This window comes from Mesorhizobium sp. WSM4822, assembly GCF_055811155.1.
Window position 1 is genome coordinate 56,168 of the sequence record NZ_JBVVQM010000008.1, and the last position, 55,332, is coordinate 111,499.

Sequence of the window (55,332 nt, forward strand, 5' to 3'; positions counted from 1 at the left end):
AGATGACGAGCGGCAAAGACCCGCCGGCCTTGATGGTGCGGCACCGCCAACTGCCGGTCAGGTCCTTGTCGGAAAAGGCCACCAGCGGTCTTGCCAGCAAGGCGTCGAGTTGCTTGACCTCGGCCGCATCTCCAGCTTTCACCTCGGCAAGCGCCGCCTTGCGCGTCTCGCCATAATTGTCGAGCCGCTTCTTGTCGGCCGGGGTGATGAGTTTCTGTATCTCGCCATCGGCATGAGCGGGCATGGCGAAACAGAGGAGACCGAGTGCGGCTATCAAGAGGCGAGGGGTCATCGGTGCGTTTCCACGTTCGAATGGCCTGGAGGGCCTGTTGCCTTGTGGCGCACAACTTACCCGTTCTCGGTGGCCTGTCACCCAGGGTTAGAGCATAGCGGGGTCAAGAATTGCTTCAGGCGTGTGCAGCCGCCTGCGCCATTCCGGCCGTCAGGTCGCCATAGCCGGTTGCGCGGCGTTCATAGACGAGACCAAGCATTTTGGCGGCCTTTTCGGCGACCTTGTCGAGTTCCGGATCGTTGGTCTGGGCCAGATAGATCAGCTTCTCGTAGTTGCCGAAATAGTCCTTGATCAACTCCGGGTGCTTGTCGAGGCCCAGCGGTTTCATGAAGAAAGCGTCGAACTGCCGGCAGAGGAAGTCGGTCATATAGAACGACATCATGTCGTCGTCGGCGATTTTCGCGTAGGCTTCCATGCCTTGATAGAAGGCAAAGCAATGCGGGCCGGCCATGCGCTCGACGCCATGCTTTTCGCAGATACGGTCGAGCAGGCCGCCGGTGCCGCAATCGGCATAGCCGACGAAGATGTTGGTATAACCTTCCGCCTTGGCCTTTTCGATTGCCTTGTCCATGGCCGGAGCGATGCGGTCCGGATAGAAATGGAATTCCGCCGGCAGGCAGGTCAGGTCGAGGTGATCCAGTCCGAGCTGTTCCTTGACGGCCAGAATTTCGCGCGCAATCATCCCACAGGCGATAACGAGCAGCCTGTCGTCTTGATTCGGTTTCGTTTTTTGCGTCTTGGCCATGGAACCCGTCGAGCCGGCCTTCGTTGCTGTAGCGCTAATTTATCTATTGAGGGAGACACCGTCCATGAAACTGCTACGCATCACGCCAATAGCCATCTTGACCTGCGCCCTGGCCCTCACGGCTTGTGCGAACACCGTCCGCGGCGTCGGCAAGGACGTCAAATCAACCGCCAATGCGGTCGAGGACACCGTCAACAATCCCTGATCCGCGCCCGTACTTCTTCATCTGGGAACAAAAAAGCCGCGCTGCAAGGCGCGGCTTCCTATTGTCCATTCTGAATTGGCCACTCAGGCCGAAGCGCGCACATTGTGCTTGCGCTTCATGTAGTCCTTGGCGGTCTCGACCGCCACCGCCGCGTCGCGGCAATAGGCATCGGCGCCGACGGCCTTGCCGAATTCCTCGTTCAGCGGCGCGCCGCCGACCAGCACGACATAATCGTCGCGGATGCCCTTTTCCTTCATCGTATCGATGACGACCTTCATGTAAGGCATGGTCGTGGTCAGCAGTGCCGACATGCCGATGATATCCGGCTGGTGCTGTTCGATCGCATCGAGGTATTTCTCGACCGCATTGTTGATGCCGAGATCGATGACGTCGAAGCCAGCACCTTCCATCATCATGCCGACGAGGTTCTTGCCGATGTCGTGGATGTCGCCCTTGACGGTGCCGATGACCATCTTGCCCTGCTTGGGCGCGCCGGTGGCGGCGAGCAGCGGGCGCAGGATGAACATGCCGGCCTTCATCGCGTTGGCCGAAAGCAGCACTTCGGGAACGAACAGGATGCCGTCGCGAAAATCCTCGCCGACGATGCGCATGCCTTCGACCAGCGCTTCCGTCAGCACTTTATAGGGCACCCAGCCGCGCTCGAGCAGGATGTTGGTGCCTTCCTCGATCTCTTCCTTCAGCCCGTCATAGAGATCGTCGTGCATCTGCTGCACCAACTCGTCATCGGAAAGTTCGGAAAGGATGATCTCGTCGTCGGACATTTGTATCGAGCTCCTGCCGGCATCGCGACCATGTCGCAAGGCACACATCTTCGCGTTCATAACTAACCCGCTGAGGGCATGTATCCATAGCTGATTTGCGACTTCCCGCAAAAGGAAAGCGACCGTAACTCTCTTGGAATTCTTGTCGATTTTGCGACAGGCGTTGGCGCTGGCGGGCCGTTTCGAATAGGGTGCATGGCTACGATCTGGCAAGAAGCGGCGAGAGGCAGCTGCTATGGATTCCAGACAAGAACAGATTCAGGGAAGAGCCACCATGAGCGAACACGCGGCAGTCGATCAGGAAGCGTCCAACGCGCGACGTGGGCGCGGCGCCAGCGGCGGGGCTGCAGCCCGGCGGGCAGCACGTTCAGGCGGTGGCCCGGGCACGCAGCTCACCTACATCAAGCGCAAGATCAACGTTTATGAGGTGCTGGACGAGGAAGGCCTGGCGCTGATCGAGAAGAACACCGATACGGTGCTCGAGGAGATCGGCATCATCTTCCGCGACGACGCGGAGGCGTTGCAACTGTGGAAAGAGGCCGGCGCCGACGTCAAGGGTGAGCGCGTGCACTTTCCGAAGGGGCTGTGCCGTTCGCTGCTCAAGACCGCGCCGTCCGTCTACACCCAGCACGCCCGCAATTCCGAGCGCTCGGTGCAGATCGGCGGCAATGCCACCGTCTTTGCGCCGGTCTACGGTCCGCCCTTCGTGCGTGATCTCGATGGCGTCAGGCGTTACGCGACGATCGAGGATTTCCAGAATTTCGTGAAGCTCGCCTATATGGCGCCGTCGATCCACCATTCGGGCGGCACGGTGTGCGAGCCGGTCGACGTGCCGGTCAACAAGCGCCATCTCGACATGATCTACAGCCACATCAAATATTCCGACAAGCCGTTCATGGGTTCTGTGACCGCGCCGGAACGCGCCGAAGACACCGTCGCCATGGCCAAAATCGTGTTCGGCGACGATTTCGTCGAGAACAACACGGTGCTGACCAGCCTGATCAACGCCAATTCGCCGATGGTGTTCGACGAGACCATGCTCGGCGCGCTGAAAGTCTATGCGCGCCACAACCAGGCCTGCATCGTCACGCCGTTCATCCTTGCCGGCGCGATGAGCCCGGTGACGGTGGCCGGCACGCTGACGCAGGTTCTGGCCGAAGTGCTGGCCGGCGCCTCGTTCACGCAGCTGATCCGTCCGGGCGCGCCAGTTCTGTTCGGAACCTTCGCCTCGTCGATCTCGATGCAGTCGGGCGCGCCGACCTTCGGCACGCCGGAGCCGTCGCTGGTGTCTTATGGCGCCGCACAGCTGGCGCGCCGTCTCGGCCTGCCGTTCCGTACCGGCGGTTCGCTCTGCGCGTCCAAGGTTCCGGATGCGCAGGCCGCCTATGAAAGCGCCAACACGCTGAACTCGACCATCCTGGCCGGCACTAATTTCGTGCTGCATTCGGCCGGCTGGCTCGAGGGCGGGCTGGCGTCCTGCTACGAGAAATTCATGATGGACATCGATCAACTCGGCATGACGCAGAAATTCTCAGAGGGCGTCGACCTGTCGGAAAACGGCCAGGCGATGGACGCCATCCGCCAGGTCGGCCCAGGCAGCCACTATCTCGGCTGCGACCACACCCAGGCCAATTTCCAGACCGCCTTCTACCGTTCCAACATCGCCGACAACAATTCCTACGAGCAGTGGCTGGCCGAAGGCGAGAAGACCGCGCCGCAGCGCGCCAACGAACTTGCCCGCCGCTGGCTGGAAAGCTACGAGGCACCGCATCTCGATGCGAGCATCGACGAAGCGTTGAAGGACTTCATCGCCAAGAAGAAGGGGTCGATGCCCGACGCCTTCACTTGAAAGGAGCCCGAATCAGGCGGGGCTAAAGTCGCCAACATCATCCACAAGGAAGTCTGGCGGAGCGCGTTCTCCGATCCGGTCAAGAAGGAATGATTGCGCTTGCCGGCAGCGTTGACGGCATTGCTGCGGCCCTTCACGCCAACGGCCTTGTTCTTCGTGGCGGCTTCAATTTTACGCCAGGCGATGCGCCACCAACGGGATCATCGGGTGCGCCGGCAGCGGCCGTCCTGCTGGTAGGTCAGGCGGGCGCGGCACCCTGGCCGCATTTCCGTCGTTGGCGCGAAAGCCAGCCGGGGCAAATCGCCAATCCTCTCGACAACTGGTCGCGAGAGGTTATCGGCGCTGTGGCGCAGGATTTTGGCGCACGGGCGATTTCTCCGTCGGACAAGCCCTATCTGCCGTTCCAGCAATGGGCGATGCGGGCGGAGGGACTGAAGCCGTCGCCGCTCGGCATCCTCATGCATCCGCGCTACGGGCTATGGCATGCCTATCGCGGTGCGCTGCTGTTCGATAACGAGATCGCGCTACCGGCGGTTCGCGAGGCGATCCACCTTTGCGATAGCTGCGTCGAGAAACCCTGCCTGAAATCCTGCCCGGCCGACGCCTATTCCGCGCAAGGGTTCGCCTATCAATCCTGCCTGGCGCATGTGCGGGGGCCGAATGGCGGACCGTGCCGCAGCGGCGGCTGCCTTGATCGCAATGCGTGCCCCTATGGCACGAAGTATCGCTATCCGCCGGAGGTTCAGGCCTTCCACATGGCGAGCTTCGCACGAGCCACCAACTGATCCATTCCCATTGCGTGGTGCTCGTTCGCTTCGATGAGCATCTTGACGACAGTTAGAAGCAAGCCTATTCATCAAGTCATCTGATGACTTGATGAATAGGCCGATGCAACCCGCCACCAGAACCAATCTCACCGACAGCGCCACCAGCAGCCTGCGTGCCGAGATCGTCAGCGGCCGCTGGGGCGTTGGCGAACGTATTCCCAATGAGGCAGCCCTGACTGACCTTCTGTCGGTCAGCCGCGGCACAGTGCGCGAGGCGGTGCGGGTGCTGGTCTCGCAGGGATTGCTGGATACGCGCCAGGGCTCGGGCACCTATGTGCGCTCTGCCGTCGATACTTCTGCCGCGCTCGACCGGGTCAAGCGCAGCGGCCTGCGCGATCAGTGGGAGGCGCGGGCTGCGCTGGACCTCGAGGCCGCACGGCTCGCTGCCTTGCGCCACACGCCAGCCGACCTCGATCGGATGCGGCAATTGCTTGCCGCGCGCGGCACTGTCGCCGAAGGCGGAAGCGAAGGCTTCATCCACCGCGATCTCGCCTTCCACAAATCCGTCGTCGCGGCGTCCGGCAACAGGGCGATGATGGAGCTCTACGACTTCTTCACCGCCGCCATTACCGAGACCATCCATGCCACCATCGACGGCGATCTGCCCGAACCGGACCACCAGGCGCATGCGGCAATCGTCGACGCCATTGCCGCGAGCGATCCCGAGCGCGCGGTTGCCGCCGTCCGCGCCTTTATGGCGCCGGTGCTTGCCCAACTTGAAAGACTGCTTTCGCAATGAACCAGAGTTTTCGTCAGCCTGACCCGAAGGCCGAGGTCATCAAGGGTCTGGAACTCATCGACGCGGAAGTCGACAGCCTGCCCGTACCGCAGCCGCCTGAACTGCGCAGCCGTGCCGCGCGCCTCGTGCTTGGCGCGAGCCTTGTGCTGATCGCCTTCAGTCTGCGGCCGTTGTTTTCGAGCCTGTCGGTGCTGTTGCCCGAGGTGATGCAGGCAACCGGGCTGTCGACGACGGGCGCCAGCCTGCTGACGACGCTGCCCGTCCTGTGCCTCGGCCTGTTCGCGCCCTTCGCGCCAAGGCTTGCGCAGCGCTATGGAGCCGAGCGCACCTTGCTCGGGGCGCTCGCCTTGCTGGTGCTGGGAACCGGCCTGCGCTGGTTCGGTACGATTCCCCTGCTTTTTGTCGCGACCTTCCTGGCCGGCGCCGCCATTGCCATCGGCAATGTGCTGCTGCCAGGCCTGGTGAAGCGCGATTTCGCCGACAGGGCCGCCGTCATGACCGGGCTCTACACCATGGCGCTCTGCGCCGGCTCGGCCGCCGCCGCCGGCTTCACGCTGCCGATCGAACATTTTGTCACCGGTTCATGGTCCGGGGCACTTGCTGCCTGGGCGGTGCCCACACTAGTCGTGCTTTTGATCTGGATTCCGCAAGCGCTGGGCAGCCGTCGGCAGGTCAATCATCGCGGCTTTCGCGTCGTCGGTCTCTGGCGCGATCGCCTGGCCTGGCAGGTGACGCTGTTCATGGGCCTCCAGTCGGCACTTGCCTATTGCATCTTCGGCTGGCTGGCGCCGATCCTGCGCGAGCGTGGCTTCGATGCGGCCGCTGCCGGCGCCCTGGTTTCGGTGTCGGTGATGGCGCAGGTCATCACCTGTCTCGCCGTGCCGTCCTTTGCGATGCGGTTGAAGGACCAGCGCGGCATCAATGTGGCGCTCGTTGCCACCGCGGTGATCGCGCTGCTCGGCATTCTCTTTGCTCCGACCTCGACGGTGCTGTTCTGGGCAATCCTGCAAGGCATCGGGCAGGGTGGCCTGATCGCGGCTGCCATGAGCTTGATCGTGCTGCGTTCGCCGGATTCGCATGTCGCCGCGCATCTTTCAGGCATGGCGCAAGGCGTCGGCTATGTGCTGGCGGCCTTCGGGCCGCTGCTGGTGGGCCTGATCCGCGACTGGACCGGCAGTTTTTCGGGAACGGCGTTCCTGTTCGTCGTGCTCGGTCTTGGCGTAGCCATTATGGGGCTCGGTGCCGGCCGCGCGCTGCATGTGGGTGCACGGACCGTGCGAGAAGGCGAGCAATAGCGTCACGCAATCCTGCACGAAATGTTGACTGCCGGGTTCAGGGAACGCCTTGCCGTATAGGCTTGCGCGGCTATGTATCGCGCATCAGTCGAACGGAGCGGGCGATGACGAAACACGACCTTCAGATCAAGACCAGGGATGGTGTTGCCAATGCCGGGCTTTTCCGCTCGGCAAACGCGTCTCCTGCCAAGGCCGGCGTCATTCTCTATCAGGACGCCTTCGGTCCGCGGCCGGCGCTCGACAGTATGGCCGAGCGGCTGGCGAATGAAGGTTATGCGGTGCTGGTGCCGGACCTGTTCTACCGCAATGCGCCTTACGGGCCCTTCGACGCCAAGACCGCCTTCGCCGAGGAAAAGACCAAAATCCCGCTGATGGCGCTGGTCACCGGCACGACGCAGGACATGACCATCAGCGACAGCGGCGCGTTCCTCGATGCGCTTGCTGCCGAGGGCATCACCGGGCCGATCGGCACCGTCGGCTATTGCATGGGCGGCGGTCGATCATTGAATGCGGCTGCAACCTATCCCGAACGGATAAAAGCGGCCGCCAGCGTCCATGGCGGCAATCTCGCCAGCGACGCCGCCGACAGCCCGCATCGCAAGGCTGCCTCCATCAAGGCGCGCGTCTATGTCGGCACATCCGGTGTCGACAGGAGTTTTCCGCCGGAACAGTCGGCGCGGCTGGCCGAGGCGCTTCGGGTTGCGGAAGTCGACCACGTGATCGAGAACTATGCCGGCATGGCGCATGGCTGGTGCGTGCCCGATCATAGCGTTTTCAATGCCGCGGGTGCCGAACGCCATTGGAAGCGGCTGACGACGTTGTTCGCCGAGACGCTGATCTAAGGTCAGCGGTCGCGCCCCTGAGCAGGACGCTACGCGTCTTTGAACCAGAACGGCAGCCGATGCGGCAAAGGGTGAGCGATGCTTGCCCTTTCGACGGCGGCAGATGTTGTTCACCTTGCCGCCGCCGGATCAGGCTGCGCCTAGGCGTTTGCCTTGCGAGAGGCTGCGACGACAAGCCAAATTGCGGAAAGCAGAAAGTAAAACGCGCCGAACCCGGCATAAGGGGCGATGTCCAGAATCGTCGGCGCAGCCGTGCCGAGGGATCGGCTGATCATGAAGCCGCCAGCGAGGGCCGACTGCGCACCACTCAGGATCATCGCCCATTGTGCGCCTTGGTAGCGCCAACGCTTTAGTCCCGTGTTCAGTTGCAGCAGGCCTGAGAGGATCGCCCAAACCCCAAACACGGCCAGAACGGCATACATGCTGTTGGCGACCGCCACGATGACGGCGAGCGTCGTTATCAGGCTGACCACGACATTCAATGCCTGGGACGAGTTGGCCTTCAGGCCGCCATTTACCCTGGCGTCGACCAGATTGGCGAGGGCGTCCCATGCGGGGTAGATGACGAGCAGAAGCGCGGTGGGACCGGGTTGCCCGTTGAATAGGATGGCGGCAGCAACCCAGGCGATAGAAAATATGGCGCGTGCGAAATAATAGGATCGTAGCCATCCGGACTGGGTGAAAGATTGGTTTTGCATCGGCAGGTTTCCTTATTGCTGTCTACCTATCAGTAGGTAGGCAAAGCCTTTGAGTCAACCCGATGTCCGGACACGTCCCTGTGAGAATCGGGAACGATGCACAACGTTGACTATTTGCCTACCAGAAGGTAGGCAGCGATATGAAATCAATGGCTTCGACTTCAGAAAAGATTCTCGATGTCGCGCAGTCTCTTATCGTCGCGGGAGGCTACAACGGGTTCAGCTATGCCGATATCTCGGCTGCCATCGGCATCAGGAAGGCGAGTATCCACCATCACTTTCCGACGAAGGCCGAGCTGGTTTCGGTGCTGGTGGATCGTTACAGGCGGCAGGCCGAAGCGGGTTTGGAATCTCTCCGGGGAGAACTCTCAAGCCCTGCTGAACAACTGCAGTCCTATCTGAACTATTGGCGGACATGCATTCGCGATGCCTCGCCGTCCTTCTGCGTCTGCGCGATGCTCGCCGGCGAGATGCAGATGCTGCCGGAAGAGGTCGCATCACGCGTTCGTGCCCATTTCCAAAATCTCGCGGAATGGCTTACGTCGGTGCTGCGGGCTGGAATGGAGCAGGACTTGTTCCGCTTGAACAATCGGCCGGAGGAGGAGGCCCAGATGCTGATGGCATCGGTTCATGGGGCAATGCTGTCCGCAAGGGCTTTCAGCGATCCCGGGTTGTTCACCACAATCGTCACCCCCCAGATCACCAGGCTGCTGGGACGGGATTGTTAGAAAACCATCGGACCAAAGTGGTACCAGGCAGCGCAAGTGGCGCGCCCCAAATGAGCCGGTCGAGCGGGAACGAGTAGCCTGATGCAATCTTATGATGTCGTGATCATCGGCGCGGGTGCCGCCGGAATGATGTGCGCCGCGGAGACGGCCAAGCGCGGCCGTTCGGTGCTGATCCTCGATCATGCGGCGGCGCCTGGCGAGAAGATCCGCATCTCCGGCGGCGGCCGGTGCAATTTCACCAACATCCATGCCAGCCCGAAGAATTTTCTGTCGGGCAATCCGCATTTCTGCATTTCGGCGCTCAGTCGCTACACACAGCGCGATTTCATCGCCCTCGTCGAACGCCACCGCATTGCCTATCACGAGAAGACGTTGGGGCAGCTGTTTTGCGACGGCTCGGCGCGCCAGATCATCGACATGCTGGTCTCGGAAATGCAGGGCAGGGGCGTGGAGCTGGCGCTCTCGACCAGCGTTGAGGATGTCCGCAAAACCGTGGAGGGGTTTGCGCTCACCCTCTCCACAGGCTTGGTTACTTGCCAGTCGCTGGTCATGGCCTGTGGCGGCAAGTCGATCCCCAAGATGGGGGCGACCGGTTTCGGCTATGAGCTTGCCGAACGGTTCGGCCTTGCTGTTGTCGAAACGCGGCCGGCGCTGGTTCCGCTGACTTTCGACGCAAACACGCTCGAGCGGCTGGCGCCGCTGGCCGGCAACGCCGTCGACGCGGAAGTCGCCTGCGGCAAGACGCGCTTCTCCGAAGCGATGCTGTTCACGCATCGCGGCGTCAGTGGGCCGTCCATCCTGCAGATCTCGTCCTATTGGCGCGAAGGCGATGAAATCCGCATCGCCATGCTGCCGGGAGTTGACGTGGCTGACCTCATTCGGGTGGCCAAGCGAAGCAATGGACGGCAGGCGGTGCAGACGGTGCTGGCAAATCATCTGCCGAAGCGGCTGGCTCAGTCAATCGCCGAGCGCACCGGGATCGACGGTAACCTTGCCGATCTTTCCGATGGCCAGATCAAAACCATAGCTGCCGCAGTCAATAACTGGCGCATCAAGCCTGCCGGCTCGGAGGGCTACCGCACCGCCGAAGTGACACTGGGTGGGGTCGACACCAACGGGCTGGACCAGAAGACGATGCAGGCCAAATCTGTGCCGGGCCTGTTTTTCATCGGCGAAGTCGTCGATGTCACGGGTTGGCTGGGCGGCTATAATTTCCAGTGGGCATGGTCGTCGGGCTGGGTGGCGGGGCAGGCGGCATAGGCCAAACGCGCCGACGAGCTTCATAGACTTTATTTCTGTGGCTTTGCCCGCCTAGCCGCCGGCGCTTTCTTCTTTTTGGCGTGGTTGTAATCGATGGCCGCACGGATGAGCTCTTTTAAAGCGCCCTCATTGAGCGTGTCGCCCTCGAACACATCGATAGCCCGCCACACCTTGCCGCCAAAACCGTTGTTAAACAGATTGTCGGGGTCCGGCAGGCTGGCGCCATGGGAAAAGGTCAGCTTCACCTTGTCCTTGTGGGCGTTGCCGACCACGATGTTGCCGTCGAGGCACCATACCGGGCTGCCCATCCACTTCCACTCCTCGACGATGTCCGGGTCGGCTGCAAGGATGGTCTTGCGGATGCTGGCGAGCGTCTCGCCGCGCCAATCGGTGAGGCCGGCGATCAGCTGGTCGATCTGTTGCGAGGGGGTCATCGGGTATCTCCTGTGCCTCGACGCGTTTCAACCGCCGCCCGTTACCAGCGCGCTAGCTGGGTGATCTGAACGAGGTTGCCGCAGCTGTCGTTCAGCTGGGCGATGGTCGAGCCGGTCACCTCGGTCGGCGGCTTGATAAACGCGCCGCCCTTCGCCCTGATACGCTCATAATCGCCCTTGACGTCGTCGGTGAAGAACATGACCGCAGGCTGGCCCTGCTTGAAGATGGCTTCCTGATAGGCCTTGGCGGCCGGGTTGTCGTTGAGCGCGAGCTGCAGCTCGGTTCCATCAGGCTCTTCAGCCGAGGCAACGGTCAGCCAGCGATAAGGCCCGTTGCTGAAATCAGCCTTTTTGGTGAAGCCCAGCACGTCGGTGTAGAAGCGCAGTGCGTTTTCCTGGTTGTCCACATACACGCTGGTCAGCTTGATCTTCATTGCTCTTTTTCCTCTGTCATAGTCGGTCATTACGGGATCCAGCCGGGCAGGGCCGCGGCCTGCTTGATCCATTCCACCATCCTCGCCTCATCGAACTGACCGTCTTCGCGGATGTCGATCCAGCGCACATCCTTGCTCTTGGCCGTGCCGCCAGGCGGAATCGGCCGCAACGACGTGCCGCTGAAGAAGGTCACTTTCAAATAGTGGGTGAAGACATGGAAACTCACGAACCAGCCCTGGCCCTCGACGCCGTAGAAGGGCGAGTTCCATCGCACGGCCTTGCGAATGTCAGGCACGTTGCGCACAATGAGCGCGTCGAGGCGCTCGCCGAGACCGCGCTTCCAGCCCGGCATTGCGGCGATGTAGGCCTGCACCGGGGCGTCGCCGTCGCCCTTGGCGATTTGCGGATTGCCGCCCGAGAGCAGCACTGGCGCAGCCTTGGCCTTGGTCGATTGTCCCTGCGTCTTGGCCATTCTGCCCACTCCTATCCGCTCGCACGCTGCGCGCCGCGTCCCTTGGTGGCATAGGGCAGCACGAACATGTACAGGCCGCTGAACAGCAGCAGGAAGAGCGGGAAGAGCGGTGAGTAGACCACCCAAGCGGGAGGCTGCCCAAATGCCATGGTGACGAAGTTAGCGATGACGGTCAGCGTAAAGATGATCGACAGCCAGCGATGAATTTGCCGAACCCACATGTTCCAGTCCAATAGTTCCTCCTGTCAAAACATCCGACGCGGACCACCGATCCGCACCGGCGGGTTTCAATCTATCCACGCCAGGACCTGACTCAGATTTGCAAAGTACTGCCGCCACCCGCTCGTCGCGCCGCGATACGCCTGCTCCTGATCCGGCCGGAAGCCGGATTGTTCCATGCGCAACCGGGTGCCCGTGCTGGTCGGCATGAGAGTCCAGGTGACGACACTCTCAAGGCCATAGGCCTGCCACGTGTAGGATAGTGTCTTGTTCAATTCGACGGCTGTTACCTGACAGTCGACAACGATGCTCACGTCAGGCTGCGGTTCCTTTCGCAGATTGAAACGGTGGTCCACGACTGGCTTGAAGTCGTTCTTCATCAGCCATTCCTCGATCAGATGCGGTTGGGTCAGCGCGCGCCAGATTTTTTCCGGCGGATAGGGGATCTCACGTTCGACGATGACGGAGCGCGTTTCGGTCGCGATGTTGGTCATTGGTCCATTCTTTTGAGCAAATTTTCGAGGTCGTCGAACCGGCTCTGCCAGAACGTGTTCATCTGGTTCGTCCAGTCGGTCAGCGGGGAAAGTGCTGCCAGCTGGGCGCTATAATGGGTCTGCCGTCCTTGATGGCGGTCGCGCACCAGCCCGGCCTGCCTGAGCACGCCGAGATGCTTCGACACCGCAGGTTGGGAGACCCCCGACTGAGCCGTCAGGGCGCCGACCGTCTGCTCGCCTTGCCGGCACAGGCGCTCGAAGATCGCACGACGCGTCGGATCGGAGAGTGTTCTGAAGAGGACATCGTGAGCGTTGTTCATTTTGGATCGATAACCCGGTGGCTATTGATTGACGTATAACCGCCGAGATATGGATGTGTCAAGCGGGGTGCCGGCGGTCACGATCCGGCGGTTTCCAAAAAAATCTTTCCATTGCCCCAAGGATTAGCCATTAGCCTTCGTCCAACAGGCAAATGATGGCGATGATGCTGGATGAAAGCGAAGCCTCCGACGCCGAACTGATCGGGCGGGCGAAGGGCGGAGACAGGGGGGCCTTCAGCACATTGCTGGAAAGGCACTATGACTTCGTCTATCGCGCTGCCTATCGCTGGTGCGGCAGGAAGGCCGATGCCGAAGACATCGCCCAGGAAGTCTGCGTCAGGCTCGCCAAGGCGATCCGCGACTATCGCGGCGGCGGCGCTTTCACCACATGGCTCTATTCCGTGACCCTGAACGCCGCGCGCGACATGATGCGAAAGTCCGCCCGCGAGACCGTGAAGACCGAGGCCTATGGCGTCCATGCACTGATCTCAGGCGAGGCGTCGGTCGAACCGGAAGATCCGGCCGAAGCGCTGTGGACCGCGGTGCGGCAACTGCCGGGCAAGCAGCGCGACGCCGTGCTTTTGGTCTATGGCGAAGGATTGAGCCACGCGGCCGCCGCCGAGGCGATGGCGATCTCGGAGACGACGGTTTCCTGGCACATCCATGAAGCGAAGAAACGGCTGAAGACGCTGATGCGCGCGGCCGGGGAAGTGTGACTATGGTCGACGACAACGAACTCAACAGACTGCGCGATATCGCAGCACCGGCGCCCGCCAAGGATGCCAAGGCACGTGCCTTCGAGGCCGCCTTGCGCGCCTATGATCCGGAAAATATTTCTGCTGTCACCCAAGGATCGGTTGGCGGGCTTCGTCTCACAGAGCGAGCACAAAAGCTCTGGAGCGAGATCATGCAAAAGAAACTCATTGCCACGCCGGCCCTTGCCGGGCTCGTCGCCCTGCCGATCGCCGGATACGCCACCTTCCATCTGCTGAGGGAACAGCCGCCCAAATTCGGCGGCGACGAGAAGATCACCGAGACGCTGGCCGACAAGCCGGCGACGGTGAAGCCGACGACCGCCGAGCCGAAGCCGGCTCGCGGCGAGTTGGAGAAGGACAAGAAGGCAGACGCGGATGTGGAAAGCCGCGGCGCGACCGATGCGCTTGTGGCGCCGGCCTCGCCGCAGAAATCCGAATCGACCGTTGCTGGCGGCGCGGCACAACAAAATGCGCTGGAGCGCGGTGTGCTGGCCGAGCCTGCGCCACCGGCACCGACAGGTGAATTCGCGCTGGATGGCGCTGCAAGTGTACCCAGCACCTCGCGAGCCCGCATGCCGGCCGAATCCAAGCTGATGGCGCCGCAGCAGCCGTCGATCTTGCCGGCCGACCAGATGCAGCCGCAACCGGAAAACCGCGACCGCATCGAGGATTTCAAGACCAACCCGGTGCATGCGGCACTCGAGGATCCGGTCTCGACCTTCTCGATCGACGTCGACACTGCCTCCTATTCCTTCGTGCGCGGCTCGCTGAAGCAGGGCACCCTGCCGCAGGCCGATACTGTTCGCGTCGAGGAGATGATCAACTACTTCCCCTATGACTGGAAGGGTCCGGAGTCGGCCTCGACACCGTTCGACTCGACCGTCAGCGTCATGCCGACGCCGTGGAACACGCAGACCAGGCTGATGCATGTCGCCATCAAGGGTTTTGACGTCAAGCCGATCGAGCAGCCGAAGGCCAATCTGGTCTTCCTGATCGATGTCTCGGGCTCGATGGACGAGCCGGACAAGCTGCCGCTGCTCAAATCGGCATTTCGCCTGCTGGTCAGCAAGCTGAAGGCCGACGACACTATCTCGATCGTGACCTATGCCGGTGACGCCGGCACAGTGCTGGTGCCGACCAAGGCGTCCGAAAAGGACAAGATCCTCAGCGCGATCGACAATCTGACGCCCGGTGGCAGCACGGCCGGCGAGGCGGGCATCAAGGAAGCCTACAGGCTGGCGCAAAAATCCTTCGTCAAGGACGGCGTCAACCGCGTGATGCTTGCTACCGACGGCGACTTCAATGTCGGCCAGACCGATGACGACGACCTCAAGCGGCTGATCGAAAGCGAGCGCAAGACCGGCGTTTTCCTGTCGGTGTTCGGCTTCGGCCGCGGCAATCTGAACGACCAGATGATGCAAACCATTGCCCAGAACGGCAACGGCACCGCCGCCTATATCGATACGCTGGCCGAGGCTGAAAAGGTGCTGGTCGAGGATGCCTCGTCGACGTTGTTCACCATCGCAAAGGACGTCAAGATCCAGGTCGAGTTCAACCCGAACAAGGTCTCGGAATATCGCCTGATCGGCTACGAGACCCGCGCCTTGAACCGCGAGGATTTCAACAATGACCGCGTCGATGCCGGCGATATCGGTTCGGGCCACTCGGTCACCGCGATCTACGAGATCACGCCCAAGGGCAGTGGTGGCGAGCAGATCGACCAACTGCGTTATGGCCAGGCGTCGGTGGACAATGGCGGCGTCGCCAATGCGGACGAATATGCCTTCGTCAAGATCCGCTACAAGCTGCCGAATGAAGACGTCTCGAAGCTGATCACCACGCCGGTGACCTCGGCCAACGAGATCTCGTCCTTCGACCAGGCCAGCACCGACCAGCGCTTCTCCGTCGCGGTCGCCGCCTTCGGCCAGAAGCTGCGCGACGAGGATGCGACCGCGAAGTTCGGTTACGACAAGATCATGGAGATCGCCACTGCCGCTCGAGGAGCCGACCCGTTTGGGTACAGGTCCGAGTTCCTCTCGCTTGTGCGCCTTGCCTCGGCGCTGGGTGGTAATCGGTAGTGGTGATGACGGCCGGTTTCTTTCAGATGGGATCGTTCTGACAGGGGAAACCGACCGCGGGCGGGTGAGGCAGGCCGGCGAGGGATTCCTTCCCTTGCCGGCCTTTTTTCGGAGCGTTTTCCGGGTCGTTAAATTGCGCCGCATTTCCGGTACGGGATCGCAACCCCCTCCTTGTTACACAGGACGGGTGTACTGGGCTTGAGGGAGCCGAAATTGCAGATCAGGACTATCGCCAACTCGATACCCCCAGCGCCAGACGCCTCGGCGGTTTCATCGGCCCCATCATCGGAATCCAGGCGTATCAGTGACGATGTCGCACAGGCGCGCCACACCGCCCTGTCGGCGCTGACCAACGACCGCTTCCGCATCATGCTGGAACAGATCACCGACCCCAGCGCTTCAGGCGCGCTGATGACGATGCGCGGCGACAATGTGGTCGACTTCAAGTCGGCGCAGTCGAGCTACGCCGACAACAGCGAATAACCGAAATCGATGAGGTCAGGCCCGGCTGCGGCGGCGCTCGCGCCGGGCTTCGCTGGTCTCGGCGGTGTTTTCCGTCGCGACCTTGTTGCGCATCGGACCGATGCGCTCGACGATCGCGGCAACCGTCGGACGATCCGCCTTGGTGTGCGCATCGAGCGCCTTGCGCATGGCGGCAAGGTGCTGGAACGAGGTGCCGCAGCAGCCGCCGATAATCTTGGCGCCGCCATCGACGGCGAGGCGTACATAATCGGCCATCAGTTCTGGCGTGCCGGAATAATGGATTTCGGTGCCGCGGAATTCGGGAATGCCGCAATTACCTTTGACGATCACCGTCGCCTCCGGCTTTGCCTCGGTCATGTCGAGCAGCGAGGCCAGGATGTCGGACGCGCCAACGCCGCAATTGGCGCCAACGCCGAGCGGCGCCTGCGACAGCCCGTCGGTGACGCCGTGGATATCCCTGGGCAGCAGGCCCATCATGGTGCGGCCGGCAGTGTCGAAGGAACCGGTATAGGTGTAGGGCAGGCCGACGCGGATAGCAGCCTCGGCGGCGGCCCGGATCTCGTCTGGAGCCGACATCGTCTCGATCCAGGCGACTTCGGCGCCGCCTTCCTTGAGGCCCTCGATCTGCTCGGCGAAGGCGTCGACCGCCTCGTCATAGGTCATGGCGCCCAGCGGCACCAGCAATTCGCCGGTCGGGCCGACCGAACCGGCGACGATCACCTTGCGGCCGGCCTTGCCGGCGACCGCACGCGCAAGCTCAGCGGCGCGTTTGTTCAACGCGTGCACGCGATCCTGCGCGTGGTGCAGCTTCAAGCGGTGACGGGTGCCGCCGAACGAGTTGGTGAGGATGATGTCGGCGCCGGCATCGACGAAATTCTGATGCAGGCTGGTGATGGTGTCGGGCGCCGTCTCGTTGAGCAGCTCTGGCGCCTCGCCCGCCTCCAGCCCCATGGCGAACAGGTTTGTGCCGGTGGCGCCATCGGCTAGCAGCACGCCCTTTTCAGCCAGCAGCGTATCGATCGGGTTGGTGGTCGTCATCGGATTGGCTTTCGTGTTTCGAAGTCGAATAAGGATATAAAGAAGTCTTTATGTGTAGTCAACGATTTTGGAGCGATGCCGACACCGGATCGGAGGCGTTTCCTCACCGTGTCGAGGTGACCTCGACGTGGATTTCGGTGCAGACCCCGCCATTGGTTGGATAGTAGTCAACCGAGCAAGCGGTGACCACCAGCAGGAGGTCCTGTTCGGCGCGCAACGTCACATAGCCGCCCGGCGGGTTGATCGACGCGGAAACCACCAGCCGACCGTCGGGTTCCGGCAAGGAGTTCTGAAAGAGATCGACCGGATCGGGGGCGAAAGGCAGCGATATGCCCTCTGTGGCCAGCGCCTGCATCAGATTGTCCCGGCAGTTCGGATGATTGGGAAATCCGGCGCGCTCATAAAGCGCGCTGTCGCAAGCGGGGTAAAGCATGTCGTGCGGACCCGGCGAGCCATCTTCGACCAGCGTCAGCATCGGCTTGGCGGCGGCACTGAAGAAACTGTCGCCGATTGCGGGAAAAAGCCGCTCGGTGATGTCACGGGTCTGCGAGGTGCTCAGCCAGTCGACCGTCGGGTCGGTGCTGAAAGCCCAGAGATCGGAAACCTGCTGTCCTTTGGGATCGATGATGCGGATGAGGTCGCCTCGTGAGACGCGGATGGCGCGGCCCGACTGGGGTGGAACGACGATGCGGCGCGGATCGGGCATGAGCTGTCCTTCAAAAATGGAAATGGCGTGGCCGGGACGAGGCTCCACCAGAGGACCATGATTGCTGCCAGAGATCAGACCATGATTGCCAGAGATCAGACAGTGCCTGTTGGGAACGACATGCCGGCCAGCCTGTGCGCGAAGCCGGACGCCTCGTGCGCGTTGATGTCGGCGGCGCGGATCAGATTGTCAAAATGCTGGATCAGCGTCTGGATCGGCTGGGTGGCGTTGAGCACCAGATACATGTCGCCGACATAAATGGCGGCGCGATAGGGACCGAAGATGGTGTAGGGGATGGAATAGCGAATCCGCCCGTCATAGAGAAACAGCCGGAAGGTGGGGTAGAGGTCGTCGAGCAGCGTCGCCATGTGCAGCAATTGGGCGCGGCGGTCGGCTTCCGGGAAACGATCCCAGACACCCAGGCCGCGGGCGAAAATCTCCAGCGTATGGCGAGGCATGCAGACTTCCATGTCGGTTTCCGGCCGCCTGTTGTAGTCGATGCGGTATTGCGTTTCGCCGGCCTGGGCGAGGCGGCTCTTGTTGGTGATGCCGGCTTCGTAGTCGACCAATGCTTCGGTGCGCAGAAGGTCGGGAATGCCGGCCGGTACGTAGCGGATCTTGGTGCCGGCCGCCTCGGCATGCCATTTGGCCAGCAGCGTGCGGTCGAAGCCGTCCGGTGCCTCTTCTATCTCCAGGCTCTCGCGGATTTCGCCGGTGAGACCCTCGTCCTGGCTGAGGCCGAGAAGCCAATCGAGCGACACCTTGAACTCGGCGGCGATGTTGAGCAGCGTTTCCGCTCGGGGCAGGCGCGTCGAGGCGCCCGACAGCAGCTGCGACAGCGCCGAACGGTCGATGCCGACCGCGGTCGCGAAGGCCGACTGGTTGAGGTCGGAGCGTGTCAAGAGTGTTTTCAGGCGCTCGCGGAAGATCGTCGACAGGTCGCGCTTGTCCATGTGCGTGCTCCACCTCGATTGAGGAAAAATTTGCGCCGAATCGCTTCCGAGCGCACCTCAGGCGTAAATGAATCCCTAAGCCTGTTTACAATGTGTAACATGTGCGGTCGAAAATGCGCAATCGCAACAGTTTGTGTACTTTGTCTCGTTGAGTGGAATCACTTCTCCTGACACAATGTTGTCAGGAGCCAATTGGGGCTCCGGCGACTGAGGGGCAGTGGTCGATAGCATGACGAGCAAGAGCATCAGGCGACACAGCGCACAGGCCATAGAGTGGCCGACCGTGGTACTCGCCTTCTTCTGCTACGCAACTTGGCTCGCCACCGGTTTCCTGCTCTGGCCATCCTACCCCATCCTGGCGCTCGCCATCCTGGCTTTGACCGCCGCATTGCAATCGTCGATCATGCACGAAGTGCTGCACGGTCATCCGACACGCAACGCGCGGGTCAATGAAGCCTTCGTGTTCCTGCCGATCGGTCTGGTCTGGCCATTCCGCCGCTTCAAGACCATTCATCTGCGCCACCACGCCGACGAGCGGCTGACCGATCCGCTGGACGATCCGGAAAGCTATTATCAGGCGCTCTGGCAGCACGACGAACTGCCGCCGACGATGAAATTCCTACTCAAGATCAACAACACCATGGCCGGCCGCTTCGTGCTTGGCCCGTGGCTGTCCTGCGTCGGCTTCTTCATCGACGATGCCAAGCAGGTGATCGCCGGTGACAAGGCGATCCGCAAGGCCTGGCTGCTGCATGCGATCGGCCTTGCCGTCGTGATGCCGATCGTGCAGTTCGGCTTCGGCATCCCGCTGTGGCTTTACATTCTGGTGCCGGTCTGGCTCGGCCAGTCGCTGATCTCGATCCGTACTTTCGCCGAGCATCAATGGTCGGAACATCCGGAAGGCCGCACGGTGATCGTCGAGCGCTCGCCGCTGTCGTTCCTGTTCCTCAACAACAATTTGCACTTCGTCCATCACAAGACCCCGACCGTGGCCTGGTACAAGCTGCCCAAGCTGTTTCGCGATCGCCGTGAGGAATGGCTGCGGATGAACAATGGCTATGCCTATCCCAACTATTTCGCGCTGATCAAAGCCTATGCGTTCAAGGCGAAGGAGCCGATCGTGCACCCGGTGCTGCGGCGTCAAGCTGAGCCGGGCAGGGCCTTCAAGCCGCGCATCAGGGCGCGCAGCATCAGCGGACTCGGCAGTGCGCCGGTTCCCGCAGAGCCGCCGAAGGAATAATTCCGGTCTACCCGGAATCCGTGTCGGCCAATTCTGATTGGGCGCCGCGTTTTTGCGATCATTTTTCCAGACATGATGATTTGATATCCGGCATGAGTGAATTGGTTGCGGCGTTGCCGATGTATGACTGGCCCGAAATGCGCGGCGAGGTCGACGCGCAATGGATGCTGTTGCGCGACGCGTTTCTGCAAAAGGGTATCGACGCACCGCAAACCATCGTGCGGCGCAATGGAGACCTGCCGCCGATACCGGGCGGTATTCGTGATGCTGCCGGTGCATTGATCGCACCCGATCCAGCGACATTGCCGCCGGACGAGCTCGATTTTCACAGACTGTGGCTGCACCCGGCGCTGCTGTTCGCGCAGACCTGCTGGGGGCCGATGGAACTCGGCCTGTCCAGGCATGTGCAGGTGGTTGCCCAGCCAAGCTACGACGCCTACGAAGGCGGGCAGGGCGAGCTCTATTCCAGCGCCATCGTCATGCTGGCGGATGGCGCGCCGTCGGTTGCCTCGCCCAATGACGGCAGCCCGCTGATCCCACTCGATCGGATCCGCGGCAAGCGCTTCACCTTCAACAGCCTCGATTCGATGTCGGGGTTCCTCGGTTTGACGCGCGACCTGGAGGCGATGGGCGAGAGCCTTGACCTCTTTGCCTCGCGCAGCGAAAGCGGTGGGCACCGTTCCTCGATCGTCGCAATTGCAGAGGGCAAGGCCGATATAGCGGCCGTCGACTGCGAGAGTTGGGCGCTGGCGCAACGCTTCGAGCCGGCGGCGAAAAAGGTGGCGGTCGTTGGCTGGACCGGACGGCGCAAAGGCCTGCCCTACATCACCGCCGCAGGGACACCGGAAAAGACGGTTGGGGCGTTGCGCGAGGCCATTGCCGGGCTAGCCGAGCAGTCTCTTATCCAACGGGTAGGTTGAGAGCTGTTCGTTGCCCGTCTCGGTGATCAGTATCTGTTCCTCGATCTTGACGCCTTCGCGCCCGCCAAGCCTGCCGATATAGCTTTCCACGCACAGCACCATGCCCGGTTCCAGCACGCCGTCCGGAGTGTCCGATGTCCAGTCGCTGGCATGCGGCAAGGTCGGGTATTCATCGGCCAGGCCGACGCCGTGATAGAGCACGCCGTAGCGCGTCGGGAAGCAGTCGCCGGGCGGCACCGCCGAGCGTTCGACGAGGTCGCGAAACGAGATGCCTGGCTGCATCAGTTCGGTGTTGTGCTTGATCTGGTCGGCGGCGATGCGGAACAGGTCGCGCTGTTCGCTGGTCGGCTTTCCATCGCCGCACAACCATGTGCGCGACAGGTCGGCGCAGAAGCCGTAGGGGCCGATCAGGTCGGTGTCGAAGGCGACGAGATCGCCAGCCTCGATCTTGCGCGACGAGCATTCCTGGAACCACGGATTGGTGCGCGGGCCTGACGTCAGCAGTCGCGTCTCGATCCATTCGCCGCCGCGCGCGATATTGCCGCGATGAAGTTCAGCCCACAGCTCGTTTTCTGAAATCCCCGGCTTCAGCGCCTGTTCCATCTCGCCCATCGCCGCCTCGCAAGCGACAATGGCGCGACGCATGGCGAGGATCTCATCGGGTGATTTGATCAGCCGCGCGTTCTCCATCACCGCTTCGCCATTGCCGATGGAAATACCGAGGCGCGCCAGCTCCTCGACGCCTTCCGGATTGATATGGTCGACGGCGATGCGGCTGTTGCCGCCGCCATGCTCTTTCACCAGATCGGCTATTCCTGCGGCCCAGCGGCGGACCTTTTGCTCGGTCAACTCACCGCCATAGAGATACATCCACGACACTGCCGGCCGTACTTCCTCGACGACGCCGGAATGGTCGGACAAATGCTCGCAGGAGAAATAGTCGAACAGCACCACCGGCCCGTCGGTGGCGACAAAGCAATACCGCGTCGGGTTGTGCGCCACCCACAGCTGCATGTTGGTCGAGTCGGTGGCGTAGCGGATGTTGACGGGGTCGTAGAGCAGGGCGCCGGCATAGTCGCGGCGCTTCAACTCAGTGCGGATACGCTCCAGCCGGTATTGGCGCATCGCCGGGAGGTCGGGAGCGGCAATGCCTGCCGCAGTCCATTCAGCCTCGGCCTGCGCGCCATAGCCCAGCACATGCTGGTTGAGCGAAGCCGCCTTCTGGCGAGAGGCGTCGCGCAAGGCTTCGATCGAGTCGGCTTCGAACGGCATGATCTTGCGATGCCGGCCAAAGCTGCCCTTCGGCGCCGGGTTGTCCATGGTCGAAACTCAGGTCCGCATCTTCTCGCCGCTCGGATCGAAGGGCGCTTCGACATTGATGCGGGCCGGGCGCCGGTGACCGAGGATCTCGATCTCGAACAGCCCAGCACTTTCGTCCTCGGCAAGAGCCGCCGGCACGTAGCCTTGCGCCATCGACTTCTGCACATAATGGGCATAGCCGCCCGACGTGACCCAGCCGACCACGCGCCAGTCACCGTCGACGATACCCCGCACGGCGGAAGCGCCTTCGGTCGCCTTGGAGCCACGTATTTCCTTGCCGCCCTTGTCGAAGCGGGGCGCGCCATAACCATGCGGCTTTTCAACCGTGCCATAGTCCTTGCTGACCTTGGCCCAGATCGGCTCATCGCCCATGACATCGGCGTCGGTGGCATCGACGATGAAGGAGACGCGGCGCAGCTTTGGCCCCTCGGCCTGTTCCTTGGCAGCGGCCTCGCGGCCGATGAAGTCGTTCTTCTCGAGCTTGATGAAGCGGTCCATCGCGCCTTCGAACGGTCCATAGATCGGCCGCAACTCGCGGAACCAGGTCGGAAAATTCTTTTCGAGGCGCATGGAGAGCAGCGCGCGCATGCCGAAATCGACAAGGCCGAATTCCTCGCCGGCGTCCTTGATCGCTTTGTAAACCAGGCGCTCGTAGGCCGGTGCCATCCAGATTTCATAGCCGAGGTCGCCGGTGTAGGTGATGCGGTTGACCATGCAAGGCGCCCCGCCAACCGCCATCTCGCGGAAATCCATGAAGCGGAAGGCTTTTGTCGAGACATCGACATCGACCAATTTCTGCAGCAAGTCACGTGACTTCGGCCCTGCGATCGACAGGCCTACCAGCGTCTGGTCGAAGCGGTGGATGCGCACCGTTCCGTCCTTCGGTAGATGCTTCTCGAACCAGCGCATGTGGTATTTCTGCGCCGCCGAGGAACCCCAGATCATGAAGCGGTCTTCTGCCGCCTTGGCGATGGTGAAGTCGCCGATCAGCTTGCCGAATTCGTTGAGCATCGGCGTCAGCACGATGCGGCGGGTCTTCGGCATGCGGTTGGTCATCAACCGGTTGAGGAAATCCTCGGCCGCGGGTCCCGAGACTTCGTATTTGGCAAAATTGGCGATCTCGGTGACACCGACACGCTCACGCGTGGCGCGCACTTCCTCGCCGATCGGCCCAAAATCGTTGGAGCGGTGGAAGGAGACGATATCCCTGGGTTCCTTGCCTTTGGGTGCGAACCAGAGCGGCGTCTCAAGTCCCCAGCTGTCGCCCATGACGGCATTGTTGGCCAGCATCGTGTCGTAGAGCGGTGTCGTCTGCGCCGGGCGTGCCGCCGGCAGTTCCTCATTGGGGAAGCGGATGGAGAAGCGGCGCGAATAGTTTTCGCGCACCTTGGCGTTGGTGTAGCGCAGGCCGGCCCATTCGCCGAAGCGGGTGACATCCATGCCCCAGACGTCGAAGCCGGGGTCGCCGTGCACCATCCAGTTCGACAGCGCGAGGCCGACACCGCCGCCCTGGCTGAAGCCGGCCATGACGGCGCAGGCGCACCAGAAATTGGTCAGGCCCTGCACCGGGCCGACCAGCGGGTTGCCGTCGAGCGCGAAGGTGAAGGGGCCGTTGATGATCTGCTTGATGCCGGCTTTCTCGATGCCCGGGAAATGCTTGAAGCCGATTTCCAGCGACGGCGCGATGCGATCGAGGTCCGGCGGCAACAATTCATGGCCGAAATCCCACGGTGTGTTGACCGGCGACCACGGCTTGCAGGCCTTCTCATAGGTGCCGAGCAGGATGCCGTTGCGCTCCTGGCGGGTGTAGATCTCGCCCTTGAAATCGAGAACGCCGATCATTTCGCGGCCGGTAGACTTGTTGAATTCCTCGACCTCCGGCATCGGCTCGGTCAGCAGATACATGTGCTCCATGGCCAGCACCGGCAGTTCGACGCCGACCATGCGACCGATCTCGCGCGCCCACAGGCCGCCGCAATTGACGACATGCTCGGCCTTCACCGTGCCTTGTTCGGTGACGACGTTCCAGGTGCCGTCGACCTCCTGTGTCAGTTCCACAACGCGATTGCGCAGCACGATCTCAGCGCCGAGTTTTTTCGCCGCCTTGGAATAGGCGATGGTGGTGCCGGACGGGTCGAGATGGCCTTCGACCGGGTCCCACATGGCGCCGACGAAATTGGTCTCGTCCATCAGCGGGAACATCGCCTTGGCCTCGGAGGGGGTGATCAGCTCGGTGTCCATGCCGAGATAGCGGCCCTTGGCGTGGGCCAGTCGCAGGAAGTCCATGCGCTCGGGCGTGTCGGCCATCATCACGCCGCCGGTCAAATGCAGCGAGCAGGACTGGCCGGATATCTCCTCGATCTCCTTGTAGAGCTGCACCGTATAGGCCTGCAGCTTGGCGACGTTGGGGTCGCCGTTCAGCGTGTGGAAGCCGCCCGCCGCGTGCCAGGACGAGCCGGAGGTGAGCTCCGAGCGCTCGATCAGCATGATGTCGGTCCAGCCGGCCTTGGCCAGGTGGTAGAGAACCGAGCAGCCGACGACGCCGCCGCCGATGACAACCGCTTTTACATGAGATTTCATCTAGATAGGTCCGTTTTTGCGTAAACTGAATCAGATGGGGTGTCGGCGGGGAGCCGATCAAAAATCGGTCGGCGCGCCGCCTTCGGACCGGCGCTTGGCGACGAAGGCGTTGAGTTCCTCGCGGATGGCCGGGTCCATGTAAGGCTCCTCATAGGACGCCAGCCGCTCCTTCCAGACCTTGTTGGCCTTTTCGAGCGCCGTCGGCGAGCCGGCTTCCGCCCAGGTCTCGTAATTGCGCCAGTCGGACAGGATCGGCGAGTAGAAGGCGGTCTTGTAGCGGTCCTGCGTGTGCTGGGTGCCGAAGAAATGGCCGCCAGGACCGACCGACTGGATGGCGTCGAAGCCGAGTGCCTCGTCGGAAAGATCGAGGGGGATCAGGAATTCGGCCACCATCTGCAGCAGGTCGATGTCCAGGATGGTCTTCTCGTAGGAGCAGCGCAGGCCGCCTTCGAGCCAGCCGGCGGCATGCATCATCAGATTGCCGCCGCCCTGGATGGCGCCCCACAGCGAGAACACGCTTTCATAAGCCGCCTGTGCGTCGACCGTGTTGGCGGCGCAGGTGTTGGAGGTGCGGTAGGGAATGTTGTAGCGGCGGGCAAGCTGGCCGCCGACGAGCTGCGCCTTCATGTATTCCGGCGTGCCGAACGCCGGCGAACCGGACTTCATGTCGACATTGGAGGTGAAGCCGCCATAGCCGACGGGTGCGCCCTTGCGCACCATCTGGGCGAAGGCGATGCCGGCAAGCGCCTCGGCGTTCTGCTGCACCAGTGCGCCGGCGATGGTGACAGGCGCCATGGCGCCCGACAGGGTGAACGGCGTCACGACGACGACCTGGCCCTTGCTCGACATCTGGATGATGCCTTCCATCATCGGCACGTCGAGTTTGAGCGGCGAATTCGTGTTGATGATGGTGAAGACGGACGGCTCTTCCAGCATCTGCTCGTGGCTGATGCCGCGCGCGATCCTGGCGATCTCGATGCCGTCGACATTGCGTTCCTTGCCGAGCGAATAGATGTGGAACACCTTGTCGGTGAGCACGCTGAGATCGCGGATGCATTCGAGGTGGCGGACGGACGGATGGATATCGGTCGGCTCGACCGGGTAGCCGCCCGTGCAGTTCAGGATGTTGTGCATCTGCGCGAGCTTTAAGAAATTGCGGTAGTCCTGCTGGTTGCCGGGCCGGCGGCCGCGATCGATGTCGGAGCAATTGGGCGCCGACGCCATCATCGAGATGATCACATTGTTGCCGCCAAAGCGCACATTGTGCGCTGGATTGCGGGCATGGATGGTGAACTCCGACGGGCAGTGCGACACCAGTTCGAGGATCATGTCGCTGTCGAAACGCACCCGCTCGCTGCCGTCGCGCACATCGGCGCCATGCGCCTTCATGATGCTGCGGGCCTCGTCATGCAGCACGTCGACGCCGATTTCCCTGAGCACGCGCAGGGAGGCGAGGTGGATCGATTCCAGCTCGTCGTCGGAGACCAGCCTAGTCGGCGTCAGCGGGTTTTTCAGCTGGCGGAAAGCCGGCTGCTCGAACGCGGCCGAGCCGCCGGCGCGCTTTCCGGCGCGGCCGCCGCGACGGGCGCGGTCGGTGGTCAATGCCGGTTCCAAGGGTTGTAGGGCGGCGGTCATGAATGGTCCTCGTAGGATGCGATAGCGGGCGGCATAATGGACCGGCGGCTGTCCAGCCATTGCGGAGGCGGCGACCACTAGGGCGAGGGAAGCGACATACCGGAACGGCAGTTGCGCGGCCACGACATCGGCCTGTTCCCGCCGCCTCGTTGGCGCAAGCGGATTTCGCCGGGCGGCCCTTCCTTTGCCTGGATCGAACCGATAGCTACTCGGGCTTGCCGGCTGGATGGCCAGCAATTCACATGGATGGCAGCATGGTTGCGACCGGCTCGAACGAAGGCGAAGCAGGAACGCAGTGGGCAGCGCTTGCCGGCGTCACCGCGGCACTTGCGATGTTCGGCGCGGCGCAGGGGTTGAGTTCGCCGCTGTTCACGCTGCTGATGCAGAAACAAGGCATGTCGCCGGCGCTGATCGGCTTGTCGGCGGCGATGATGCCGCTCGGGCTGATCCTTTCGGCTTCTTTCGTGCCCGCGGCTGTGCGGCTTGTCGGTGCACGCAATCTGGCGGTCGGCTGCTCGCTGATCGGCGCGCTCTGCTTCCTGGGTATCGGCTATCTGCAGGACTGGGTGGCCTGGTTCGTCATCCGCTTCATCATCGGCGTCGTCATCAACCCGCTCTACATCCTCGGCGAGGTGTGGGCACTGTCGCTGGCGCCGCCATCGCGGCGCGGCAGGGTGATGGGCGTGTTCAACACGCTAATGGGCGCCGGCTACGCCGCCGGACCATTCGCGCTGACCCTGCTCGGTACGTCGGGCTGGGCGCCCTTCATGGTCGGCGTCGCCGGTTTCGCGCTCTGCGCGGTGATCCTGCACGCGGTCTCGTCTAAGCTGACCGGGTTCGAGGATGACGACCAGCCTGCCAGCGGCCTTGTCGGCTTTGCCAAGGTGGCGCCTGCGCTGCTGCTTGCCGTGCTTGTCTCGGCGGCGGTTCAGCAGAGCACTTATGCGCTGGTCCCGGTCTTCGGCGCCAGCTATGGCCTTGCGGAAGCCGTTCTGGCCTCGCTGGTGATGGCGCTTTCCCTCGGCAACATCCTGCTGCAGATACCACTCGGCCTTCTGGCGGAGCGTTTTGGCGGCCGCGCCATGATCATCGTCTGCGCGCTGGCAACAACCGTTTGCGCGCTTTTGCTGCCTTTGCTGATCACAACGCCGTTGATCTGGGTCGTGCTGCTGGTGATGGGCGCGGTCGGTTACGGCGTCTACACCATGGCATTGGTCGAACTCGGCAGCCGGTTCAAGGGCTCTGTGCTGGTCGCCGGCAACGCTGCCTTTGCACTGATGTGGGGCGTCGGTGGCATCGTCGGCCCACCCGGTGCCGGCGTGCTCATGCAAGGCATCGGCCCGCTCGGGCTGCCGGTCGTGATCGCCGGCCTCGACGCGGTGCTGGTGATGTTCGCGCTGTATCGGTCGTCCGTGCGCCGAGCTTCCTGACGAGCTCAACCTCCTGACCGGCCCAACTTCCTGACAGGCCCAACCTCCTGACAGGCATTGTCTGGAGCAAGCGGTTTTCGCCTGCCAGGGGCTTACCACCGCGTTGCTCAATCGCTAATCCTGCAGCCTCGATAGCGGTGCGCACAATGAATTTGGTTGAATCGAACGAGGACGAGACGATGCAATGGGCGGCGATCACCGGTGTGATCGCGACCGTCTCGGTGTTCGCCATCGCGCAAGGGTTGTCCTATCCGCTGCTGAGCTTCATCCTGCAGCGCCAGGGCGTTTCGCCGGCGATGATCGGCCTGTCGGCGGCCATGACGCCGATTGGTTTCATCCTGTCGTCGCCATTGATCCCGGCGCTGGCCCGCCGGTTCGGGGCAGGGCGCACAGCGCTTACCTGTGCGGCGCTTTCGGCTGTCGTGCTGGCGCTGATCGGCTGGACGCAGAATGTCTATCTGTGGTTTCCCCTGCGCTTCCTGATCGGTGTGGTGACCAACCCGCTCTATGTGCTGAGCGAGATCTGGGTCATCGCGCTGGCGCCGCCGGCGCGGCGAGGGCGCGTCATGGGTATCTATTCGACGATCATCTCGGCCGGTTTCGCGGCCGGGCCGCTATGCCTGCTTGCAGTCGGTACTGAGGGCTGGCCGCCCTTCCTCGTCGGCATCTCCGCCTTCGTGCTGTGCGGCATCTGCCTGGGCTTGGTGCTGCCGCGCTTGCCCAAGGTCGACGAGGCCGGGCATCAAGTTTCCGTCCTGGGTTTCGTGCCGCTGGCGTGGCTGCTTTTGTTTGCCGTCATAGTCGCCGCCGGCTTCGAACAGGGCGCGCTGGCGTTGCTGCCTGTATATGGCACCCATCACGGCATCACCGAGACCCGCATGTCGGCGCTGCTGTCGGTGATGATTGCAGGCAATATCGCCATGCAGGTGCCGCTCGGCCTTTTGGCGGAAAGGCTTTCCGCGCGCCTGGTGCGGCTTGCCTGCGTCGCGATCACGGTGCTCGGCTGCGTCCTGCCCGCTTCTCATCGAGTCGCCGCTGATCTGGCCGATGATCTTTGTCTGGGGCGCGGTTTCCTACGGCATCTACACGATGTCGATCATCGAGCTCGGCGAGCGCTTCACCGGCTCCGCACTGGTTGCCGGCAATGCGGCCTTTTCCCTGATGTGGGGCGTCGGCGGTATCGCCGTGCCGCCGCTGGCGGGGGGCGCCATGGATTTTATGGGCGCGAGAGGTCTGCCGATCACGCTTGGCTTGATGTGCCTGGCGCTGGCTATTGCTAGCCTCGCTGGTGGGCGGAAAGCCTCAATTGTGCGCTGAGCATAGTTAATATCGATACGGCCTATCGGCGTTGGCTTTTTCAAAGCAACGCGTTTATCGGAGACCTGATGACCAAGCCTGCCACCCAGACGCCGAATTCCACCCCCTCGACCAACGATCCCTTCCTCTGGCTGGAGGACAGGACAGCCAAACAGTCATTGGACTGGGTACATCGCCAGAACGAGGTCACGGTTGGTGAATTGCAGGGCGATCCGTCCTACCAGGCGTCGTTCCAGACCGCGCTCGACCTGATGACGGCCGAGGACAACATTGCGGTCGGCGCTGCGTTGAAAGGCCATGTCTACAATTTCTGGCAGGACAAGACCAATGTGCTCGGCCTCTGGCGCCGCACGACGGTCGCTTCCTACAAGACCGAGAAGCCCGACTGGGAAACGATCATCGACTTCGACCAGCTTGCGGCGAAGGATGGGATAAAATGGGTTTTTGGCGGCGCAAGCCGACTCTATCCGGACTTCAACCGTTGCCTGGTGAGTATGTCGCCGGATGGCGGTGACGCGAGCGAGATGCGCGAGTTCGACATCGAAACTAAGTCGTTCGTAGAAGACGGGTTTCACGCGCGAGCTTCCAAGTCGGGCTTCAGCTGGCTGGATAAGGACACCGTCATCGTTTCGGCCGCTTTCGACGAGGCCGACAAGACCGAGTCCGGCTATCCGCGAGTCATAAAGCTGTGGAAGCGCGATACCAAGCTGGAAGACGCGACGCCGATCTTCGAGGCGCAGAAAGAGGATCTCGCCGTTGGTGCCGCTGTCGAGTACGACGGTGACAGACGCTATCTGGTCCTGGCTCGAACGCTGAATTTCTTCGCTTCGCACATCTTCCTTCGGCTGCCTTCCGGCGAAAACAAACAGCTGCCGCTACCGGACGACATGACCGATACGGCAATATTCAGGGATCAGCTCGTGTTCGGCGTGCGCAGTCCATGGACGGCGCCCGACGGCACGGTTTGCAAGCCCGACGGCCTCTATTCGCTGAATCTGGCGCACTGGGTCGAGACCGGCGCGCTCGGATCTGTCGAAACCTTGTTCGAGCCGGCATATCGCGTTTCCATCGCCGGCATGGCCCGCACGCAGGACCGGCTGTTCATCAGCCTGATGGACAATGTGCGCGGCAAGGTCGTCGTCTGCGAGCGCAAGGATGGCAACTGGTCGCTGAAACCGGTGGCGCTGCCCGAAAATGGCAATGTCGGCATCAGCCATGCCGAGCAGTTCGGCTCGAGCGTGTCCTTCTCCTTCACCGATTTCCTGACCCCGAGTTCGATCATCTGGTCTGACGACAATGGCGAGACGCTCGCTACCGTGAAGTCGCAGCCGGCGCGTTTCGATGCCTCGCCGCTCATCTCGGAACAGTTCGAGGCGCGCTCCAAGGACGGCACGATGATCCCTTATTTTGTCGTCAGGCGGCGCGATCAGAAGGGGCCGGTGCCGACGCTGCTTTACGGCTATGGCGGTTTCGAAGTGCCGCTGCTGCCCGGCTATGCCGGCGTGCGCGGGAGGCTATGGCTGGAAAAGGGCAATGCCTATGTGCAGGCCTGCATCCGTGGCGGCGGCGAGTTCGGCCCGGCCTGGCATCAAGCGGCGCTCAAGGGTAATCGCCAAAACGGATTCGACGATTTCGCAGCGGTCGCGCAGGACGTCGTCAAGCGCGGCATCGCGACAGCAAGCTCACTCGGCATCCAGGGTGGTTCGAATGGCGGCTTGCTGACCGGCGTTTCCTTGACGCAGCATCCCGAGCTATTCGGCGCCGTCATCATCGAGGTGCCGCTGCTCGACATGCTGCGTTACGCCGAATTGCCGCCTGGCGCCTCGTGGATGGCCGAATATGGCGATCCGTCGAAACCCGAAGACGCGAAATGGCTTTCAGCCTACTCGCCCTACCAGCATGTCGACGCCGCTGCCGCCTATCCGCCGGTGCTGCTGACCACATCGACCGCTGACGATCGGGTCCATCCCGGCCATGCGCGTAAGATGGCCGCCCGCCTGCAGGAAGCCGGCCATGCCAGGACGCTGTTCTTCGAGGAGACCGAGGGTGGTCATGGCGGGCGTGGCGACCGCCGGCCGCAGGCGGCGCAGACGGCGATGAAATATGTCTTCCTGCAGAGGGCGCTGACAGCCAAGGCCTAGACTCATTCCGTTATGGGCCAAGCAAAGGGTGGTTCTCCTCGACCAGCCTTTGCTCTAAGGTGCCAGCCATGGCTCTCGTCAGGATGTTGGTTGGCGCATTTGAGGCTCGCGCATTGCGGGTCGCGGTGACGCCGTCACCGCGTACGCTGCGCGCCGAGCTTTTGCGGCTGTGCGCCCGCATCGGCTATTCGCCACCTCTCTGCCTCTGAAGCATTCGCCCCGGCTTGCCGGATAGAATCCAGAGGGAAGATCAGACATGACCTATCAGAATTATTCGCTGAAGCAGCTTCAGCAGATCGACGCCGCGCATCATCTGCATCCGTTCACCGACCACAAGGAAATGCGCGGGGCCGGGTCGCGCATCATCACCCATGCCAATGGCCCTTTTATCTACGATTCCGAGGGGGCTGAAATCCTCGATGGCATGGCCGGGCTGTGGTGCGTCAACATCGGCTATGGCCGTGACGAGCTGGCCGAGGCCGCCTATGTCCAGATGAAGGAACTGCCTTATTACAACTCCTTCTTCAAATGCTCGACGCCGACGCCAGTGCTGCTGTCCAAGAAGCTGGCGGAGATCGCGCCAAAGCACGTCAACCAGGTGTTCTATGGTTCGTCGGGCTCGGAGGCCAACGACACGGCACTGCGTCTCGTGCGCCACTATTGGGTGCTGGAAGGCCAGCCGGAGAAGAACCGCATCATCTCGCGCAAGATGGCCTATCACGGCTCGACCGTTGCCGGCACCTCGCTCGGCGGCATGGATGGTATGCACAAGCAGCTCAACGGTGCGGTGCCCAACATCGTCCATGTGATGATGCCCTACGCCTATGAACTGGCGCTGCCGGGAGAGAGCGACCATGATTTCGGCCTGCGCGCGGCCGGGGCTGTCGAGGAGGCGATCCTCGAAGCCGGCGCCGACAAGGTTGCCGCCTTTATCGGCGAGCCGGTCATGGGGGCGGGCGGCGTGAAGATACCGCCGGCGAGCTACTGGCCGGAAGTGCAGCGCATCTGCCGCAAATACGATGTCCTGCTGATGCTGGACGAGGTCATCACCGGCTATGGCCGCACCGGCGAGTGGTTCGCTGCCCAGACGCTCGGCATCGAGCCCGACACGATCACCACGGCCAAGGCGCTGACATCGGGCTATCAGCCGTTGTCGGCATTGCTGGTCGGCGACCGCATCGCCTCGACGCTGGTCGAGAAGGGCGGCGAGTTCAATCACGGTTACACCTATTCCGGGCATCCGGTGGCCTGCGCCGTGGCGCTGAAGAACCTCGAGATCATCGAGCGGGAAGGGCTGGTCGATCGCGTCCGGAACGATACCGGCCCTTACTTCGCCAAGGCGTTGCAGGAGCGCATTGCCGGGCATGATCTGGTCGGCGAGGTGCGTTCGATCGGACTGATGGGCGCAATCGAGATCGTCAAGGACAAGGCGACCAAGGAGCGGTTCCTGCCGGCTGGAAGTGCGGCGGTGACCGTGCGCGATCATGCCATCGCGCACGGCATGATGCTGCGCGCTACCGGCGACACGATGATCCTGTCGCCGCCGCTGATCTGGACCCGTGATACGATCGATATGGCCTGCGACCGCATCTCGAAGGCGCTGGATCTGGCGCAAGCCGACCTGCGCAAGCGGTAGAACTCGACCCCTCGGCTGGGCGCTCCTCGGCGGGAGCGCCCAGCCTTGAGGCCATGCTGACGCGGGGAGCGAACGAATTCCACCACAAGCGCGTAGTGTGTGGGGCTGCGGCTGATTCGGCCGCGACAAGGGGTTTTGTTTCCATGAGAAAGACCGGCAAGAGCCGACGGACGCAAGAAGCGGCGATCATCGGCGGCGACCTGATGCTGGCGCCGCTGGTGGCGATGATGCGGCTGCCGTTGATGGCCATGGATGGCGGGAGCAGCCAGCCTTGGAGCACGGAGACCGCGCGTGCGGTAAACGAGAAGACCGCCGCTATGGCCGAAGGCGTGTTTGCGGCGCAAATGTCCTTCCTGCAATCGGCATCGCGGTTCTGGCCGGAAATCTTTTCCGGCCGCACGCCGTCGCTGTTCAACGGGGTCGCGACGGAGCGCTCGATCAGCGCCGCGCTGAAGCCGGCAAGCCGTGCCGTGAAAGCGAATTTTCGCCGGCTATCCAACAAGACCTGACAGAAGTTGCAGAACTTTGATTTTGCGCATTGACGGGCTCACGCGCTAGAATCAGTCGGTACGTCACCGATGGGGGACACGATGGCCGGACAACCGCTCAACCAGCCGGCTGAAATTCCAGCCGAACTCGACCGCTGGAACTGGGGCGCTTTCTTCCTCAACTGGATCTGGGGCATCGGCAACAGCACTTTCATCGCGTTACTGGCGCTGATCCCTGTCGTCAACATCATCATGATCATCGTGCTGGGCGCGCGCGGCAGCCGCTGGGCCTGGCAGAACCGCGCCTGGCGCGACGCGGAACAGTTTCGCAAGACGCAACGCAACTGGGCAATCGCCGGCCTTGCCGTCTGGGTGGTCGGGATTGGCGGCTGCGCGACGGTGGTCGGCAGCATTCCCTACGTCCTGAAAGGCAGCGATGCCTATCACATGACGATGGACAGGCTTCGCGCCGACGACCGCGTCAAGGCGGCGTTGGGTGATGATTTGACCGACAGTTTCTGGGTCGGCGGCCATCTCAACGTCAATGCAAATGGGGCCGGCGACGCCCAGTTCGGCATTCCGGTCCACGGCGCCAAGGGCAAGGGCACGGCCTATTCGACCGCTGTCCGGACAGCCGGCACATGGAGCCTGCGCCTGCTGGTCGTCAGGGTCGAGGGAACCGATGCGCCGATCGTGCTGATCAACGAAGATCATGTCCCGATCCCGAATGCTGCAATCGGAATATAGCGGGGCAAACGCAAAGAAGCAGCCTAAACGCGGGCGCGAAGGCTGACAGTTCGGCCGGCTTTGTGGCCCAACAGTCGGGTGACCACTGCTGCGTTCCAGACAAGGAAATATGCTGAAAAGCCGGATGCTGTCTGACAGTATGCGCATGCGTTCATGTGGACCGGTGGCAATTTCATACAAGGGCACGCGCATATGGTGAGTTCCTTTCGTGCGGTCGTGGTTGGTGGCGGCTGTGTGGGTGCCGGCATTCTCTACGGCCTGGCAAAGCGCGGCTGGACCGATGTGGCATTGCTGGAGCGAACGCAGCTTACGGCCGGGTCGACATGGCATGCCGCGGGGCTCATCCCTTCTTACGCGCGCAGCCGCAATGTCGGCCGCATGATCGCCAGGTCGATCGAAATCTATGAGGGGCTGGAGGCGGAGACGGGCCAGAACGTCGGCTGGCACAAATGCGGCCAGCTGCGCATTGCCAACACGCGCGACAGGCTGGACGAGTACAGAAGCTACATGGACGTCGCCGAGGTCCAGGGTGTGCGGGCCCGGATCGTATCGCCCGCGGAAGCGCGAGAAATCTGGCCGCTGCTCGACAACAACAGCATGCTGGGTGCCCTCTATCATCCCGATGACGGCCACATCGCACCCGCCGATGTCACCCAGGCCATGGCCAAGGGTGCACGCGACCTCGGCGCGACGATCCATCTCGATACCGAGGTTGTGGGCTTTGAACGCATGCCGAGCGGCGAGTGGAGGGTCAAGACCTCACGCGGCGAGATCGTCTGTGAACATGTCATCCTTGCAACAGGCAATTACGCCCGCCAGACCGGCGCCATGCTGGGCCTGGACATTCCCGCGATCCCGATCCTGCATCAGTACTGGATCACCGAGGCGGTTCCCGAAATTGTGGAACGCAAGCGGCTTGGTCTTCCGGAAATGCCGATCCTCAGGGACGAGGGTTACGAGGGCTATCTGCGCGAAGAAGGCGACGGGCTGATGTTCGGTCCCTACGAGCGCACCGAGCAGCTCAAGCTGTTCGCTGAAAACGGCGTCCCGGAATGGTTCGGCGCCGATCTGCTCGATGAGGATTTCGATGCCGTGTCCTGGAACTGGGAACGTGCGACCGAACTGGTCCCCGCGCTCGGACGCGCCGGCATCAAGCGGAATGTGCGAGGACCTTTCCAGATGACGGCCGATGAACTGCCGCTGATGGGGCAGGCGTGGGGCCTGGAGAATGTCTGGCTCGCCGAAGGGGTGCCGGGAGGCATCCTTTGGGGTGGTGCGATTGGCTATTACCTCTCCGAACGGATCGTGGAGGGTGGCAACAGCATCGACACGGCGGAGCTGGACCCCCGCAGGTTCGGCCGATATGCCAACAAGAACTGGACCCGGGCAAAGGTCCGGGAGGCCTGGGGCACCCACGCCGTACAGCACTATCCAGGCCAGGACATGCCGGCGGCGCGACCGCAGAAAACGGCCCCTTCCTATGACCGTCTAAGCCAGCTCGGCGCGGTGTGGGATGTGTTGAACGGCTGGGAGATGCCGAGCTGGTTTGCGCCTGCCGGTGTCGAAGCGCGCAATGTCTACAGCTGGCGCTGGACCCCCAAAGGGAACCACGTCGCCGCGGAGGTGCAGGCTGTCCGCCAGGCCGCTGGGCTGGTCGAGATGACTCCCATGACCAAATTCGAGGTTAGCGGGCCGGGCGCCAAGGACTGGCTCGACGGAATCCTGGCCAACAGGCTGCCTCGTCCCGGTCGCGTAGCTCTTGCCCATCACCTGACGCCGGCCGGCTGCGTGCAGGCCGAATATGTGGTGGCGCGGCTGCAGAGCGAGCTGTTCTATCTCATATCGACGCCGCGCGCCGAGCGCTGGAACCTTGACGATCTCAGCCGGCTGTTGCCGAAGGACGGCAGCGTGCATCTGCGCAACGTCACGGAGGATCGCGGCAGCTTCACGGTGGTTGGGCCGAAGGCGCGCGACATATTGCAGCCGCTGACGGAGATCGACCTCTCCAATGAAGCCTTTCCATGGTTCAGCGTGCAGTCCGGCACCGTCGGTATGGCCAGCGACGTACGGCTCCTGCGCGTCAACTATTCGGGCGAACTGGGATGGGAACTCTATCATCCTCTCTGCTATCAGCGGCATTTGCTGGATGCGCTCCTGGCATCGGGAGAGGCACACGGGCTGAGGCTGGCTGGACTTCGAGCGCTGGAATCGCTTCGTCTCGATAAATCCTACCGCGCCATGTATCGCGACATGAACCCCGAATTGTCAGCCTGGGAAAGCGGCCTCGACCGATTCATCAGCCTCGACAAAGGGGACTTCATCGGCCGCGCGGCACTGGTCGCAAAACAGAAGCAGGTGACACGCCGGATCGCCACGTTGTCGATCGATACGGATGGTGCGAGCGCGTTCGCCTTCGAGGGCGTCTACCGCGAAGGCGAGCTCGTCGGCCACATCACCTCGGCGGGCTACTCCTACACTTTCGGTCACGACATCGCACTTGCGCTGTTGCCCCTGGCACTTGTGTCGCCCGGCACCGAACTCGAGGTGTCCATCCTCGGCGAGCGCCGCGCGGCCAAGGTGATCGCCGACTCGCCCTATGATCCGGAAGGCGCCCGCGGGCGCATGTGAGGCATCCCGGAGTACAGTTTCCGGGTTTATCGATGTCTCAAAACGTGCTGCAGGGCAAAATGCAAAAACCGCGCTCCATCAGGAACGCGGCTTTGCCAGATACGCATGGCGCTTCGCTACGCAAACACTTTGCGAAACTTATGGCACTTGTCGAACTTACGGGCTCCGGTACGCGAGACCTGATCCGGAGCGCCGGGCGGATGAGATATGTCCGCCTCGCAGTCCGTTTTATAGGGACATCGTTACCGCGGAGTTATCGAGAGCTTAAGCAAATCTAAATTTGCACTTTTTCCACCCAAGGAAACCGGAAAAACCCGGCAAATCCGGGGGTTACGCTGGGTTACCCCTGAGAAAATTAATTATGCCGGAGAAATCGACCCCGCCATGTCCCTGGGCGTTGAATAAGGCATAGAGCTGGGCTGCTTCGGCACCAAGCGGCGTTACAGCACCCGCACCATGCGCGGCTTCCTGGGACAATTTCAGGTCTTTCAGCATCAGTGCCGCTGCAAATCCTGGGTTGTAGTCCCTGTTTGCGGGCGAAGTCGGCACCGGCCCGGGCACCGGGCAGTAGGTGGTCAAGGACCAGCACTGGCCGGAGGAGGTCGAGGCGACGTCGAACAGCGCCTGGTGTGACAGGCCGAGCTTTTCCGCCAGCACGAAGGCTTCGGCGACACCGATCATCGAAATGCCGAGGATCATGTTGTTGCAGATCTTTGCCGCCTGGCCGGCGCCGTCGCCGCCGCAATGGACGATGCGACCGGCCATCGGCTTCAGGATCGGCTCGGCAGTTGCAAAGGCGTCATCGGAGCCTCCGGCCATGAAGGTCAGCGTGCCGGCCGCGGCACCGCCGGTGCCGCCCGAGACCGGTGCATCGATCGACGACAGCCCGTGCTTCCTGGCGACGGCATGGGCCTTGCGGGCTGACTCGACGTCGATGGTCGAGGAATCGATGAATAGTGCGCCCTTTTTCGCCTTGGGCGCTATGTCCTCATAGACGGACAGCACATGCTTGCCCGCAGGCAACATGGTGATCACCACATCGGCATCCTTCACCGCGGCCAAGGCATTCGCCATGATCGTCACGCCTTGTTCTTTGGCGACGTTGAGGTTCTCCGGCACAAGGTCGAAACCATTCACCGCATGCCCCGCCTTGACCAGGTTGGCGGCCATCGGATTGCCCATGTTCCCTAGGCCGATGAAGGCGATCGTCATAGTGGTGCTCCGTGATTTGGGCTAACAGTAGGCAGTAGGCAGTAGGCAGTAGGCAGTAGGCAGTAGGCAGTAGGCAGTAGGGGTCTATTCGGGTGCAAGTTTGAAAATAAGCTGGCGAAGCATTTTGCCGATGCCCTCCGTGGATGTCAGCAAATGACTAGCTTGATCATGCGTGGCAAGGCCAATGCGTTCAGCGATCTGGAGGTGTGTCTCGAATTCCTTCAGCGAGCCTTGGGCAATCCTCAGAAATTGCTGATAGGAACCTCTGTTGTCTCGGCCATAACCTTCGGCGATGTTTGCAGGAATAGAGGTTGCTGAACGGCGGATTTGGCTGGTCAACCCATACAATTCCTCTTTTGGCCATGCCTTGGTCAAAGAATAGGTGGCGACAGCCAGATCCATCCCCTGCTGCCACACGATAAGATCCTTGTAGGAATTGATCTTGCCGGTCATCTCACTGCCTACTGCCTACTGCCTACTGCCTACTGCCTTCCAATTAATGCCCGCGCGATGATGACGCGCATGATCTCGTTGGTGCCTTCGAGGATCTGGTGCACGCGCAGGTCCCGCACCAGTTTCTCGATGCCGTAGTCGTGCAGGTAGCCGTAGCCGCCGAGTAGCTGCAGCGCATCGTTGGCGACATTGAAGCCGGTATCGGTGACGAAGCGCTTGGCCATCGCCGACCATTTGCCGGCGTCCGGCGCCTTGCGGTCGAGCTTCGCGGCGGCGGCATAGAGGAAAATACGCGCCGCCTGAAGTTCGGTCTCCATGTCGGCCAGCCTGAACTGCAGCGCCTGGAACTGGTTGATCTTCGAGCCGAAGGCCTTGCGCTCGGCGGTGTAGGAAAGCGCCTTGTCGAGCGCCGACTGCGCGCCGCCCAGCGAACAAGCGGCGATGTTCAGACGGCCGCCGTCGAGCCCGGCCATGGCGATGCCGAAACCCGCACCTTCGCCGGACAAAAGGTTCTCCGCCGGCACCTTGCAATCCTCGAAGATGACCTGGCGGGTCGACTGCATATGCCAGCCCATCTTGTGCTCGTTGGCGCCGAAGGAGAGGCCTGGCGCATCTCTGGGCACGACGATGGTGGAAATGCCTTTCGGCCCTTCAGTGCCGGTCCGCACCATGACGGCGTAGACATCGCTGTCGCCGGCGCCCGAGATGAACTGCTTGGTGCCGTTGAGCACATAGTCGCCGCCGCTCTTCACCGCGCGCGTTTTCAGGGCTGCGGCATCGGAACCGGAGCCGGGCTCGGTCAGGCAGTAGCTCGCCAGCCATTCCATAGAGGTCAGCTTCGGCAGGAAACGCTGGCGCTGCTCGTCATTGCCGAAACGGTCGATCATCGAGGCCACCATGTTGTGGATCGAGATGAACGATGAAAAAGCCGGATCGGCGTGCGACAGCGCCTCGAAGATCAGCACGGCGTCGAGCCGGCCAAGTGCCGAGCCACCGACATCGTCCCTGATATAGATGCCGCCGAGGCCGAGCGGGCCGGTCTCGCGGATCACATCGGCCGGGAAATGCTTGTTACGGTCCCAGTCGAGCGCATTTGGCGCGACACGGTCTGCGGCGAAGGCCTGCGCCATCTCCTGGATGGCGCGCTGCTCCTCGTTAAGTTCGAACTGGCTGGTGCTCGCATCGACCGCGGCGTCCATGGCGTGCTCCCTAATCTTCGACCTGTTGGCCTGTCGTTTTTGGCTTTGCGCGCGCACCAATCTAGACCAATGATGCCGCCGCGCAACCCGATCCCCTGCGGAGCGGCTGTGCACCAATGCATGCCCGGAGCAAGATGTGACGACAAAATTCGATGAACTGCTGGGCCGGTTCCGCGCATACCTTTCCTCCGTGGATCACGCCTTGGTGCGCGATGCCGTGGCGCGCATTGGCTGGGACATGCCGGCTCGCACGCTGGAGCCGCATCCGCTCAACTGCCTGCGTCATCTCGATCGCGCCGCAGAGCTGGCGCCGTCGGATGCCAAGCCGCTGGTGCAACTGCTTGCTGAACGGCGCAACGATCTCCGCTGGGGGCAGACCTACAGCGAGGCGGATTTCGGAAAAGAGTTCATCGACAATTACGGCTGGCTGGAAGTGTTCGGCACCCGAGGCCACTTCGTCAATGACGCTGTCGCCGCCGGCGTGCTGATCCTTGGGCCTGATATCGTCTATCCCGACCACCATCACATTGCCGAGGAAATCTACATTCCGCTGACCGGCGGTACCGAATGGCGCATGGGCGAGAGCGGCTTTTGCATGCGCACGGCCGGCGAGGTCGTCCACCACGCGTCCAACGTCAATCACGCCATGGGCACCGGCAAAGACCCATTGCTGGCGCTGTACATCTGGCGCGGCGGGCCGCTGGCGCAGAAATCCGATATCACCGGAACCTTGGCGCAGGGCAGGGACTGATGGCCAGAGCGATCATGCTGCAAGGCACGGGTTCCGACGTCGGCAAGACGGTGCTGGTCGCCGGCCTCTGCCGCGCGGCAAAGAAGCGTGGGTTGAAGGTGCGGCCGTTCAAGCCGCAGAACATGTCGAACAACGCCGCCGTTGCCGATATTCCCGACGACAAAGCTGGCGGCGGCGAGATCGGCCGCGCGCAATGGCTGCAGGCGATCGCTTGCGGCGTGGCACCCTCGGTCCACATGAACCCGGTGCTGCTGAAGCCGCAGACCGATGTCGGCGCACAGGTCATCGTGCAGGGCAAAATGTTCGGAGAAGCGCGGGCGCGTGATTACCAGGCGATGAAGGGCCAGTTGATGGACGCCGTTCTGGACTCCTGGGGCAAGGTCGGCGAGGGCGCCGATCTCGTCATCGTCGAGGGCGCGGGTTCGCCGGCCGAGATCAACCTGCGCAGCCGCGACATCGCCAATATGGGCTTTGCCACGCGCGCCGACGTGCCGGTGGTGCTGGTCGGCGACATCGATCGCGGCGGCGTCATCGCTTCGGTCGCCGGCACGCATCTGATCCTGCCGGAGGAGGACCGGCGCATGATCGTCGGCTATCTCATCAACAAGTTCCGGGGCGACATTTCGCTGTTCGACGATGGGCTGAAGTCGATCGAGACATTCACGGGTTGGCGCTGTTTCGGCGTGGTGCCGTGGCTGAAGGCGGCGGCGCGCCTGCCTTCGGAGGATTCGGTGGTGCTGGAGCGGTTGGCGTCCGGCGAGGCACGCGCGCTGAAGGTGGCGGTGCCGATGCTTGGCCGCATCGCCAATTTCGACGATCTCGACCCGCTCAAGGCCGAACCGCAGGTCGAGGTGGTGTTCGTGCCGCCGGGAAAGCCGCTGCCGGCCGATGCCGGGCTGGTGGTCATTCCGGGCTCCAAGTCGACGATCGGCGATCTGCTGAAATTCCGCGAGAACGGCTGGGATCGCGACTTGCTGGCCCATCGCAAGCGCGGCGGCCATGTCGTTGGTATCTGCGGCGGCTTCCAGATGCTCGGCCGCACAGTGCGCGACCCTGACCGCATCGAAGGCAGCGTCATCGAAGCCGAAGGGCTCGGCCTGCTCGACGTCGAAACGGTGATGGAACCGGAAAAGACGGTTCGCAACGTCAGCGCCCGTTCGGTGCCGTTCGACTTGCCGCTCGAAGGCTACGAAATCCACCTCGGCCGCACCATCGGACCGGATACGCTGCGGCCTTCCGCTGTCATCAATGGTGTCGAGGACGGGGCGGTGTCGGCCGACGGCAAGGTGATCGGCACCTATATGCACGGCCTGTTTGGCGCCGACGGCTTTCGCGGGAGATTCCTCGAAAGCCTCGGCATCAAAGGCGGCGGCATCGACTACCGGGCCGAGGTCGAGCGGGCGCTGGACGAGGTCGCAGCCGAGCTGGAGACCCATCTCGACTGCGACGCGATCTTTGCGCTGGCTCGGTAATTCGCAGAGCGCCTGAGGTTGGCTCAGGCCTTTTCGCCCGCCTTCGGCCAGTAGGTGCCGAAGGACCAGACGTTGCCTTCCGGGTCGCGGCAGATGAACTCGCGGCTGCCATAGTCGCGGTTGGTCAATTCCTGGATGATCGTGGCGCCGACGTTCCTGGCGTTGGCATAGGCGGCATCGGCATCGTCGACGGCAATGTAGATCGACTTGCCGCCGCCTGAGCCGGGTTCGCCGACCATCTTGCCGTAGTCGTCGTCGCGCACCGTGCCCAGCATGATCATCGAGGAGCCGAAGACCAGTTCGGCATGGTGCACGACATCGCCTTCGCCATAGCGGGCACGGACGCTGAAGCCGAAAGCCTCGCCCAGCCAATCGATCATTCTTGCCGCGTTCTTGTAGCGCAAAGCGGGGTAGAGGCGGGGCGCTTCAGTGGTGGTTGGCATGGGAACCTCCTTCATTTGGGTTGGTCGATAACCCACCCTGCTCAAAGACCGTTCCGGCGTCTTGAAGAAATGTTACCTGACAGAGAGCGCGGTCGGCGTTTCGCCGGCGAGGTCGCGAAACTCGCGCACCAGATGCGCCTGGTCGGCATAGCCGCAATCGGCGGCGATGCCGGCCCAGTCGACGGTCTGTTGTCTCGACAGGCCGAGCGCGCGGTTGAAGCGGACAATGCGCGACAGCGTCTTGGGGCCGATGCCGATGGCGTTGGAAAAACTGCCGGCGAGATGCTTGCGGCTCCAGCCCAGCCTTTCGGCGATCGATCCAATGCGGGTCCGGCCGCCGGATGCGATGATGCGGTCATAGGCCCAGGCGATTTCAAGCGGCGTCTCGGCGGCATTCTCGAGACGGGCGGTGACGAAGGCTTCGGCCATGTCGAAACGCGCCGTCCAGTCCGGCGCGTTGCCAAGCTTTTCACGCAGCGCCAAGCCTTGCGCGCCAAGCACGTCGTCGAGGACGACCATGCTGTCGGCCAGTTCGCTCATCGGCAGGCGGAAGAAACGGCGTGCGCCAAGCGGCGTGAAGTTGACCTGGACGCAGCAGGCGCCGCCGAATGATTCGATCACCACCGGTCCGGCAAAGAGGCCGGCGGCGAAACTGGCGAAGCGGTCATTGTCGCCGGGCGCCTTGCCGAGGCCGATGGCGAATGGTTCAGCGAAGTTGAAGACCAGCGGCACGGTGAGGGACGCGTATTCGACGTTGCGCATATGGCCGGGCGTCATTTCGCGATAGCCGCAAATGTCCGACACAATGCCCTGAAGTCGAGGATCCGGCAGGCGCCGGCGCATCTCGAACCGCCCGGCGACGGACCGGTCCTGCTCTTGCTGGGGTTGCATCTCGACTGGCATCGGCCATCCTTGCGCCAAGTCAAATCTAGCAGACCCGGGGCCGGAATCAAAAGCGCCCCGCGTTTTGCCGGGCGCGCCTCGGCCCCACTTAAAGGGAAATGGTCAGGCGCCGCGCATCAGGCAGCCGCCGGCAAGCACGATGAAAGCAATAAGAACAATCCACACCGATGCGAGTGGAATGAACGCAAGAACGCCAAGCGCGGCGAGTGCGCCGATGATGGCGATAACAACGGAAATGATAAAAACGATCTGCGTAGGTGCGCTAAGATTCATGTGTGGCTCCTCCTACATGATTCGAACAGCGGCATTCTATCAGGGCGCGTGATCACACACCAATCAGGGCCCGCAGCGGGTTCGCCGGGTCGGCCAGCAGCTTCACAGCAAGCGCCAGGCACACGATCACCAGCAGCGGCTTGATCAGTTTCGCGCCGATGCGCATGGCCAGGCTGGCGCCGACGCGGGCGCCGATGAACTGGGCAACGCCCATCATCAGGCCGATCTTCCAGTAGACGACGCCGAAGGCCGCGAAGACGATGAAGCCGCCGATGTTGGAGGCGAAGTTGAGCAGCTTGGTATGCGCCGTCGCCTTGAGCACGCCGTAGCCGGCAAGCGCCACGAAGGCCAGCATGTAGAAGGAGCCTGCGCCCGGTCCAAACAGGCCATCGTAGAAGCCGATGGCGGGCACCAGGATCAGTCCGAACAGGAACGGCGACAGCCGCTCGGCGCGGTCGATGTCGTTCATGTTGGGCTTGAACGCGAAGTAGAGCGCGATGGCGATCAGCACGATGGGCAGGGCAGCCCGCAGAATGTCACCCGGCACGATCGTTGCCAGCAAGGCGCCGATGGCGCTTCCGACAAGGGCCAGAAGCGCCGACGGCAATTGCCGGCGGAGGTCCACATGACCCTTCGACGCATAGTGGATGGTCGCCGAGCCCGAGCCGAACATGCCTTGCAGTTTGTTGGTGGCGAGCGCCTGGACCGGCGTGAAGCCGGCAAGCAGCAGCGCCGGCACGGTGATCAGCCCGCCGCCGCCGGCGATCGAATCGACAAAGCCCGCGGCAAAGGCGGCGAAGGCGAGCATGGCGACGGTCTGGATACTAAGGTCGATCATCTGATGTATGGCGGTGTCCGGCCGGCTGAAATATCGGGCGTTCGACCACGGCCGCCCTGTTTGCGCAAGGTCGATTCCGCGCTACCTCTATCCAAGCGCATCGCGCTTGGATTTGTATTTGTGTGGTTAACCCGGAAAGAGGCTCCTGATGGCATTCGCATTGCTGGACCAGATACGTCAGATATTCGACGGCGACCCGGGTGTGCGCAAGGTGGCGGACGATCCGGTCCTGTCGGCGGAACTGCTGATGTTGTTTCGCATGATCTTGGCCGACGGGTCTGTCAGCGAGAGCGAGATGGTTGTCTTCCGGCGCATCTGCAAGGACGCCTTCGGCATTGCGGAAAGCAGTATCGACAGCGTCATCGAATATCTCAACGAGTTCGGCTACGAGACCAACGGCTCGCAGGCGATTGCACTGTTCCGCGACCTCGATGTCGAGCGGCGCCGGCAATTGGCCAAACATATGGCGGAGATCGCCAAGGCGGATTCGCAACTTGCCGAGAGCGAGATGCGCCTTCTGCGCCGCACGCTCGACCTGCTCGACATCAGCCCGGTCGATGTGGTGAAGCCGCAGGAGTGATTGGGCCGCCTTCTCTCCTGATCAGCCTTGCTCTCGCAGCCGCTTCGCGATTGCCCGGTGCAAGTCAGGAGCGGCGGTGACAAGCGCCTTGGCAGCCTCGGACTGCGGGTGGTCGAGCACCTCGCTCGTCTTGCCGCGCTCGACGACCTTGCCGTCATGCATGACCAGCACCTCGTCCGTGATGGCGCGGGCGACGGTCAAATCATGGGTGATGAAGAGATAGGCGATGCCGAGCTTCTGGTTGAGCTCGGCGAACAAATCGAGGATTTGGGCGCGGATCGAGACGTCGAGCGCCGAGACCGGCTCGTCGGCGACGACCAGCTTGGGGCGGGTGATGATGGCGCGGGCGATCGACAGGCGCTGGCGCTGGCCGCCGGAAAATTCATGCGGGTATTTGTCCATGTCGCTGATGCCGAGGCCGACTTCGTGCAGCGCATGCGCCACCATTTCGCGGCGCTCGGTGCGTGTCGGCTGCTTCTCCAGCACATGCAGGGGTTCGGCGACTAGTTTTTCGACCTTCTGACGCGGGTCGAAGGATCCGTAGGGATCCTGGAAAACGACCTGCATGTCACGGCGAGCCGGCTTCAGCTCGGCTTCGCTCTTGCCGGTGACGGTCTCGCCGTGAAACCGGATCGTACCCGATGTCGGCCGATCCAGCGCCAGGATCATGCGGGCGAGCGTTGACTTGCCGCAGCCGGATCTGCCGACCAGCGCCACTGACTGACCCGGCGCCATCGACAGCGAGACATCGTCGACGGCGCGGATGCCAGGCGCGCGTTTGAACAATGAGGTGCGCCGTCCGGGATAGTCGCGTGTCACGCTTTCGACCTGAAGCAAAGGTCGGCTCGTCTCGATGCCATGCGGCCTGGCGCGCGCCGGCACATGCATCGAGGCCTGCGCCAGCTGGCGCGTGTAGGGATGGAGCTGCTCGGACAGCGTGCGCGCAGTGTCGCCGGCTTCCATAACCTCGCCGCGGCGCAGGATAGTGATGCGGTCCGCCATCTCGGTCACCACGGCGAGGTCGTGCGAGATCAGGAGCAGGCCCATGCGGCTTTCGGCGACGAGGTCGCGCAACAGGTCGAGGATCTGTGCCTGCAGCACCACGTCGAGCGCCGTCGTCGGCTCGTCGGCGATCAGCAGCTTCGGCTTCAGCGCGCAGGCGATGGCGATGACGACGCGTTGGCGCTGGCCGCCGGACAGTTCATGCGGATAGCGCGACATTGGAAATTTCGCTTCGGGGAGGCCGACACGGTCGAGCATTTTTCGCGCCCGGTCTTCGGCCTCGGCGCGGCTGGCCTTGGTGTGCCAGCGTATGCCTTCGGCAACCTGTTCGCCGATAGTCTTGACCGGATTGAGCGCCGTCATCGGCTCCTGGAAGACCATGCCGATGTCGTCGCCGCGCAGCGCGCACATTTGATCCTCGCTCGCCGTGAGGATGTCGATGCCGTCGAATGTGACGCGTCCGGTGGCCCGCGCGGCATGGGGCAGAAGCTGCATCACCGTCAGCGCAGTCATCGACTTGCCCGAACCGGATTCGCCGACCAGGCCCATCACCTCGCCGGGCGCGACGGAAAGCTCCATACTTTTAAGGATCTGCGTGTCACCGATGGTCAGCGACAGGTTCTCGATGTCGAGCAGGCTCATCGCTGTCGCCGCGATTTCGGATCGAGGATGTCGGCGATGCCGTCGCCCAGGAGGTTCAGCCCCAGCACGGCGACAACGATCGCCATGCCCGGAAAGATCGCCATCCATGGCGCCACCACCATGCGGGTCTGCGCGTCGAACAGCATGCGGCCCCAGCTCGGCATTGGCGGTTGCGTGCCCAGGCCCAGATAGGAAAGCCCGGCCTCGGCCAGGATGCCCAGCGCGAACTGGATGGTGCCTTGCACCAGGAGCAGCGTGGCGATGTTGGGCAGCACATGTTCGATTGTGATCTGCGTGCTGCTCTTGCCGGCGGCGCGCGCGGCCAGAATGAACTCGCGCGGCCAGATCGCCAGCGCGCCGGCGCGGGCGACACGGGCAAAGACGGGGATGTTGAAGATGCCGATGGCGATGATGGCGTTGATCGCGCCCGGCCCGAAGATGGCGGTGATCATGATCGCCGACAGCAAAGCCGGGAAGGCGAAGACGAGATCGTTCAGCCGCATCAGCGCTTCGTCGACGAGGCCGCCGCGTGCCGCGGCAAAGGCCCCGAGCGGCACGCCGACCCCCATGCCGATGCCAACCGCGACCAGCGCCACGGCAATCGAATTGCGGGCGCCGACCATGACCATCGACAGGATATCGCGGCCGAAATGGTCGGTGCCGAACCAGTGCGCCAGCGAGGGTGCCTGCGTCTTGTCCGATATCACCAGTTTGGTAACGTCGTAGGGCGTCCAGGCATATGAGACTACAGCCATTGCCAGGATCATAAGGGTAATGACGAAACCGGCCACGAAGGCGGTATTCCTGAACGCCCTGCCCAGGATGCTGCCGAACGTCTCCTCTGGGATGTCGATGTGCAGTGTCATTGCCGGCTTCTCAGGCGCGGATCGACCACCGCATAGGAAAGGTCGACGAGGAGGTTGACGGCGATGACGGCCGCGACCAGCAGCATGACGACGCTTTCGACCACGATCAGATCGCGCTGGGTGATGGCCTGGAACACCAGCCGGCCGAGGCCGGGCAGATAAAACACATTCTCGATGATGACGGTGCCGGCAAGCAGGAAGGCAAACTGCAGGCCCAGAATGGTCAACACCGGGATCATGGCGTTGCGCAGCGCATGCCGCCACAAGACAGTGCGATAGGGCAAGCCCTTGGCGCGGGCGGTGCGGATATAGTCCTCGTTGAGCACCTCGATCAGCGCCGAGCGGGTAACGCGCGCCAGGATCGCGGCTTGCGGCAAGGCAAGTGCGACCGCCGGTAGCAGCAGCGATTTCAAGGCTGGCCAGATGCCGGCACTCCAGCCGGGAAACCCACCGGCCGGGACCAGCCGCAGCCAGACGGCGAAGACATAGATCAGCATCAGCGCGAACCAGAAATTGGGCACGGCGACGCCAAGCTGTGCGGCGCCCATCGAAATCGTATCACCGGCGCGTCCACGCCGGCTGGCGGAAAACAGGCCAACGGGAATCGCGATGATGGTGGAGAGCGCAAGCGCAATCAGCGCCAGCGGCAGCGAGACGGCAAGCCGCTCGCGCACCAGATCGATGACCGGCACCGAATAGGTGTAGGAGCGGCCGAAATCGAGACTGAGCAGGCCGCCGGCCCATTGCAGGTAGCGCAAGGCCAGCGGCGCGTTGAGGCCCATCTGGTTGCGCAGCAGCTCGACCTGATCGGCACTGGCGTTCAGGCCCAGCATCAGCCGCGCCGGATCGCCGGGCAGGATCTCCAGGACGGCGAACACCACCATGGAAGCCAGCACCAGCGTGGCGAGCGCGACGGCGAAGCGTTTTAGGAGGTAGGCGGTCATGGAAGGTGGGGGATCACTCGCTCCACTTCACCTTGGTCAAATCATTGGCCTGGATCGGGGCGTTTTCCCACAGGCCTTGCAGCTTGGCGTCCCAGACGCCGACCTTGGGCAGTTCGTAGAGGAAGCCGACCACGGCATCGTCCGCCAGGATCTTCTGCGCCTGCCCCAGCAATTCCTTGCGCTTGGCTTCGTCGGAGGTGACGCCGAGATCGGCAATCACCTTGTCGAAGGCCGCGTTGTCGTAGTTGAAGTAATAGTCCTTGCGCGAATAGATATCGATGTCGTTGGGCTCGGTGTGGGAGACGATCGTCAGGTCGTAATCCTTCTTGGTGAACACCTGATCCAGCCACTGCGCCCATTCGACCGGGATGATCTCCAGATCGATGCCGACGTCGCGAAGTTGTGAGGCGATGATTTCGCCACCGAGACGGGCATAAGCGGGCGGCGGCAGTTTCAGCGTCGCCTTGAAGCCGTTTTCAAGGCCTGCCTCTTTCAGCAATTCCTTGGCCTTGGCGACATCATGCGGGTAGCGGCCGGTGAGGTCGACATAATCCTTGCTGGCCGGCGACATGTGCGAGCCGATCGGTTGGCCGAGGCCGGCCGAGGCGCCGTCGATGATCGCCTTGCGATCGAGCGCGTAGGAGATCGCCTGCCTCACCTGCAACTTGTCGAAAGGAGGCTTCTTGTTGTTGATCGACAGGATGGTCTCACCCTCGGTCGAGCCGATCACAACCTTGAAGCGCGGGTCGTCCTTGACCTGAGCGACGCTGTCGGCATCGAAGAACGGGAAAGCCTGGATGTCGCCGGAAAGCAGCGCCGGCACATAGGCCGCGGCATCGGGCACGATGCGGAATTCGGCCTTGTCGAGGGACGCCGGCGTGCCCCAGTAATTGTCCGATTTGACCAGCGTGATCGACGATCCCTTGGCCCAGCTCTGGAACTTGAACGGGCCGGTTCCGATCGGTTTCTCCTTGTTGGTCTCTGCCGATTCCGGCGCCACGATCACCGCGTCACCCCAGCCCATATTGTAGAGGAAGGATCCCTGCGGGTTCTTCAGCGTCACTTTGACGGTCGCCGGATCGACGACGTCTATCGTATCGATGGCCGCGAATAGGCCCTTTTGCGCGTTGACCGAATTTTCGGCGCGGGCTCGATCGAGCGAGAATTTCACGTCGCCGGCATCGAAGTCGGTGCCGTCATGGAATTTCACGCCGGTGTGCAGCTTGAAGGTGTAGACCTTTCCATCATCGGAAATGGTCCAGCTTTCGGCCAGATCCGGCAGCACCTCGCCAGTGGGCCCGATGCGTGTCAGGCCCTCGAACACATTGGCATATAGAACCTCGTCGATTGCCGCGGCGGCACCTGCGGTCGGATCGAGATGCGGGGGTTCGAGCGGAATGCCGATGACCAGGTCGGTCCGCGCGGCAAACGCGGAAGCGCCGGCGGCCAGCGACAGCACCGCGGCCGCCAGGATGGTTTTCCACAGTTTCATCGTGCGACTCCCCATGCGTTTCAGACACGTGCTCGAACCCGGGCGATAGAAGCGTGATTTCGTCACGGAGTAAATTGCGTTTCGTTCTGCCCGTTGGCGTGGCCGGGAATGTTTTTGTCCTGGCCACCGCATCGGCAGGTCGAAGCTTGTCGCGGTGCGCCTTACCCTGCGGCTGTGCCGCGCAGCAGCACATTGAGCCCTATCGCCATCACCTTGGCCGATTCTACCATGTCCGATATCCCGACCCATTCGTCCGGCCGGTGGGCGAGGTCGAGAATGCCCGGCCCATAGGCGATGCAATCATAGATATGGCCGATGCGCGCAATGTGCTTCTGGTCGTAGGTGCCGGGCGAGATGACGTAGTCGGGTTCGCGGTCGAAGATCGCCATGATGCCTTGCGCAACCGCCTTGACCACCGGGGCGTCGCGCTCGGTCATCAGCGGCAGCACTTCCATCAGGTCGCGGATTTCGTAGTCGAATTTTGTCCGCTCGCGCTTTAGCCGGTCGAGAATACCGGTCACTTCGCCTTTGACGGTGTCGAGATCTTCCTCGAGGAGGAAGCGACGGTCGATGGTCAGCCGGCAGGAGTCGGGCACGTTGGGCGACGGCAGGCCGGGCCGGAAGTCCTCGGTCTGGCCGCCATGGATCGAATTGATGTTCATGGTCGAGCGTTTAGCCCCTTCGGGCACGACCGGCATGCGCGTCATCTTGCGGTCAAGCGCAGGGAACAGCTCGTCCTCGAAAGCCCTCAGCACGGCGCCCATGTGGCGCACCGCATTGTCGCCGAGAAACGGCATCGAGCCGTGCGCGATCTCGCCCTTGGTCTCGATCTCCGCCCACCAGACGCCGCGATGCCCGAGGCAGATGCGGTCCTTGTTGAGCGGCTCGGGAATGATGACGTGGTCGACCCTGGGTTTTGAGAAATAGCCGAGTCTGGCCAGATGGGCGACGCCGCCGAAGCCGCCGGACTCCTCGTCGACGGTGCCGGATATTTCGATGGCGCCGGGAAAGTCGGGGAAGACTTCCAGGAAGGCTTCGGCTGCGATGATCGAGGCGGCCAGTCCGCCCTTCATGTCGCAGGCGCCGCGACCATAGACCTTGCCGTCTTTGACGACGCCGGCAAAAGGATCGACGGTCCAGCCGTCGCCGGCTTCGACCACGTCGATATGCGAGTTGAAGTGGACGCAGGCGCCTGACGATCTTCCGTCGAAACGGGCAACGACATTGACGCGCGGGTAGCGGTCGGTGTCGCCGGGCGTGCCTTCGGCGCGGATGAATTCGGTCTCGAAACCACTCTTCTTCAGCCGCGCGCCGAGATATTCGGCGCATGGCCGATAGGCCTCGCCGGGTGGATTGATGGTCGGAAAACGGATCAGCTCAGTGGTCAGCGCGACGACATCGTCGCGCCTGTCATCGATTGCCCGGAGGAGTCGCTCGTTCATGCCCAGAGTTGAGCAGCGATCTCGGCGGTTTTGCAAGCCCGTTGGTGATCGAGCCTGTGCGGCGTGTCGTTGCGGCAACTATTGCGGGAAATCGTTCAAATTCGCTGCTTTGGATTGGCGAATTGGTCAAGGTGTGTGTGTTAGCCCGTTCATCTGCCATTAAAAAGATGAGAGACAATTTGAGGGCAGGCAGGTTAGGGGCAATCAAAGGGGTTTGATCGCATGAAAAAGACAGTTCTCATGGCAGCCGTGTTTGTTGCGATGCTGTTCGGTGCTTCGGGGCAGGGCTGGGCAGCCAGCCTCGTTGCAAATATTGACGTGTCTTCGCAGACGATGACCGTCAGATATGGCGCGTCGGTTTACCGGTGGAGCGTCTCCACCGCGCGCAAAGGTTACATTACGCCGCGCGGCAGCTATCGGCCGCAACGGACGGCGCGGATGTGGTATTCGCGCAAATACGACATGTCGCCAATGCCTCATTCGGTGTTCTTCCGCGGCGGCTATGCCATTCACGGCACCGGCGCGGTGAGGCAGCTCGGGCGCCCGGCATCGCATGGCTGTGTGCGCTTGCACCCGACCAATGCCGCCGCCTTCTATGCGATGGTTCGGCAAGCCGGTTTCGGCAACACGCGCATTGTCGTCACCAACTGAAGAGATTCAGGTTCGCCGTTGTCGGCTGGCGCAGGGCTAACACCCTCGCCAGCAGTTCCGTTTAAGCGTTCGGGACCGCTTTTGCCTGCGAGGGCCGCTTTCGACGCCCGCCGCTGATCTCCCACCTTTTGTGGAACCACATCCACTGGCCGGGATCTTCTCGCACCCAGCGTTCGACGACATCGTTGAGACGCTGGGTGGTGGCGTGGACATCGACGCTGCCGTCAGCCGTTCGCGGCAATGTCAGCTTGTCCTCGATTTCGAGCCGGAAGCGGTTGCCTGGCAGCCTGATGCAGCGAGCCGGATAGACGTCGCAGTCATAGTGACGGGCAAGGGTGGCCAGCACCCGATTGCTCTGGCACGGACGGCCGAAGAATGTCGTCTCCAGTCCGTTGGAGAATTTCTGGTCGACAAGGATGCCGATGTTGCCGCCGTTCTCCAGGACCCCGGCCAAGGCGAATGAGGCACCGGCCATCGATGGCAGCAACGAGCCCATGGTCGAGCGGCGCGTCGAGAGGATGTAGTCGGCAAGATAAGGATTGTTGGGTGGGCGAAACAGCGCCGTGATGTTCATGCCGAAGGTCGCCGCCGCCACCGGCAGCAATTCGAAATTGCCGAGATGGCCGGTAAAGACGATGTGCGGCTTCACTTCGCTGGCGATTTCGAGGAAGTGGTCCGCTCCTTTGACCTCGATGCGGCCGGGCTTGATCGCTGTAGGGTCATAGTCGAAGAGGGCGTCGAGAAAGATGTATTCCGCGGCAAGACGGGCCATGTTGCCCCACATGTCGGAGGCGATCGCCTGGATCTCGGCTTCGCCCTTTTCCGGATAGGCCTTGCGCAGATTGTCGACGGCGACCTGATGGCGTCCCACCCGGGGGCCGACCATGCGTGCGGCGCGGTCGGCGAAATTCAACGCACTGTCGGCCGGCAGCAGGCGCAGGACCGAGATGATCATCATTGCGGCGCGCGCCACCAGCCAGTAATTGAGCTGGCGCAGTTGCCTGCCGTAGCGAAATTTTAGATCCCGGCGGAACTTCTTGAACACAGAGGTCAAGGCTCTAGCCGACGCGCAGGATGATCTTGCCGAAAACGTCGCGGCCTTCCATGCGCTTCAGCGCGGCGTCGATACCGTCGAAGCCGACTTCGGTGTCGATGACGGGTGCGACCTGTCCCGCCGCCATTTTCTGCATGGCGTTGGCCATGTTTTCCATGCGGCAGCCAAACGAGCCAAGCAGTTTCAATTGCTGCTGGAACAGCTGCATGAGGTTGATCTGCGTCGACACGCCGGAAGTCGAACCGCAGGTCACCAGGCGGCCGCCGCGCTTCAGGCACAGCATCGAGGCGGCAAAAGTGTCGGCGCCGACATGTTCGAAGACGACATCGACGCCCTTCTTCTTGGTCAGCTTGCGCACGACGCCCTCGAAACGGTCGTCGCGGTAGTTGATGACATGGTCGGCGCCGAGCGCCTTGGCCTTGTCGATCTTGTCGTTGGAGCCGACCGTGGTGATGATGGTGCAGCCCATCCGCTTGGCCAGCTGGATGGCCGCAGAGCCGATGCCGGATCCGCCGGCATGGATAAGGATCGTCTCGCCGGGCTGTAGCCTGGCGTTGTCGAACAGCATGTGCTCGACCGTGCCGAAGGTGACGGGCGCGACCGCCGCGCCGATGTCGGTCACGCCGGGCGGGGCGGGGACCAGCAGGCGAGCCGGCAGGTTGATCTTCTCTTGCGCGAAACCGTCGAGATGGAAACCGTGCACACCCGAAACATGTTCACAGAGGTTGTCGCGGCCTTCGCGGCAGGCTCGGCAGAGGCCGCAGGTGCGCGCGCCGTAGATCGATACCAATTGTCCGGGCAGCAGGCTGGAAACGCCGGAGCCTACCGCCTCGACCTCGCCCGAGGCTTCGGCGCCGACGACCAGCGGCAGCTTGCGCTTGGCGAAGGCCATGCCGCGCCAGCCCCAGACGTCGATATGGTTCAGCGCCACCGCCTTGATGCGCAGCGTGACTTCGCCAAGTGCCGGCGGTGGGGGAGGCGGCAGGTCCACCGTTTCAAGACGGCGGTCCTCGATAAGTTGCAATGCGCGCATTGGGCCTGTCGGTTTCGGTCTGGCTGAAAAAGGTCGCTTAGACCGGTTCCCGCGCCATGACAAGGCAAGTGTTCTGGCCGCCGAAGCCGAAGGAGTTCGACAGCACGGTGCGGACCTCGGCATTGCGCTTCTTGTTCGGCACCACGTCGAGCACGATCGCGGGGTCGGGATTGTCATAGTTGATGGTCGGCGGGATGACGCTTTCGCGCATCGTCATCAGTGAGAACGCCGCCTCGACGGCGCCCGCCGCCGACAGCGTGTGGCCGATCATCGATTTGTTCGACGAGACCGGCATCGAGCCGATCCGCTCGCCGAACACCGTCGACAGCGACAGATGCTCCATCTTGTCGTTTTCCGGCGTCGAGGTGCCGTGGGCGTTAACGTAGTCGATCTCGTCCTGGCTCAAGCCGGCATCGGCTAGCACAGCACGAACCGCCGCGATCGCCGGCGAAGCGTCCGGCTTCGAGCGGGTGCGGTGGAAATCGTCCGCCTTTTCGCCGCAGCCGCGCAGGATGCCAAGAATCGTGGCGCCGCGCGCGAGTGCGGTTTCCAGTGATTCCAGCACTAGCGCGCCCGAACCCTCGGCGAGGACAAAGCCGTCGCGGTCCTTGGAGAAAGGTTTTGACGCCTTTTCGGGAATGTCGTTGTGGGTCGACAGCGCGGACAGCAGCGAAAAGCGGATCAGCGCCTCGGCGGTCGCCGAACCGTCGGCGCCGATCGACAGCGCGCGGTCGCATTCGCCGCGGCGGATCGCCTCGACGCCGAGCTGGATGGCGGTGGCGCCGGAAGCGCAGGCGGTCGACAGCGTGATCGGCAGCCCGCGGGTGCCGAAACGGTCGGCAAGCCGGCCGGCGATCGAGCCGAACTGCGTGGTCTCGAAAAAGTCGAGTTCTTTCAATCCGCGCGCCACCCGCAGCAGCCGTTCGCCGCCGGAGTCCAAATCATTGGAATTGTAGAGCGCGAAGCGGTCGTGCCAGTCGAGTTCGACCGGCGGTGAAGCGAGGAAGAGAGGACCACCAAAATCACCGGAATCGAGGCCGGACTCGGCCACGGCCTCACGCGCGGCGGTTTCCGCCAGTTCATAGGTGAGGTGGCTGGAGCCCTTCGAGCTCGACGGCAGGAAGTCGACCATGCCGGAGATGCGGGTGTTGAGATGATCGACCGGAAAACGGGTAATCGGGTGGATGCCCGACTTGCCCGAGGTCAGCGCCGCCCAATTATCGGCCTTGCCGACGCCAAGCGAGGTCACCACGCCGATGCCGGTGACGGCAACGATCGGCCTGCCCATATGATCGTTCAGATTGGCCATGCGGTAGCCCTCGATCGTTTATCGTTGCGGCATGGATCGTGG

General features: G+C 62.6%; 55 protein-coding genes and 1 pseudogene (1 of these 56 running past the window's edge). 25 read left to right on the forward strand and 31 right to left on the reverse strand.

All coding sequences use genetic code 11. The annotated features are described in order from the left end of the window. Positions 1-292: the 5' portion of a DUF4893 domain-containing protein gene (locus AC0L3E_RS19160; RefSeq protein ID WP_128309598.1), read on the reverse strand. It extends 284 nt beyond the left edge of the window; the window shows 292 of its 576 coding nt (coding positions 1-292); its start codon is at positions 290-292; its stop codon lies off the left edge, out of view. 115 nt (positions 293-407) lie between these two features. Continuing rightward, a complete protein-coding gene (locus AC0L3E_RS19165) occupies positions 408-1,037 on the reverse strand; it encodes a DUF1638 domain-containing protein (protein ID WP_128309597.1) in 630 nt (209 codons plus the stop codon). A gap of 64 nt (positions 1,038-1,101) precedes the next feature. Here AC0L3E_RS19165 and AC0L3E_RS19170 point away from each other — a divergent pair, with 64 nt between their 5' ends. After that, positions 1,102-1,242 carry an entericidin A/B family lipoprotein gene (locus AC0L3E_RS19170; protein WP_023812312.1) on the forward strand — a complete coding sequence of 47 codons (141 nt, stop codon included), beginning with the start codon at positions 1,102-1,104 and terminating at the stop codon, positions 1,240-1,242. An 83-nt stretch (positions 1,243-1,325) separates the two neighbouring features. Here AC0L3E_RS19170 and AC0L3E_RS19175 read toward each other — a convergent pair whose 3' ends face one another. Beyond that, complete coding sequence (locus AC0L3E_RS19175) at positions 1,326-2,024, reverse strand: corrinoid protein (protein WP_126069400.1); 699 nt, start codon at positions 2,022-2,024, stop codon at positions 1,326-1,328. A gap of 274 nt (positions 2,025-2,298) precedes the next feature. Between AC0L3E_RS19175 and AC0L3E_RS19180 the strand changes: the two genes are divergently transcribed. The 5 genes from AC0L3E_RS19180 (at position 2,299) to AC0L3E_RS19200 (ending at position 7,576) form a co-directional block, all read left to right on the forward strand. Next, positions 2,299-3,873, forward strand: coding sequence for a trimethylamine methyltransferase family protein (locus AC0L3E_RS19180; protein ID WP_473605369.1), 1,575 nt, complete (start codon positions 2,299-2,301; stop codon positions 3,871-3,873). 89 nt (positions 3,874-3,962) lie between these two features. Continuing rightward, entirely contained in the window at positions 3,963-4,658 is a 696-nt protein-coding gene (locus tag AC0L3E_RS19185) for a 4Fe-4S dicluster domain-containing protein (protein WP_128309595.1), read from the forward strand. Between the two features lie 103 nt (positions 4,659-4,761). Further along, the gene (locus AC0L3E_RS19190; protein WP_128309442.1) at positions 4,762-5,439 is read left to right on the forward strand and encodes a FadR/GntR family transcriptional regulator; all 678 of its coding nucleotides are present in this window, start codon (positions 4,762-4,764) and stop codon (positions 5,437-5,439) included. Further along, positions 5,436-6,734: a CynX/NimT family MFS transporter gene (locus AC0L3E_RS19195; RefSeq protein ID WP_128309437.1), complete on the forward strand. Its 1,299-nt coding sequence runs from the start codon at positions 5,436-5,438 to the stop codon at positions 6,732-6,734. Before AC0L3E_RS19190 ends, AC0L3E_RS19195 begins: the two co-directional genes overlap by 4 nt. 104 nt (positions 6,735-6,838) lie before the next feature. Continuing rightward, entirely contained in the window at positions 6,839-7,576 is a 738-nt protein-coding gene (locus AC0L3E_RS19200; RefSeq protein WP_473605370.1) for a dienelactone hydrolase family protein, read from the forward strand. A 140-nt stretch (positions 7,577-7,716) separates the two neighbouring features. Here AC0L3E_RS19200 and AC0L3E_RS19205 read toward each other — a convergent pair whose 3' ends face one another. Beyond that, positions 7,717-8,274: a DUF308 domain-containing protein gene (locus AC0L3E_RS19205; protein WP_027038993.1), complete on the reverse strand. Its 558-nt coding sequence runs from the start codon at positions 8,272-8,274 to the stop codon at positions 7,717-7,719. A 140-nt stretch (positions 8,275-8,414) separates the two neighbouring features. Between AC0L3E_RS19205 and AC0L3E_RS19210 the strand changes: the two genes are divergently transcribed. Further along, the gene (locus AC0L3E_RS19210; protein ID WP_128309438.1) at positions 8,415-9,002 is read left to right on the forward strand and encodes a TetR/AcrR family transcriptional regulator; all 588 of its coding nucleotides are present in this window, start codon (positions 8,415-8,417) and stop codon (positions 9,000-9,002) included. An 81-nt stretch (positions 9,003-9,083) separates the two neighbouring features. Next, complete coding sequence (locus tag AC0L3E_RS19215) at positions 9,084-10,262, forward strand: BaiN/RdsA family NAD(P)/FAD-dependent oxidoreductase (protein ID WP_128309439.1); 1,179 nt, start codon at positions 9,084-9,086, stop codon at positions 10,260-10,262. Positions 10,263-10,291: 29 nt separating this feature from the next. Here the strand turns inward: AC0L3E_RS19215 and AC0L3E_RS19220 are convergent, their stop codons facing one another. The 6 genes from AC0L3E_RS19220 to AC0L3E_RS19245 are packed head-to-tail and all read right to left on the reverse strand — an operon-like array spanning position 10,292 to position 12,636. Further along, the gene (locus tag AC0L3E_RS19220; RefSeq protein ID WP_128309440.1) at positions 10,292-10,696 is read right to left on the reverse strand and encodes a DUF1801 domain-containing protein; all 405 of its coding nucleotides are present in this window, start codon (positions 10,694-10,696) and stop codon (positions 10,292-10,294) included. Between the two features lie 41 nt (positions 10,697-10,737). Continuing rightward, the gene (locus AC0L3E_RS19225; RefSeq protein WP_128309443.1) at positions 10,738-11,130 is read right to left on the reverse strand and encodes a VOC family protein; all 393 of its coding nucleotides are present in this window, start codon (positions 11,128-11,130) and stop codon (positions 10,738-10,740) included. A gap of 29 nt (positions 11,131-11,159) precedes the next feature. Continuing rightward, on the reverse strand, positions 11,160-11,603 hold the full coding sequence (locus tag AC0L3E_RS19230) for a DUF1801 domain-containing protein (protein ID WP_473605371.1): 444 nt from the start codon (positions 11,601-11,603) through the stop codon (positions 11,160-11,162). 11 nt (positions 11,604-11,614) lie between these two features. Continuing rightward, complete coding sequence (locus tag AC0L3E_RS19235; protein ID WP_128309791.1) at positions 11,615-11,836, reverse strand: hypothetical protein; 222 nt, start codon at positions 11,834-11,836, stop codon at positions 11,615-11,617. 54 nt (positions 11,837-11,890) lie between these two features. Continuing rightward, positions 11,891-12,316, reverse strand: coding sequence for an SRPBCC family protein (locus AC0L3E_RS19240; protein WP_128309792.1), 426 nt, complete (start codon positions 12,314-12,316; stop codon positions 11,891-11,893). Beyond that, on the reverse strand, positions 12,313-12,636 hold the full coding sequence (locus AC0L3E_RS19245; protein WP_127291759.1) for an ArsR/SmtB family transcription factor: 324 nt from the start codon (positions 12,634-12,636) through the stop codon (positions 12,313-12,315). The genes AC0L3E_RS19240 and AC0L3E_RS19245 overlap by 4 nt, the downstream gene beginning before the upstream one ends. A 155-nt stretch (positions 12,637-12,791) precedes the next feature. Between AC0L3E_RS19245 and AC0L3E_RS19250 the strand changes: the two genes are divergently transcribed. The 3 genes from AC0L3E_RS19250 to AC0L3E_RS19260 all read left to right on the forward strand — a co-directional run bounded on the left by AC0L3E_RS19250 (position 12,792) and on the right by AC0L3E_RS19260 (position 15,952). Then, complete coding sequence (locus AC0L3E_RS19250; protein ID WP_473605372.1) at positions 12,792-13,352, forward strand: RNA polymerase sigma factor; 561 nt, start codon at positions 12,792-12,794, stop codon at positions 13,350-13,352. A gap of 2 nt (positions 13,353-13,354) precedes the next feature. Next, positions 13,355-15,469, forward strand: a complete 2,115-nt coding sequence (locus AC0L3E_RS19255; protein ID WP_473605373.1) for a vWA domain-containing protein — start codon at positions 13,355-13,357, stop codon at positions 15,467-15,469. A 213-nt stretch (positions 15,470-15,682) separates the two neighbouring features. Beyond that, positions 15,683-15,952 carry a hypothetical protein gene (locus tag AC0L3E_RS19260; RefSeq protein WP_023812294.1) on the forward strand — a complete coding sequence of 90 codons (270 nt, stop codon included), beginning with the start codon at positions 15,683-15,685 and terminating at the stop codon, positions 15,950-15,952. 15 nt (positions 15,953-15,967) lie between these two features. On the opposite strand, the gene bmt is transcribed toward AC0L3E_RS19260, so the two are convergent. The 3 genes from bmt to AC0L3E_RS19275 all read right to left on the reverse strand — a co-directional run bounded on the left by bmt (position 15,968) and on the right by AC0L3E_RS19275 (position 18,649). Next, positions 15,968-16,990 (reverse strand): betaine--homocysteine S-methyltransferase, encoded by a 1,023-nt coding sequence (gene bmt, locus AC0L3E_RS19265; protein WP_189367520.1) that lies wholly within the window; start codon positions 16,988-16,990, stop codon positions 15,968-15,970. Positions 16,991-17,093: 103 nt separating this feature from the next. After that, positions 17,094-17,696: a DUF1989 domain-containing protein gene (locus tag AC0L3E_RS19270; RefSeq protein ID WP_473605374.1), complete on the reverse strand. Its 603-nt coding sequence runs from the start codon at positions 17,694-17,696 to the stop codon at positions 17,094-17,096. A 95-nt stretch (positions 17,697-17,791) separates the two neighbouring features. Beyond that, a complete protein-coding gene (locus tag AC0L3E_RS19275) occupies positions 17,792-18,649 on the reverse strand; it encodes a helix-turn-helix domain-containing protein (RefSeq protein WP_127267834.1) in 858 nt (285 codons plus the stop codon). 229 nt (positions 18,650-18,878) lie between these two features. Between AC0L3E_RS19275 and AC0L3E_RS19280 the strand changes: the two genes are divergently transcribed. Continuing rightward, entirely contained in the window at positions 18,879-19,889 is a 1,011-nt protein-coding gene (locus AC0L3E_RS19280; protein ID WP_473605375.1) for a fatty acid desaturase, read from the forward strand. A gap of 92 nt (positions 19,890-19,981) precedes the next feature. After that, on the forward strand, positions 19,982-20,809 hold the full coding sequence (locus AC0L3E_RS19285; RefSeq protein WP_473605376.1) for a phosphate/phosphite/phosphonate ABC transporter substrate-binding protein: 828 nt from the start codon (positions 19,982-19,984) through the stop codon (positions 20,807-20,809). Here the strand turns inward: AC0L3E_RS19285 and AC0L3E_RS19290 are convergent. The 3 genes from AC0L3E_RS19290 to AC0L3E_RS19300 are packed head-to-tail and all read right to left on the reverse strand — an operon-like array spanning position 20,774 to position 26,344. After that, positions 20,774-22,129: a M24 family metallopeptidase gene (locus AC0L3E_RS19290; RefSeq protein ID WP_473605377.1), complete on the reverse strand. Its 1,356-nt coding sequence runs from the start codon at positions 22,127-22,129 to the stop codon at positions 20,774-20,776. The two genes, AC0L3E_RS19285 and AC0L3E_RS19290, sit on opposite strands and share 36 nt — an antisense overlap. A 9-nt stretch (positions 22,130-22,138) precedes the next feature. Continuing rightward, positions 22,139-24,709, reverse strand: a complete 2,571-nt coding sequence (locus tag AC0L3E_RS19295; RefSeq protein ID WP_473605378.1) for a GcvT family protein — start codon at positions 24,707-24,709, stop codon at positions 22,139-22,141. A gap of 57 nt (positions 24,710-24,766) precedes the next feature. Further along, positions 24,767-26,344, reverse strand: a complete 1,578-nt coding sequence (locus AC0L3E_RS19300; protein ID WP_473605379.1) for a trimethylamine methyltransferase family protein — start codon at positions 26,342-26,344, stop codon at positions 24,767-24,769. Positions 26,345-26,598: 254 nt separating this feature from the next. Here AC0L3E_RS19300 and AC0L3E_RS19305 point away from each other — a divergent pair, with 254 nt between their 5' ends. The 8 genes and pseudogenes from AC0L3E_RS19305 (at position 26,599) to AC0L3E_RS19340 (ending at position 36,731) form a co-directional block, all read left to right on the forward strand. Continuing rightward, positions 26,599-27,774: an MFS transporter gene (locus AC0L3E_RS19305; protein WP_127268230.1), complete on the forward strand. Its 1,176-nt coding sequence runs from the start codon at positions 26,599-26,601 to the stop codon at positions 27,772-27,774. A gap of 146 nt (positions 27,775-27,920) precedes the next feature. Beyond that, positions 27,921-29,091: pseudogene (locus tag AC0L3E_RS19310) on the forward strand (MFS transporter). Positions 29,092-29,159: 68 nt separating this feature from the next. Further along, complete coding sequence (locus tag AC0L3E_RS19315; protein ID WP_473605380.1) at positions 29,160-31,232, forward strand: prolyl oligopeptidase family serine peptidase; 2,073 nt, start codon at positions 29,160-29,162, stop codon at positions 31,230-31,232. Positions 31,233-31,300: 68 nt separating this feature from the next. After that, complete coding sequence (locus tag AC0L3E_RS19320) at positions 31,301-31,441, forward strand: capsid protein (RefSeq protein WP_127268233.1); 141 nt, start codon at positions 31,301-31,303, stop codon at positions 31,439-31,441. Between the two features lie 47 nt (positions 31,442-31,488). Continuing rightward, positions 31,489-32,868, forward strand: a complete 1,380-nt coding sequence (locus tag AC0L3E_RS19325) for an aspartate aminotransferase family protein (protein ID WP_473605382.1) — start codon at positions 31,489-31,491, stop codon at positions 32,866-32,868. A 143-nt stretch (positions 32,869-33,011) separates the two neighbouring features. After that, positions 33,012-33,377, forward strand: a complete 366-nt coding sequence (locus AC0L3E_RS19330; protein WP_127330251.1) for a hypothetical protein — start codon at positions 33,012-33,014, stop codon at positions 33,375-33,377. Between the two features lie 81 nt (positions 33,378-33,458). Further along, complete coding sequence (locus AC0L3E_RS19335; RefSeq protein WP_127330249.1) at positions 33,459-34,103, forward strand: cytochrome c oxidase assembly factor Coa1 family protein; 645 nt, start codon at positions 33,459-33,461, stop codon at positions 34,101-34,103. 192 nt (positions 34,104-34,295) lie between these two features. Further along, positions 34,296-36,731 (forward strand): GcvT family protein, encoded by a 2,436-nt coding sequence (locus tag AC0L3E_RS19340; RefSeq protein ID WP_128309156.1) that lies wholly within the window; start codon positions 34,296-34,298, stop codon positions 36,729-36,731. Between the two features lie 330 nt (positions 36,732-37,061). Here the strand turns inward: AC0L3E_RS19340 and mmsB are convergent, their stop codons facing one another. The 3 genes from mmsB to AC0L3E_RS19355 form a co-directional block, all read right to left on the reverse strand. Continuing rightward, positions 37,062-37,943, reverse strand: a complete 882-nt coding sequence (mmsB, locus tag AC0L3E_RS19345; protein ID WP_292134603.1) for a 3-hydroxyisobutyrate dehydrogenase — start codon at positions 37,941-37,943, stop codon at positions 37,062-37,064. An 84-nt stretch (positions 37,944-38,027) separates the two neighbouring features. Continuing rightward, entirely contained in the window at positions 38,028-38,396 is a 369-nt protein-coding gene (locus tag AC0L3E_RS19350; protein WP_127331895.1) for a four helix bundle protein, read from the reverse strand. Positions 38,397-38,425: 29 nt separating this feature from the next. Further along, positions 38,426-39,595, reverse strand: a complete 1,170-nt coding sequence (locus AC0L3E_RS19355; protein ID WP_128289822.1) for an isobutyryl-CoA dehydrogenase — start codon at positions 39,593-39,595, stop codon at positions 38,426-38,428. A 136-nt stretch (positions 39,596-39,731) separates the two neighbouring features. On the opposite strand from AC0L3E_RS19355, the gene AC0L3E_RS19360 reads away from it, so the two are divergent. Together AC0L3E_RS19360 and AC0L3E_RS19365 are read left to right on the forward strand one after the other, a co-directional pair. Further along, the gene (locus AC0L3E_RS19360) at positions 39,732-40,346 is read left to right on the forward strand and encodes a dimethylsulfonioproprionate lyase family protein (protein ID WP_128309158.1); all 615 of its coding nucleotides are present in this window, start codon (positions 39,732-39,734) and stop codon (positions 40,344-40,346) included. Continuing rightward, on the forward strand, positions 40,346-41,818 hold the full coding sequence (locus AC0L3E_RS19365; protein WP_473605384.1) for a cobyric acid synthase: 1,473 nt from the start codon (positions 40,346-40,348) through the stop codon (positions 41,816-41,818). Before AC0L3E_RS19360 ends, AC0L3E_RS19365 begins: the two co-directional genes overlap by 1 nt. Positions 41,819-41,841: 23 nt before the next feature. On the opposite strand, the gene AC0L3E_RS19370 is transcribed toward AC0L3E_RS19365, so the two are convergent. From AC0L3E_RS19370 to AC0L3E_RS19385, 4 genes are all read right to left on the reverse strand, one after another. After that, positions 41,842-42,261, reverse strand: coding sequence for a VOC family protein (locus AC0L3E_RS19370; RefSeq protein WP_473605385.1), 420 nt, complete (start codon positions 42,259-42,261; stop codon positions 41,842-41,844). Positions 42,262-42,333: 72 nt separating this feature from the next. Continuing rightward, on the reverse strand, positions 42,334-43,164 hold the full coding sequence (locus tag AC0L3E_RS19375; RefSeq protein ID WP_473605386.1) for a helix-turn-helix domain-containing protein: 831 nt from the start codon (positions 43,162-43,164) through the stop codon (positions 42,334-42,336). Positions 43,165-43,266: 102 nt separating this feature from the next. After that, a complete protein-coding gene (locus tag AC0L3E_RS19380) occupies positions 43,267-43,437 on the reverse strand; it encodes a hypothetical protein (RefSeq protein ID WP_127268806.1) in 171 nt (56 codons plus the stop codon). Between the two features lie 52 nt (positions 43,438-43,489). Next, positions 43,490-44,275: a TSUP family transporter gene (locus tag AC0L3E_RS19385; protein ID WP_127268807.1), complete on the reverse strand. Its 786-nt coding sequence runs from the start codon at positions 44,273-44,275 to the stop codon at positions 43,490-43,492. A gap of 148 nt (positions 44,276-44,423) precedes the next feature. On the opposite strand from AC0L3E_RS19385, the gene AC0L3E_RS19390 reads away from it, so the two are divergent. Further along, on the forward strand, positions 44,424-44,855 hold the full coding sequence (locus tag AC0L3E_RS19390) for a TerB family tellurite resistance protein (RefSeq protein ID WP_127268808.1): 432 nt from the start codon (positions 44,424-44,426) through the stop codon (positions 44,853-44,855). Positions 44,856-44,876: 21 nt separating this feature from the next. On the opposite strand, the gene AC0L3E_RS19395 is transcribed toward AC0L3E_RS19390, so the two are convergent. From AC0L3E_RS19395 to AC0L3E_RS19415, 5 genes are all read right to left on the reverse strand, one after another. Beyond that, positions 44,877-46,499: an ABC transporter ATP-binding protein gene (locus AC0L3E_RS19395; RefSeq protein ID WP_473605387.1), complete on the reverse strand. Its 1,623-nt coding sequence runs from the start codon at positions 46,497-46,499 to the stop codon at positions 44,877-44,879. Beyond that, on the reverse strand, positions 46,496-47,365 hold the full coding sequence (locus tag AC0L3E_RS19400) for an ABC transporter permease (protein WP_473605388.1): 870 nt from the start codon (positions 47,363-47,365) through the stop codon (positions 46,496-46,498). The genes AC0L3E_RS19395 and AC0L3E_RS19400 overlap by 4 nt, the downstream gene beginning before the upstream one ends. After that, positions 47,362-48,309, reverse strand: coding sequence for an ABC transporter permease (locus AC0L3E_RS19405; RefSeq protein WP_473605389.1), 948 nt, complete (start codon positions 48,307-48,309; stop codon positions 47,362-47,364). The genes AC0L3E_RS19400 and AC0L3E_RS19405 overlap by 4 nt, the downstream gene beginning before the upstream one ends. A 13-nt stretch (positions 48,310-48,322) precedes the next feature. After that, positions 48,323-49,801: an ABC transporter substrate-binding protein gene (locus AC0L3E_RS19410; protein ID WP_473605390.1), complete on the reverse strand. Its 1,479-nt coding sequence runs from the start codon at positions 49,799-49,801 to the stop codon at positions 48,323-48,325. 161 nt (positions 49,802-49,962) lie between these two features. Beyond that, positions 49,963-51,243 (reverse strand): acetylornithine deacetylase/succinyl-diaminopimelate desuccinylase family protein, encoded by a 1,281-nt coding sequence (locus AC0L3E_RS19415; protein WP_473605391.1) that lies wholly within the window; start codon positions 51,241-51,243, stop codon positions 49,963-49,965. Positions 51,244-51,465: 222 nt separating this feature from the next. Here AC0L3E_RS19415 and AC0L3E_RS19420 point away from each other — a divergent pair, with 222 nt between their 5' ends. Further along, complete coding sequence (locus AC0L3E_RS19420) at positions 51,466-51,894, forward strand: L,D-transpeptidase (protein WP_023812266.1); 429 nt, start codon at positions 51,466-51,468, stop codon at positions 51,892-51,894. A gap of 61 nt (positions 51,895-51,955) precedes the next feature. On the opposite strand, the gene AC0L3E_RS19425 is transcribed toward AC0L3E_RS19420, so the two are convergent. From AC0L3E_RS19425 to AC0L3E_RS19435, 3 genes are read right to left on the reverse strand one after another with little or no spacing between them, the layout of a single operon-like run. Next, positions 51,956-52,939 (reverse strand): lipid A biosynthesis lauroyl acyltransferase, encoded by a 984-nt coding sequence (locus AC0L3E_RS19425; protein WP_164873981.1) that lies wholly within the window; start codon positions 52,937-52,939, stop codon positions 51,956-51,958. Positions 52,940-52,952: 13 nt separating this feature from the next. After that, positions 52,953-53,981 carry a zinc-binding dehydrogenase gene (locus tag AC0L3E_RS19430; protein WP_127269349.1) on the reverse strand — a complete coding sequence of 343 codons (1,029 nt, stop codon included), beginning with the start codon at positions 53,979-53,981 and terminating at the stop codon, positions 52,953-52,955. Positions 53,982-54,018: 37 nt separating this feature from the next. Then, on the reverse strand, positions 54,019-55,290 hold the full coding sequence (locus tag AC0L3E_RS19435) for a beta-ketoacyl-ACP synthase (protein WP_027039033.1): 1,272 nt from the start codon (positions 55,288-55,290) through the stop codon (positions 54,019-54,021). Positions 55,291-55,332 lie beyond the last annotated feature (42 nt).

Excerpts from the sequence above, each read along its gene's own strand:
- AC0L3E_RS19365 (WP_473605384.1), top strand. The coding sequence starts at position 40,346 with ATGGCCAGAGCGATCATGCTGCAAGGCACGGGTTCCGACGTCGGCAAG.
- AC0L3E_RS19220 (WP_128309440.1), bottom strand. The coding sequence starts at position 10,696 with ATGACCCCCTCGCAACAGATCGACCAGCTGATCGCCGGCCTCACCGAT.
- AC0L3E_RS19305 (WP_127268230.1), top strand. The coding sequence starts at position 26,599 with ATGGTTGCGACCGGCTCGAACGAAGGCGAAGCAGGAACGCAGTGGGCA.
- AC0L3E_RS19395 (WP_473605387.1), bottom strand. The coding sequence starts at position 46,499 with ATGAGCCTGCTCGACATCGAGAACCTGTCGCTGACCATCGGTGACACG.
- AC0L3E_RS19170 (WP_023812312.1), top strand. The coding sequence starts at position 1,102 with ATGAAACTGCTACGCATCACGCCAATAGCCATCTTGACCTGCGCCCTG.
- AC0L3E_RS19335 (WP_127330249.1), top strand. The coding sequence starts at position 33,459 with ATGGCCGGACAACCGCTCAACCAGCCGGCTGAAATTCCAGCCGAACTC.
- AC0L3E_RS19315 (WP_473605380.1), top strand. The coding sequence starts at position 29,160 with ATGACCAAGCCTGCCACCCAGACGCCGAATTCCACCCCCTCGACCAAC.
- AC0L3E_RS19340 (WP_128309156.1), top strand. The coding sequence starts at position 34,296 with ATGGTGAGTTCCTTTCGTGCGGTCGTGGTTGGTGGCGGCTGTGTGGGT.
- AC0L3E_RS19200 (WP_473605370.1), top strand. The coding sequence starts at position 6,839 with ATGACGAAACACGACCTTCAGATCAAGACCAGGGATGGTGTTGCCAAT.
- mmsB (WP_292134603.1), bottom strand. The coding sequence starts at position 37,943 with ATGACGATCGCCTTCATCGGCCTAGGGAACATGGGCAATCCGATGGCC.
- AC0L3E_RS19215 (WP_128309439.1), top strand. The coding sequence starts at position 9,084 with ATGCAATCTTATGATGTCGTGATCATCGGCGCGGGTGCCGCCGGAATG.
- AC0L3E_RS19275 (WP_127267834.1), bottom strand. The coding sequence starts at position 18,649 with ATGGACAAGCGCGACCTGTCGACGATCTTCCGCGAGCGCCTGAAAACA.
- AC0L3E_RS19320 (WP_127268233.1), top strand. The coding sequence starts at position 31,301 with ATGGCTCTCGTCAGGATGTTGGTTGGCGCATTTGAGGCTCGCGCATTG.
- AC0L3E_RS19225 (WP_128309443.1), bottom strand. The coding sequence starts at position 11,130 with ATGAAGATCAAGCTGACCAGCGTGTATGTGGACAACCAGGAAAACGCA.
- AC0L3E_RS19390 (WP_127268808.1), top strand. The coding sequence starts at position 44,424 with ATGGCATTCGCATTGCTGGACCAGATACGTCAGATATTCGACGGCGAC.
- AC0L3E_RS19385 (WP_127268807.1), bottom strand. The coding sequence starts at position 44,275 with ATGATCGACCTTAGTATCCAGACCGTCGCCATGCTCGCCTTCGCCGCC.
- AC0L3E_RS19330 (WP_127330251.1), top strand. The coding sequence starts at position 33,012 with ATGAGAAAGACCGGCAAGAGCCGACGGACGCAAGAAGCGGCGATCATC.
- AC0L3E_RS19380 (WP_127268806.1), bottom strand. The coding sequence starts at position 43,437 with ATGAATCTTAGCGCACCTACGCAGATCGTTTTTATCATTTCCGTTGTT.
- AC0L3E_RS19430 (WP_127269349.1), bottom strand. The coding sequence starts at position 53,981 with ATGCGCGCATTGCAACTTATCGAGGACCGCCGTCTTGAAACGGTGGAC.
- AC0L3E_RS19195 (WP_128309437.1), top strand. The coding sequence starts at position 5,436 with ATGAACCAGAGTTTTCGTCAGCCTGACCCGAAGGCCGAGGTCATCAAG.
- AC0L3E_RS19405 (WP_473605389.1), bottom strand. The coding sequence starts at position 48,309 with ATGACCGCCTACCTCCTAAAACGCTTCGCCGTCGCGCTCGCCACGCTG.
- AC0L3E_RS19300 (WP_473605379.1), bottom strand. The coding sequence starts at position 26,344 with ATGACCGCCGCCCTACAACCCTTGGAACCGGCATTGACCACCGACCGC.
- AC0L3E_RS19375 (WP_473605386.1), bottom strand. The coding sequence starts at position 43,164 with ATGCCAGTCGAGATGCAACCCCAGCAAGAGCAGGACCGGTCCGTCGCC.
- AC0L3E_RS19210 (WP_128309438.1), top strand. The coding sequence starts at position 8,415 with ATGAAATCAATGGCTTCGACTTCAGAAAAGATTCTCGATGTCGCGCAG.
- AC0L3E_RS19435 (WP_027039033.1), bottom strand. The coding sequence starts at position 55,290 with ATGGCCAATCTGAACGATCATATGGGCAGGCCGATCGTTGCCGTCACC.
- AC0L3E_RS19290 (WP_473605377.1), bottom strand. The coding sequence starts at position 22,129 with ATGGACAACCCGGCGCCGAAGGGCAGCTTTGGCCGGCATCGCAAGATC.
- AC0L3E_RS19185 (WP_128309595.1), top strand. The coding sequence starts at position 3,963 with ATGATTGCGCTTGCCGGCAGCGTTGACGGCATTGCTGCGGCCCTTCAC.
- AC0L3E_RS19255 (WP_473605373.1), top strand. The coding sequence starts at position 13,355 with ATGGTCGACGACAACGAACTCAACAGACTGCGCGATATCGCAGCACCG.
- AC0L3E_RS19205 (WP_027038993.1), bottom strand. The coding sequence starts at position 8,274 with ATGCAAAACCAATCTTTCACCCAGTCCGGATGGCTACGATCCTATTAT.
- AC0L3E_RS19295 (WP_473605378.1), bottom strand. The coding sequence starts at position 24,709 with ATGAAATCTCATGTAAAAGCGGTTGTCATCGGCGGCGGCGTCGTCGGC.
- AC0L3E_RS19280 (WP_473605375.1), top strand. The coding sequence starts at position 18,879 with ATGACGAGCAAGAGCATCAGGCGACACAGCGCACAGGCCATAGAGTGG.
- AC0L3E_RS19180 (WP_473605369.1), top strand. The coding sequence starts at position 2,299 with ATGAGCGAACACGCGGCAGTCGATCAGGAAGCGTCCAACGCGCGACGT.
- AC0L3E_RS19350 (WP_127331895.1), bottom strand. The coding sequence starts at position 38,396 with ATGACCGGCAAGATCAATTCCTACAAGGATCTTATCGTGTGGCAGCAG.
- AC0L3E_RS19165 (WP_128309597.1), bottom strand. The coding sequence starts at position 1,037 with ATGGCCAAGACGCAAAAAACGAAACCGAATCAAGACGACAGGCTGCTC.
- AC0L3E_RS19415 (WP_473605391.1), bottom strand. The coding sequence starts at position 51,243 with ATGAACGAGCGACTCCTCCGGGCAATCGATGACAGGCGCGACGATGTC.
- AC0L3E_RS19190 (WP_128309442.1), top strand. The coding sequence starts at position 4,762 with ATGCAACCCGCCACCAGAACCAATCTCACCGACAGCGCCACCAGCAGC.
- AC0L3E_RS19285 (WP_473605376.1), top strand. The coding sequence starts at position 19,982 with ATGAGTGAATTGGTTGCGGCGTTGCCGATGTATGACTGGCCCGAAATG.
- AC0L3E_RS19325 (WP_473605382.1), top strand. The coding sequence starts at position 31,489 with ATGACCTATCAGAATTATTCGCTGAAGCAGCTTCAGCAGATCGACGCC.
- bmt (WP_189367520.1), bottom strand. The coding sequence starts at position 16,990 with ATGACGACCACCAACCCGATCGATACGCTGCTGGCTGAAAAGGGCGTG.
- AC0L3E_RS19410 (WP_473605390.1), bottom strand. The coding sequence starts at position 49,801 with ATGAAACTGTGGAAAACCATCCTGGCGGCCGCGGTGCTGTCGCTGGCC.
- AC0L3E_RS19355 (WP_128289822.1), bottom strand. The coding sequence starts at position 39,595 with ATGGACGCCGCGGTCGATGCGAGCACCAGCCAGTTCGAACTTAACGAG.
- AC0L3E_RS19370 (WP_473605385.1), bottom strand. The coding sequence starts at position 42,261 with ATGCCAACCACCACTGAAGCGCCCCGCCTCTACCCCGCTTTGCGCTAC.
- AC0L3E_RS19175 (WP_126069400.1), bottom strand. The coding sequence starts at position 2,024 with ATGTCCGACGACGAGATCATCCTTTCCGAACTTTCCGATGACGAGTTG.
- AC0L3E_RS19240 (WP_128309792.1), bottom strand. The coding sequence starts at position 12,316 with ATGACCAACATCGCGACCGAAACGCGCTCCGTCATCGTCGAACGTGAG.
- AC0L3E_RS19270 (WP_473605374.1), bottom strand. The coding sequence starts at position 17,696 with ATGCCCGATCCGCGCCGCATCGTCGTTCCACCCCAGTCGGGCCGCGCC.
- AC0L3E_RS19250 (WP_473605372.1), top strand. The coding sequence starts at position 12,792 with ATGGCGATGATGCTGGATGAAAGCGAAGCCTCCGACGCCGAACTGATC.
- AC0L3E_RS19400 (WP_473605388.1), bottom strand. The coding sequence starts at position 47,365 with ATGACACTGCACATCGACATCCCAGAGGAGACGTTCGGCAGCATCCTG.
- AC0L3E_RS19245 (WP_127291759.1), bottom strand. The coding sequence starts at position 12,636 with ATGAACAACGCTCACGATGTCCTCTTCAGAACACTCTCCGATCCGACG.
- AC0L3E_RS19230 (WP_473605371.1), bottom strand. The coding sequence starts at position 11,603 with ATGGCCAAGACGCAGGGACAATCGACCAAGGCCAAGGCTGCGCCAGTG.
- AC0L3E_RS19420 (WP_023812266.1), top strand. The coding sequence starts at position 51,466 with ATGAAAAAGACAGTTCTCATGGCAGCCGTGTTTGTTGCGATGCTGTTC.